The sequence below is a fragment of the Paracoccus sp. R86501 genome (genome assembly GCF_042466435.1).
Lineage (GTDB): Bacteria > Pseudomonadota > Alphaproteobacteria > Rhodobacterales > Rhodobacteraceae > Paracoccus.
In genome coordinates this window covers 778,638-835,662 of sequence record NZ_JAXHPZ010000001.1, presented here as the reverse complement: position 1 = coordinate 835,662, position 57,025 = coordinate 778,638, and the positions used below count along the sequence as shown (strand labels likewise).

Below are 57,025 nucleotides of genomic sequence, written 5' to 3'. Positions count from 1 at the left end.
AGACCGGCGTTTACATCACGATGTTGGCGATGATGTATGAGCATACCAAGCCCCTGCCCTACGACGACGCGCGACTTGCCCGTCTGTGCAACTGCCCCGCAGGCACCTTCAAGAAAATCCTCGCCGTGCTGATCGAAGACGGCAAGATTGTGCGCCTCGATGCGGGCCTCTGGAACAAGCGCGCAGGCCGCGAGCTGGAGGCCGCAAAAGGGGCGATGGATCGCGCCTCGGGCAAGGGAAAAAAGGCGATCAACGCACGCTGGAGCAAGGCGAAAGGTGAAAGTGACCACGCACAAAAACAGAGCGTCACTTTGCGAAGTGACGAACAGTTAAATCAAAATCAGAAGGATGAAAAAACTAATAAATTCAACGAAAGCTGGATACATGAGTATTACCCAAGTAATACTAACCAGAACCAGAACCAGAACCAGAGTAAGGAGGAGGAGGAGGATACGCGCGCGCGAAAATCGCCCGATCCGAAGCGCAGTCTGATCGGCCAAATTACCCATGCCCTCGGCTTCGATCATCTGGGCATTGTGCCGAGGTATTGGATGGCATCGGATGCCCCCGTCATCGTCCAGCGATGGGTGACTGATCTGGGGCTGACAGCCGACGAGGTGCTGACCGTGGCAACCCAGAACATGCGTGCCCACGGTTCACCCGCCAATGGCCCCAAGACCCTCACCCGCCACATGCAGGACTATGCCGCAGCCAAGCACGCCCCCAAGCTCGAACCAACACCCCAGAAGGACCACAGCACTGTCACAGTTTTCAAACCTTCCTACCAAGATCGCCGCGCCGCTGCCGCCGATGACGCCCTACGAGAACGCATTGAGGGAGCAATCAGAAATCGCAGCCCATCGCGGGGCGGTATCAGCTTTGATTGAAACCGTGATGAACTGATACTGGCGCGACGAGCTGGAGGATTGGCCCATCAGCAGCATCAAGGGCGCGCTGCGCCAGCACTGCCGCGACCGGCCCGACAGGAAGCCGAACCTAGGGCACATCTTGCAAATCCTCAACAAAGCGTGGGGCCAGAAGCACTCGTCAGAGTTCCGCAAGGCAATAGCACAGCACCAGCAGAAGCCCTTGGCCGTGCCCCCGTCGAAAAGCGTCAGGCGATCGCAGCAGAGCTGGCAGATGAGTTTCTTGGCCCAACTCCAGCATCAGGCAACCTAAAGACAGATCAATGAAATTCAGGAGCAGATGAAAAGAGCCTGGACCGTCAAACTGCGCGAACTTCCAGCATTTGCTCATTGAGAACGCCGCACGTAGCAATACAAGGTCCGAGAAACGCATTGATTTATAATCATTCGCGTGCCAAACGGTGAACCAATCTCATCCGACAACCGAAAGCTAAATATGCCCGCCCTGCCCGACTGCCGCCAAGAAGCCTTCTGCCGCTTGTCCCTGACGGGGGGCTTTCGTCATTGACGCCTATGCACGCTGGATCGTCGGCTGGCGGGCGAGCCAAACAGCGCACGCAGGCTTCGTGCTCGACGCATTGGAACAGGCTGTTCACGACCGACGTCCGGACAAGGGCGCGGGGCTCGTCCACCATTCCGACCGAGGGTCGCAAGGCGGATTCAACCGGTCGTCGCAACACCTTCGATCATATCCTGATTGAGCAGTCGGTCGAGTGGCCTCGGCCGGTGTTTGCCACCCCAGTGTTTTCCGCGGACGCGTGTTCAGCGCTTGGGCAACGGCGTTGAGTTCCTTAGCACCATGCTGGCTGAGATCCGTGCCCTTGGGGAAGTATTGGCGGAGCAGACCGTTGGTATTTTCGTTGCTGCCGCGTTGCGAAGGGCTCTGAGGGTCGCAGAAGTAGATCTCGAGACCGGTGTCGATCCGAAGCTGCGCGTGTTGGGCCATCTCGGCCCCCTGGTCCCAGGTCAATGAGCGACGCAAGTGTGCAGGCAGGCTACTGATCGTCCCTGCGATGGCATTCCGGACGGCCTCGGCACCGTGACCGGCAAGGGCTGGCCCATTCTTGACGGATTTGCCCATCCCGTATCCCTCCACGCGCGGCAAGTGCAGGAGCATGGTGAATTGGGTCGTTCGTTCGACCAGCGTGCCAATTGCCGAACTGCCCAGGCCAAGAATGAGATCTCCCTCCCAATGGCCTGGGACAGCCCTGTCGCCAATCTTAGCCGGGCGTTCGCTGATCATCAACGCGTCGGCAATGAAGGCCTTGCCGCGGTTCCGAGCTCTTTCGCGAGGCAACCTGACGGCGCGGCCCGACCTCAGACAGGCGGAGAGTTCTCGCCTCAGTGCTCCACGTCCTTGAATGTAAAGCGCCTGATAGATGGCTTCATGGCTGATGCGCATGGTCAGATCCTCGGGGAAGTCTACCTTCAGGCGCTGCGAGATTTGCTCCGGGCTCCAGGCATATGACCAGCGTCGGCTTTGCCGGTGAACTGCTCGCCGCACTTTCCATACTACGACAGGCCCATCGAAGGCGATGCCGTCCGGTGTGGCTATGAGACCGGAGAGCCGTTCATGCACGTAGTCGCGCAAAGCGGGATTGAGCGCGAGCTTGCTGGCCTTTGGACGCACGATCCGCATGCCACTGCGCGGCAATGGCCCGATAGTCGAACTCTCCGCCGCGTTTCGCCGAGTTGCGCCTGATCTCGCGAGAGATCGTGCTGGGCGATCGGCCCAGTTTACGCGCGATTGCGCGCAGGCCGGTGCCCCGAGCGCATTCGATGGCTATCTCCTCTGACCTGCCCCCTGCTGGTCCCTCATTCATAACGAGAGTTTGCAGGTTGGATCTGGGTATTCGGTTGCTCTTCCTGGCGCAAGTGCGCCGGGCGCGGAGCCCTCAAAATGCTCAAGCGCACGGCGCGCTTGCTGCGGCGTCTGGTTACCCAAGGACGAGTGCGGCCTGACCGTGTTATAGTCGTAGCGCCACAGGGCCAGCTTGCGCCGCGCGTCATCCAGGCTGTCGAAGATTTCCTCGTTCAGCAGTTCATCCCTGAGGCTACCGTTGAAGCTTTCAACGAAGGCGTTCTGCTGTGGCTTACCCGGATCGATGTAATGCCACGACACCTCGTTCTCGTCGGCCCATTTCAGGATCGCCCGACTGGTGAACTCGGTTCCATTATCGCTGACAATGCAGCCTGGCTTGCCGTAGAGCCGGATCAGGGCACTGAGTTCCCGGACGACCCGTGCGCCGGACAGGCTGGTGTCCGCGACAAGGCACAGGCATTCACGCGTGCAGTCGTCGATCACGGCGAGGATCCGGAACTTCCGCGAGGCACCGAAGCTGTCGGAGACAAAGTCCAACGACCAGCGCGCGTTGACGCCCGCAGCCGATGGCATCGGGATTCTTGTGCCACGCGCTCGCTTGCGACCGCGTCGTTTTTGCACGGACAGCCCTTCCTCGCGGTAGATCCTGTAGAGCTTCTTGTGGTTCATGATCATGCCCTTGCGTTCTAGAAGCACGCCGATCCGGCGATAACCGAACCGACGTCGCTTTCCGGCGATCTCCTGCATCTCCTTGCGGATCTCGACACTGTCCGGCGGGCGTTCTCGCCGGACTGTCTTTGGATCGACACCGACCAGCCTGCAGGCTCGGCGCTGCGAGATATCATGATCCCGTATCACCCGAAGCGCCGCGTCTCGCCGCTTGATCAATGTCGTCAGCTCTTTCCCAGCAGGTCTTTTAGGACGACGTTGTCCAGCATGGTATCGGCCAGCAGGCGCTTGAGTTTGGCGTTCTCGTCTTCGAGCGATTTCAATCTGGCCGCCTCGGACACCTCCATCCCGCCATACTGGGACTTGAACTTGTAGAACGTTGCAGGGCTGAGGCCATGCCTACGGCACACCTCTGCCGTCGGCATGCCGGCTTCCTGTTCCTTGATCATCCCGATGATCTGCGCCTCGGTGAAACGGCTCTTTCTCATGTGTCTGCTCCCTAAGAGTTGGCGCAGACTCTACATTACGGTGAGGGATTTCGCGGGGGGCAGGTCACAGGTCATGTGCAGACGCAGCGAACAGCTGGTGAGAACCCGTTTTTCGGCTTCATCGTCATTATGCTTAAAGCCAGTTTGAAGGGGATGGCGCGTCAACCACCACACCCTTCAGGTATCGACCAACTATTCGCTGATCGTCAAACGGCATAGCAGGGTGTTGTCTTGCTTCAGGCTTTCGCCCCAGACCAACTCTGCACTGTCGTCCCATGTGACTTCGTCATAGCCGTCCTTCGGGCCGACATCGGCGGCGGAATGGACGATTGCGGCAGGCCAATCGCTGTCATCAAAATCGGGTGCGGTCCAGTCAGCCGGAATGTCAGTGGCAACAAATCCGCAAGCCCCTTCCCCTGCGACAGGGTTCGCCTCTTCGGCGCAAGACGGCTCTACCGGTGCGAACTGCACGACAAGGCATTTCATATCCGCATCGGTCACGGCGAGCGTTTTGCCAGACACCGCGTCCTTGAACTGGGCAATCATGCCACCGTCGCCCATTTGCTGGCGATCTGTGCCGATATATTCCAGACCGCTGTCGTTTTCCTTGAAATCCTTCGCCTCAATCGCGATCACTGCTGGCAGCTCGACCGAAAAGGTCGCGGTTTCTTTGTTGAAAGACCGCTCAGTCGTAATCGACACGGAGTCCTCAAGGACCACCTCGCCATTGGCGGACATGGTGAACCAGTTATCAACCCAAACGTCGGCGGTGATGTCGCGGGTTTCGGCCTGAGCGGCGCAGGCTGTCAGGGCTGCTACTGTCGCAAAGATAAAACGCATATCGTGTCCAATCGTGTCGAAGGTATCGTGATTTAGTTCAGGAAAGTGATGGAGTCGCCGGCAAGGACATGACCCTTCAGCGCGGCCATAACGTCGGTCCAACCAATGCCGATGTCATCTTGTTCCGGCAGATCAGCCAGCGGCGCATCAAGAGCATAGACCCAGATCGTGTATTCATGAGTGCCTGCACCGGCTGGTGAACAGGGCGGTGTATAGCCGGTCGCGCGAATATCTTTATCGCTGCCCTCTACCCCCAAGGACTCCGGATTGCCCTGCGCCACGCCGTCCGCATCGGCGGGTATATTCCAGACCAGCCAATAGTGGCTCGGCTCGTTTACACCCGGATAGGTGCCATTGGGGTAATGCTGCATGACGATGGCATAAGCTTGGGTATCAGCAGGCGCATTTTCCCATGACAGTGGAGGCGAGACGCCGTCCCCGCCGCTGCGCGTGCAGCGCAGATCGTCGGGCAAGGCAGCGCCGTCCACCAGTGCTGAACTTGTCACGGTGAACTTCGGCCCCTCTGCATGAGCGGCGGGTGCTTCACCCGGCTTTGGCGGCGGCGTTTGCTGCGCAGTGGCGGGCAATGCGGTCGTGCAGCACAGCAGGGCGATGGCTAATGCGGAAAAACGGGTCATTCGCGGCACAGCTCCTGCTCGAATAACTCCCCGCCGTTTGTCACGGTGCGGGTCTCGAAATTGTAGCAATTCTCGGTCTCGGACGGAGCGTATTTGATGTAATAGTCGCCGCCCTCATAGCTATAGGTCATGGTCCGCGTGCCGTCGTCATCCTGCACGAACACCAGGTCATCGACTCCGCCGCGCGGTGGCTGACCTGCCTCTGGCCCCGGTCCGCCCTCTGCGGCACCCAAAGGACGCACACGCGGCAGGGCGTCGATGTCAGGCACTTCGCCCATTAGACATTGGATGATGTAAGGCGCACCTTCGGACGTGTGATAGCGATAGCCAAAGACATCATCGGCTTGCCCGTTACACACATCCAGAACACCTTCGGCAATGGCGGTGCCGTCAGGATTGGTGTCTGCGTAGATCGGAAAGCCATCAAAGGCCCAGCCGATGATCGCATCGGAGCCCTTGTTCGCCATCTGGTCAATCATGCAGGTCGGGGCGGCATGATAGTGATAGTCATCACCACGCCCCGCATGGCCGCCGCAGGCATCAAGCTGACCCGTCGCGACGGTATCCAGATTGGCCTGATAGGTCCCCAGATCCTCTTGCGACATCTCTCCACCAGCGGTGTAGTCATAGATCGGCACCCCGTTCACTGCCACGCCAAGAGCCGCATCGCGGGTGTGCGGCGCAGTTCCTTTGATAGGGGCCAATGTAATAGGGGAGGCGTAGTTAACCGCAGGCACGGGCACTTGCTCGTTCGTACCAATAATCCCCGTCATCATCTCGTGGTCGGGATAGGTATCGCCAGAGATCAGGGCCTGATTGTCGGTGCAGGTCACCGTGACCACATCGTCAAAACCCGCCTCAGCGACGGATTCCGTCACCGCTTCGCAGTGAAAGGAGTCTTCATGGGCTTGCCCTGTGGTGGCACAAAGGCAGGCCAGCACGGCTAAGCCAGGCGGAATGAGCAGATGTCGCATGTGGATGCCTCTTATAGGATATGTGACGGTATCGATGCTTATACGATGCGTCTGCGTCTTCCCGCCGTTTCATAATGGTGAAATTAACGCGGAATGGTGCGGTCGAACGTTTCTACCGTGCGACAGCTTCATTGTATGCAGGTTGGCATTGCCCCGCAATTCACTGCACCATAAAGTGAGCGTCGTGCTGAGACAGCAGCTATTGTCGGAATAATCATCAGTCATTGCCTTCGCCGCATTGTATAAGTTCGTGGCGCGCTGATTTTGAGCCTGCAATGAAGGTCCGCAATGGCGGGCCGCACCGCGGCATTTTAAGGCGGTGGCAAAGGACGGTTAGGGCCATCCACGTCGAAGCAGAGGCCGCGTTTTAGGAGATGTTGCGCCACATTCAAGGTATGCTTGGAACTCAACATGGAAAACGTTGCGCTTGCTTCACGAGATCGCACAGCCACAGGCATGTTGGCGCAGCACTTTACCCAAGATAATGCCGAACTTGGAAAAGGCCGCACATCCTTGATAACTATTGCAAAGTGAAGTGGTCCCAGCAAACTGGACAGCGAGCTAAGGTGTATCCCAAACCTTTAAAGGGATACGAGAATGGCGAAGCGCCGAAAGTTTACAGACCAGTTTAAGGCCAAGGTCGCATTAGGCTCAGGACTGAACTGGCCCCCGTTTCGCCCGGACACTTGTGCATAGCCATGGAGGCTTAGGCATATGCCTGAGCACGTGCTTATGTCTGAGATTGAGATCATCACCGATGGCGGTCGTCGGCGCCGCTGGACTGCTGCCGAAAAGCTGCGGATCGTGGAGGAGACGCTGGAGGATCATGCCGCCTTTCGTTCGACCGATCTGGCGACCGCGCCCCCCCTTTTTCGCATGCAGACTGCAAGCCGTGCGGTGCGCCTTCAAATACGTCGCGTCGATCATGATCGTCTTGGAATCAGTGTCCTTTGCGGCCAGGCCGACCATGATCTGTGCAAAGACCCCGCTATCGCTCCAACGCTTCCAGCGATTATAGAGCGTCTTGGCCGGTCCATATTCCCTCGGTACGTCGCACCACCGTAAGCCATTGCGGTTGATGAAGAAAATGCCGCTCAGAACCCGCTGATTGTCCACGCTTTGGCGGTCCTGGCTCTTGGGAAAGAACGGGCGAAGACGCGCCATTTGCGCTTCGGTCAGCCAGAAAAGGTTACTCATTGATCAAGTCTCCTTGCGGAGCCTGAATCATGCAGAGACCGTAAAATCAATGGGTCTGGAGCCTATGCATATCTGCATGTTGGCTGCATATTCTATTGCTATTGTAGGAATATGAAACGACTTCGAATGTCACTTACCGCCAAAATTTTTACTGCAATCTCTACATCTGCAGTGTTGGTTGTTGCGGTTATGGCATTGCTGGTCGCCTCATCCATGCGCGACGGATTTGCACAGTATTTGCTGACTGGTGAATTGGCGCGGTTCGATGATTTGGCCACAGCTCTCGGGCAAAGCTATGATCCCGACAACCCGCACTGGGCTGGGCTACAGCAGAATCCAGTGGATTGGTCTGAATTTGTACGTATGCATTTGCCGGAAAAAGGGCCGCGCGGCAATTTGCCGCCACTAGGCCCTCCGCCACCCGTTTTTACGGGCGATCCGATGATGCTGGATCGTCGGCTGGTCTTGTTGGACGCGCAAGGTGGATATGTTGCCGGAGCGGTCGAACGTCTGGACCTGTTCGAACGCCGCCCGATTTGTATCGGTGCGCCATGTGACGACGAAAATGCCGTTGGTTATCTGGGACTGAACGCACCGACATTCGATACCAGCGACAGCTTTTTTCTACGCGGCCAGTACAAGTCTCTGGCGTTGTCAGCGCTGATTGCGGTCCTGATCTCTGCCGCGGCGGCGTTTCTGGTCGCGCGACAATTTCTGATCCCGATCAAACGGCTTGAGGGTGGGGCAAAGACCCTTGCTGCAGGCGATTATACCGCGCGGATGGTTCTGGATCGCAGCGACGAGTTGGGCCAGTTGATCGGCCATTTCAATACGCTGGCGAAAACACTGGAACAGACCGAGCAGGCCGAAAGGGCGTGGATTTCCAATACAAGTCATGAATTGCAAACGCCTCTTGCGGTCCTGCGGGCGCAGATCGAAGCATTGCAGGATGGCATTCGCAATCCGGATGACAAGACCTTAGCCCAGATGCACTCGGCGCTGATGCGGTTGTCGCTGCTTGTGCAGGATATCAAGGTCTTGTCGCACGCACGCGAGTCCGGTCTGGGAACACATTTGGCGCCCGAAGATTTATCCGAAATCGCAGGCAACGCAATGATGCAAGCCCAAGCCCGATTTCAGGCTAAGGGCATCGACTTGGTCAGCGAACTGGAACCTTCAACATTCGTGATGTGCGACAAGGCGCGGATCGGACAGGTTATCGACAACCTGATACAAAACGCCGAACGTTATACAGATGCCCCCGGCACCGTTCTGATGACGGTGGAGCGTCTTGACGGATCTGTCCAGTTGACCATTCAGGATACCCCGCCAAGCGTGCCGCAGGATGTGTTGCCCCGCCTGTTCGACCGGTTTTTCCGTGCAGAAGGGTCAAGGTCACGCGCGCATGGTGGGTCAGGGCTGGGGCTTGCCGTTTGTGAAGCCATTATCAAGGCACATAAAGGGACGATCACCGCGCAAAAATCGGCAATGGGTGGCATCAAGATTACCGTGAACCTGCCGGAGGCATCCGAATGAAAACACCCAACATCCTGATCGTCGAAGATGAAACCGATCTGGCCGAGGTTGTGCGTGACTATCTGATTGCTGCCGGTATGACCGTCGATATGCTTTTCGAAGGCACAGATGCAATCGCAACGGCGGCATCGGGAAAATATGACCTTTTGGTGCTAGATCTGATGTTACCGGGCGTTGACGGGCTGACGATTTGCCGTGAGCTGCGCAAAACCTCGGACCTTCCGATCATTATGACCACCGCCAAGGTGGAAGAAATCGACCGCCTTCTGGGGCTGGAAATGGGCGCGGATGACTATCTGTGCAAACCCTTCTCGCCTCGTGAACTGGTTGCGCGGGTACGTGCTGTATTGCGGCGGCGGCCGTCAAATGAAATCGGATTGCCAGTGCCTGATACACGTCTGTTGATTGATGGCGATAAGTGGCGCGCAACACTGGATGGCGCTGATCTGGATCTGACACGCCGTGAATTTTCACTGTTGGCCGCGCTTGCTGCACGTCCGGGACGGGTTTTTTCGCGCGATCAGCTGCTATCCTTGGCCTTTCCCGACGATACCGCCGTATTCGACCGCACTGTCGATAGCCATATACGCAACCTTCGCCGCAAGATGAATGCGGTGGGCGAATGGGACCCGATCAGGTCGGTTTATGGCGTCGGCTATGCCTATGAGGGCTAAGCCCGTCATTTTTCCTGTTCCTGCATGTTGCGTGCATATTTGCTGCAAATCCGCTCCTCAAAGAAGGTGCAAAACGCTTGTGACGTCAAAGAAGCAACGTCGTTACAGGAGCCTTGATATGACCTATGACCTACAAAGCCCGACTGCCAGGACCCGCAGCATCCCTGCTGACCGGTTGCGTGCCCCGCGCATGAAGCAGCATCACAAGATTATCGCTGCCATTATGGTCAAAGCGCTGATGATGGGCTTTGCCGGCATTTCGATTGTGCAGACCACCAGCGGAGCATCTGCGGCTGAACCCACGATTATTCTGGCCCAGAACGGCCCCGCGAAAACGAACGATCAGCAGGGCCGCCCCCCGCGTGAGGCGATGGAAGCCTGCAGCAGTAAAGCCAAAAATGATGGCTGCAGCTTTTCGGGCCGCGACAGCCAGACGGTCAAGGGTGTCTGTTCGTCGCCCGACGACAAAGCACCATTGGCATGTATGCCCGCCGGTGGGCCTAAATAAACCCTGTGGGGTTATCCGTTTCGAAACATTGCAGGCAGGCGCCCCCCCCCCCCGCCTGCGTCACAAAAGGGACCACCATGCGTAATGTGAACCAGATCTGCTCGGCCGTTCTGATGGCAGGGTCGCTGATCTCCCCCGGTATTGCCTTGGCACATACCGATATCGCCGCTTTTGACCAATCCGTTTTCGCGGAAGCGCCCGAAACGGTTGACTGCACGCTGGAGGACGGGACGCAGACGACCTGTCACAAGCTGGTCGTCAACTATATGCCTGACGGGTTGGAGATCGGCCCATTCTGTCCGGCCACATTGGATGACGCTGGCGGGATCTGGAACTGGACGGGCGAAAACGGCAAGCTTTACCGCATTGATGGTGATTTCCTGCGGATGCTGGACGGGCTTGGTTATCGTTTCTTTGACGATGACGGTAACGTTCACAGCGTCGATAATGCAACAACGCGCCCCACGGTCGATCACGCCTGCATTAACGTAACGCCTGATGAAACCGTCGAAATCACGATGCTGGTCCCAGAAACACCGGTGATGGCAGAAAGCCCGAAAACATTGGGCGTGGTTGGCAAAGTCGGCGTTGCGCTGGATGGCGTGCCGATCTTCTCTGACGCACCAAGCATCCAGCAGACCGGTCACATGCCCGCGCTGGACACATGTGGCGGCCATATTGATCCGGGTGGCTGGTATCACTGGCATGCGACGGCGACCGATATCGATACCGTCTATGACCATGCAAACGTTAAGGCCGATTGCGGATTGCATCAAGATAGCAGCGCGCAGTTCGGCTATGCATTTGACGGCTTTCCAATGTTTGGCAGCACCGAAACCGACGGCTCTCCTGTGAGTGAACTGGACGCATGTAACGGCCATACCGGCCCGACCGCCATCGGTGAGACCTATCATTATCATTCGTCCGAAGACTTTCCGAACCTGCCGCCCTGCCTTGTCGGTGTCCAGGCCGAGAACAATTTCTCGACCACAGCAACCGCCGGAGTAGGCGCGTCCCGCGCAGGCGAAGACATGCGCATTGAACCTCCACGTCCGGACGATGGCGGTCCTGCTGGCCAAACGCCGCCGGGTTTTGACAAAGCCGCCGAAAAACTTGGCGTGACAGTCGAGGCATTGTTGCAGGCACTTGGCGATCCGCATGGCGGACATCCCGACATCGCTGTGGCTTCCAAAAACCTGGGCGTGACCGAAGCCAAGCTGCGAAACATTTTGCCGCCGCCGCCGAACCATTGACCCGCTTTGGCGCTTGCGCCCTGGCTGCCCAAGGACCTGTTTCAATGACCGCAAACGCAACACAGATCACCGGACGACGCCGGTTTCTTATTGGTCTCTCAGCCCTTGCTTTGGCCGGATGCAATAACGCTGGCCCAGCCCAACTATCTTTCCGTTCAACATCGGATCCTGACCCGCTGGCATCCGTACGTTTAGTGGCAAATGCTGGGCCCGAAACTTGGGCCCGACATGCGCCAGTCCACCGTCGCAACGTCCTCGCCCTATCCAGCGGTGCCGAGGATGGCGCATTCGGCGCAGGTGCTTTGGTCGGGTGGTCGCAAACAGGCAAGCGTCCTGAATTTGATATTGTTACCGGCGTATCGACGGGCGCGCTGATCGCTCCATTCGCGTTTTTGGGGAGGTCCTATGATGGCAACCTGCAGCAAATATTTACGCAATACAGCGCTCACGATATTATGCGGTTGAACCTTTTTAATGTGGCGGTCAGCGATGCGCTGTATAATACGACACCACTGGAAAAACTGATCTTTAATTATACGCCCCCATCTTTCCTGAAGGCGATAGCAAAGCGTCACGCAGAAGGCGCAAAACTGTTTATCGTCACATCAGAGTTGGCAACATCGCAAGCTTATGTCTGGGATATGGGTGCCATTGCACAAAGCGGTCAATACGATCTGTTTCGCGCGATCCTGCGCGCCTCATCTGCGCAACCCGGTTTGTTCCCGCCCGTCAAACTGCAATACATCCGGGACGGTAAAACATATGAGGAAACGCATCTGGACGGCGGGGTCCACATGCAATTTCTGGCGACCTCTTGTTATTCCGATCGCGTTCCGGCCAACGGACACCTTTATCTGCTAATCAATAACACACTACATCCTGCCCGAACCGAAAGCGCAGGCTCGGCCATCGGTATCTTGTCACAGGCATTAACGACGATGAACCGCGCCAGTGCCTTGGCGGCAGTCAATTCGACACAATCTTTTGCCGATATGAACGGGATCAAGTTATCTGCGGCTGCGATTAATCCCAATGCAGGAATCATCTATGACTCGTCAGATCGTTTTTCGCAAAGCTATATGAACGCTCTTTTTGATCATGGTTTCCAGCGCGCTGTGGATGGCAACCTTTGGGTAGTATGAAATATCCATTGCGCCATATGCCATCTGACAACCTAGAGAGTTGGGTTAGGATTTTCGACCGGTTTGCCGTTTCGCCAAGTTCCAGCATGGGTCTCATGTCAGGCTGCGGATTTCGGTTCGGTTTAAGGTATCATAGACCTCAGCTGGCGCCAGCAACGCGTGCGGTGGGCCGCGATCTTTTTCGTAACAACATCTGATCCAGACCCCGATCCTCTTGCGTGCTCCTGAACCCTTCTCGAAACCTTTGAGGGCGACACATTCGCCCATAAAAGACCGCCACAGTCTTTCGATCATCTGGGTGTCGATCCAACTATTTGATCCCAAAGTTTGATGTTGCGATTTTGTCTCGGGCTCCGAAGGAACCACTGGGGGAACAAGTTCATCATGGGAGCGCCACGGTCGAGCCATGAGAACGACACTGGTTTAAGTTGGCAATATGCCAAAGCGGCAGAAAGACTTGGCGTTAGCAAGGAAGACCTGAATAATGCACTTCCAGCGCCTCAACATTGATCCAATTCAGATACATCTGCGGAAGATGATCTTCCGCAGCCTATCCATAATATAACTCTCCTGTTATGGCTAAAGAGAAAGCTGCCGTATGAATAACGAAGTCATATCCAAGCAGTATGCGATCTTGCTATTTGCTTGCGCGGTCTGGTTTGCCCTTTCAGGCTTGGCCTATAGTCATCAGACTGAGCCTGCTGTCGTGACGGTCATAGTCGAAAGCGAACAAGTTGAAATCACCATACGCGATGCCATAGAACCAATGATCGCGATCACGCGTGTTGATCCTAAATCGAATGCCGACGCTGGACGTGTAAATGAGATTTATCAAAATCTGCGTTATGAAGAGCCGGAGGTACTGGAAAGTATATTCCGGGATAATTGGGAAATGATTTCCAAACAGATCAATATTTTCGCAGGCGATACACGGTTGGAGCTTGTGTTGGACACGGCGATCGTCCCTGAAATAGGTGATCCCAAACAGTTGCGGTTCAGTACTCTTACCATCAAAGCAACCCTGCCAGCGGACGGCACGCCGGTCCGCCTTGGATGGCGCACCGATTTCGGACCCATAGGCATTCATCAATTAGGTGGTGATGGCGAAGGTTACACCCAGATCTTGCAAGGTGGCCAGGTAAGCGAACCCATGTCGAGGGCAGTTCCTGTGAAAGAAGCCGCAGCGACCATCTTTACGCGGTTCATTGTCGCAGGATTTGAACATATCGTTCCCAAAGGTACCGATCATATCCTGTTCGTGCTCGGGCTATTTTTGTTTTCATTGCGCTTAAGGCCAATACTGGCACAAGTAACGGCGTTCACTCTTGCCCACAGTGTATCGTTAGCTTTGTCCAGTCTTAATATTGTGTCTATGCCGGCACGCATAGTCGAACCATTGATTGCAATTTCCATCGTCTATGTCGCGATCGAAAATATCTTTTTCGCCCGCAAAGATAGGGTTTCTTTCGCGCGCGTTGCAGTAGTGTTCTGCTTTGGGCTCTTGCATGGGCTTGGATTTGCATCGGTGCTGAACGATGTGGGACTTCCGGCAGGACAGTTCGTGCTTGGTCTGATCGGCTTTAACATCGGCGTCGAGCTTGGCCAGCTAGGCGTAATCCTGATCGCTTTCTTGCTTTTGGGTTTGCCGTTCGGCCGCAAGCATTGGTACCGCGCGGGCATCGTTATTCCCGCATCTGCCGCCATTGCAGCAGTGGGTCTTTGGTGGACTATCGAGCGGGTCCTAGGATGATCCTTTAACGCAGCTCTGCTTTAGCCAGTAGCGACAATTGACCAGCCAAACAAATACCCACGCGTTGGCAAGGCTATTTCAGTGCCAACATCCTGATAATATCCTTGAAAGGAAAAACTCCTCATGACGTCATTACACCGCACCGTCGCAATTATAGTAGCTGCCGCAGCAGCTCTGCCCGCAGGTGCTTATGCAGATCAGATAGATGATATCTCTGACTTCTTTGTGAAGGCTGATATTATCAGCGGCCCGACAGTAGTTGATTGCACCCTTTCAGGTGGCTCCCAAAACTCGTGCTTTTCGATTACGGTCAAGCCAAGCCCGAAAGATTATACTCCCGGGCCATGGTGTCCGACGAATGTCTCTGACGGGGCAGATAAGGGTGGGATATGGTTTCTGGACGGCAAGGTCGAAGACGTCAACGGTGCCTTCATTACCCGCCTTGCCGACATCTACGGTGATGCTGAATGGCAGCTATTTGACAAGGCATCCGGCGATATTCGCTTCACGGGGACCCTGGAGGCTTGCGAAGCTGCCGCGCGCCCAGATGTTGATCCAGAATATCAGAATTACTGTGTGCAGTGCCTGCCAGAATACCTGCCGGATGACGCCTCGGTTACTTATGTGATCCCAATGGCACCCGTGATGCTTGACGAGCCTGCACAAACAACTCGTGCTGGATCAGGCATTGCCTATAATGGTGTCCGTCTGGATGGACCTGCGCCGGTAGAAGCTATTCTTGCAGCCCATACAATTGCGCCTTTTGACGATTGTGGCGGCCACGTAAACATCCATGTCGGCTATCATTATCACGCAGTCACGACCTGCCTTGAAGATGCACCCGCAAGCACAGCCATCACGGCCGATTTTGGACCACAGATTGGTATCGCGATGGATGGGTTGCCAATCATGCAGCACAACGAAGAGATCGCTGACAAGCTAGACGTTTGCAATGGCATGACCGTTGAGGGCGCTGGTTATCTCTACTTCGCCGGTGCGCCGGGTGACAATGCCATCCTCGGCTGCCACGTCGCAGAAATAGGCTGCACTCTCGAAGACCCATCGGGCACATGCGACGCCTCGGTCGATCCCCGCCGTGGCCCGCCTCCTGGCGGCGAAAACCAGCAGCCTGCCAAGATGAAGTAAACCCAAATTTTCGTTCCAGCGTCTTTCACAAAGACGCTGGAATAAATGCTTCATCAGGGCCAGTTTATAGAAATTTGTAGCTAGGATCAGGACTCATTCTTGTTCACAACCAGAACAGAACGGTTGCGGCCAATGCGATAGCTGAGAGGTAGGTTTCCGGGCACCTGTCGTAACGCGTGGCGACACGTCTCCAGTCCTTCAGACGACCGAACATGATCTCGATACGATTGCGCCTTTTATAGCGCCACTTGCCGTATTTCACGGGCTTCTTGCGGGACTTCCGGCCGGGGATGCAGGCGCTTATCCCTTTGTCTTCCAACGCTTCTCGCAACCAGTCGGCGTCATATCCCCTGTCAGCCAGAAACCGGTCCGCCTTCGGCAGGCTGTCCAGCAGCGCTGCCGCACCGGTGTAATCGCTGACCGGCCCTGCCGATATGAAGAACCGGATGGGACGGCCTTTCGCATCGGTAACAGCATGCAGCTTCGTGTTCATGCCGCCTTTTGTTCGACCGATCTGGCGACCTCGCCCCCCCTTTTTCGCGCGCAGGCTACAAGCCGTGCGATGCGCCTTCAGATACGTGGCATCGATCATGATCGTCTTCGGATCGGCGCCTTCGGCGGTCAGGCCGACCATGATCCGGGCGAAGACCCCGTTATCGCTCCAACGCTTCCTGCGATTGTAGAGCGTCTTGGCCGGTTCGTATTCGCTCGAAGCATCGCACCACCGCAAGCCATTGCGATTGATGAAGATAATACCACTAAGAACTCGCAAATCATCAACACGCGGGCGGCCATGGCTCTTGGGAAAGAACGGACGAAGGCGGGACATCTGTGCCTCGGTCAGCCAGAACAGGTTGCTCATCGATCAGATCTCCTTGCGAAGCCTGAATCATGCAAAGACCGTAAGATCAATGGGTCTGGAGCCTAGCGAATGGCTGCTCTCGCCGCACTGGCACCAAACTTCAAAACCGTTTTGAGTTTGAACAACGAGCCTATTGTAACGGCGATCAAGGCGATTGGCGTTTGTGCGAAAAATGTATTTTAGCGGACCGAGTGCTATGTAGATTTGAAAAGCTTACCGCGACGCCTTTTGCAGAAGGCCGATGAGCTCACCGAACTTTGCACGCTGTTCTTCTGGATCGCCACTCTGGATGGCGGTCTCGACGCAATGCTCTGCATGGTTTTCCAGAATGAGCTTTTCGACACCAAGGAGCGCAGACCGGATTGCGGCTGTCTGCGCAAGAATATCCATGCAGTAGCGGTCAGCCTCGACCATGCCAGCCACGCCCCGCACCTGGCCTTCCAGACGGGAAAGCCGATCCAGTGTCTTGTCCTTGTTTGCCTTCACGTGTCGCGTCTCCCTGCCTTTTGGAACCTGCCGCAGACTATCTTGTTGTATACCCCATATGGGTATATAACAAGGCAGGCAATGGCATACCGGGACGACACTACAATGGATTCACACGGCACGCATCACGATAGCAAAAGCGGCAAAGGCAGCGGCTATGGCCGGTTCTTCGCTATGATCGGCACCTCGACGGTTGTGATGTTTGGCCTGATGTATCTCAACACCTACGCCCTCGATCACGTCTTCTTCTCGCAGACCCGGATGTGGATGGCGCTCTACATGGGCGGGATGATGGCGATCATCATGCTCGCTTTCATGCTGGGCATGTATTGCAACCGGAAAGCCAACATCGCGATTTTCGCGGGCGCAGCCATCGCCTTCGTCGCCGGGGTTTATCTTGTCCGGTCTCAGGACACCGTTGGCGATGTCGCCTGGATGAAGGCGATGATCCCGCACCATTCGATCGCGATCCTGACCAGCGAACGGGCCAACATTTCCGACCCGCGCGTCCGCGAGCTGGCCGATGCGATCATCGAGGCGCAGCGCGGCGAGATTGCGGAAATGAAGCGATACATCGCGGATATCGAGGCCAACGAGGACGCTGCCCCCGGCACTCCCCGCATCGAAGAAGGGAACTGAGCAATGATGAATGGTGAAATGCACGAAGGTGCAGGCTGGATAATGATGGGCGGCATGGGACTGATCGCCCTGCTATTCATCGCCTTTCTGATCACCGGTATCGTTTATTTTGTCCGCAACTCTCGCTGACGCTGATCGCAAGGAGATTATGAAATGCCAAAGGACACCCGCGACTTTGCCGACGTAACAACCGATCCCGCCACCGCCGCGATCGGGAAAACAGCTGTTCTCTACCGCATGGCTCTGCCGAACCATCTGTGCCCGGCAGGGCAAAAGGCACGCTGGCTTCTGGACCGCAAAGGGTTCAAGGTCGATGACCGGCTATTCCGCGAACGGTCAGAAGTCGATGCGTTCAAGGAAGAATACGACGTTCCCACCACACCGCAGGTCTGGATCGACGGCGAGCGCGTCGGTGGCTATGATGCCCTACGCCAGAAGCTCACCGACTACGATCCGAAGGCCACGACCTACAAACCGGTGATCTACCTCTTCGCCGTGGCCGCCGCGACGGCGCTCGCGCTGTCCATTGGCTTCCTCGGCACGATCACATGGCAAACGCTCGGCTGGTTCATCTCGGTCTCGATGATCCTCTTGGGGATGCAGAAGCTCCGCGACATCGAAAGCTTCACGACGATGTTCCTCAACTACGATCTGTTGGCGCGAAAGTGGGTGCCATACGCCTATGTCTATCCGTGGGTTGAGACGGGGGCGGGTATTCTGATGACGGGTATGTTGTTGACCCCGCTTGCTGCTCCTGCGGCGCTCTTCATTGCAACGGTGGGCGCGATCAGCGTGTTCAAAGCCGTATACATCGACAAACGAGAATTGAAATGTGCCTGTCTGGGCGGCAACTCGAACGTGCCTCTGGGTTTCGTAAGCCTGACGGAAAACCTGATGATGATGGGCATGGGCCTCTGGATGTTGGGGATGTGGTTCGCAGCCTGAAACGTCCTCCACCGTTCCTCTCGGAAATCGAAATAAACAGGAGAACTCGAAAATGAACATCATCAAGACCGCCCTCGCAACTACCATTGCGGCGTTGGCATTTTCCGCACCAGCTTGGGCACAGGATGCCGGGTTCGAGCCTCCCGAACAGTGCACCAAAGTTTCTGCTATGGGGGAAATGGATCATTCGGCGATGGGTCACGACGATCCCGCTTACAACACGCGGTCGGAGAGTGACGATCATGATGCCATGCCAGAGCACGTGCAGGAGAATATGCGCAGAATGGCAATTACCATGCCCGCAATGGAGGAAGGTATGATGCGTGAAGATGCCGACGTGGCATTCGCCTGCGCAATGATTGCCCACCATCAGGGCGCAATCGACATGGCGCAGGTGCTGCTTGAACATGGTGACGACCCGCATATGATCGAACTTGCCGGAGAAATAATCGCCGCGCAGGTCGGTGAAATTGACCAAATGACCGCTTGGCTGGCCGAGAACGCCGAATAGTATGACGCTGGCCGCACGTTCCGGATTTTGCGGCTACTTCTTTAAGGCACCTCCCAAAAACCACCGTTTGTTGAACGGTTCACCAGACCGGACACTGGTGCACGTGCAGCGAAGGTCTGAAAAGTCCCGCATAGCCGACTTTGCCAGTGCGATCTCGCTGCACCAAGGCACGAACGTCCGGTTTGGGGAAGCGGTATTGCACGTCTGCCGAGCTAGGAAGGGCAGCTAAGGGCCGTCTACGATCGTGGGGCGATGGTCCGGTCACTGAGGCACATAAATCGGCGTAGAATAGCCCCACACTGGCCAGCCAGATCAAATAGCCGCGTCCGCGTATCCTCCGTAAGCGTCCGGGCTGACTGCTCTGCCGCGCATAGAGTGTGTTCGATAGTGTCCGCTTTGGATGGCGGACACTATGGGGCAGCGAATGGCGCGTCGGACGAAGAGAAGCGGTCGATCTGTTTTCAGACGACGGCAGCGGGCGTTTCGGTGGCGCAGGTCGCCCGCCGTTACGCGATGAACGCGAACATGATTTTCAAATGGTTGCGTGATCCTCGATATGCGCCAGATCCTGAAGCGGTTGAGGATCTGGGAGATGATGCGCCCTGTTTCCTGCCGGTTGAGATCCTTGACCGGCCCCGGAACAAAGACACGGTCCCGACGCCTGACGCCAAGCCCGCGCACAGCGCGATTGAGATCGACATTGCAGGCGGTCACAGGCTGAGGATCATCGGTGGCTACGATCCCGAAGCATTGGCCCGGCTCATCCGAGGCCTGTCTGCATGATCCCGGTTCCGGCGAACACACGGGTGTGGCTTGCAGCGGGTGTGACCGATATGCGGCGCGGGTTCACGACGCTGGCGGCCCAGGCAGAGCAGACGCTGAAGCAGGACCCGTTTGCGGGTCACATGTTTGTCTTCCGCGGCCGCCGCGGCGATCTGATCAAGATCATCTGGTGGGACGGACAAGGCGCGTGCCTGTTCAGCAAACGGCTTGAGAAGGGCCGGTTTGTTTGGCCATCGGCGAAGGAGGGCAAGATCGCCCTGACAGCTGCCCAGTTGGCGATGCTCCTGGAGGGGATCGACTGGCGTCTGCCGCAACGCAGCTGGAAGCCGCTCAAGGCAGGATAAAGCGACGGTGATTGCCTGCGTGGGATTCCCGTCGCACCGTTGTTTTGCTATGTTCCGACCATGTTGGACGTGGCCAAATCCCTGCCGGAAGACCCTGATGAACTGAGACAGTTCACAGCGCTGTTGCTGGCTGAGGTGAAGTCGCAGGCGGTCCTGATCGAGAAGTTGCGGCATCAACTGGCGGGCCATCGCAGCCATCGGTTCGGCGCCTCTTCCGAGAGCATCGAACAGCTTCAACTGGCATTGGAGACGAGCGAGATCGCTGTCGCCAAGATGACCGCAAAGCTGCGGCTTCCCGACGAGGAGCCGAAGGACAAGCCGAAGCGCCGGCCGATCCCCGATCACATCCCGCGCATGGAAGTCGAACTGACGACGGGCGACGACGATTGCGCCCATTGTGGTGGTGCGCTGCGCCGACTGGGAGAGGATGTGACCGAAGAGTTGGAGTATGTTCCCGGCCGGTTCATCGTGAACCGCATCGTGCGGCCCCGCTTTGCATGTTCGGGTTGCGAGGGCTTCTCGCAGGCTGCTTTGCCATCACGCCCGATCGAACGGGGCCGTCCCGGACCCGGCCTGCTGGCACATGTGCTGGTCAACAAATACGCCGATCACCTACCGCTCTATCGCCAGAGCGGCATCTTCGAGCGCGACGGGATCGACATTGACCGCTCAACGCTGGCCGATTGGGTTGGCAAATCCACGGCCCTTTTGGAACCGCTCGCAGATGCCATTGGACGGCACGTGCTGGCTGGACAGGCCATCTTCGCAGACGACACCCCGGTGAAGATGCTGGCCCCCGGCACCGGCAAGATAGCAACAGCGCGGCTCTGGGCTTATGGCCGGGATGAACGACCGTGGGACGGTAGTGCCCCACCTGCCAGTTGGTATCAGTTCTCGCCAGATCGCAAAGGGCAGCATCCGAAGGATCACCTCGCAAAGTATCAAGGCTGGATGCACGCGGATGGCTATGCCGGGTTCGAGGACATCTACCGTTCCGGAGATATCCGCGAGGTCGCTTGCATGGCACATGTGCGCCGTAAGTTTGTCAACATCCACCGAGCCCAAGGCTCAGCCATAGCCGATGAAGCCATCCGGCGCATCACGCAGCTCTACGCGGTCGAGAAGGACGCGCGGGGATCACCACCAGAGTTGCGGGTCGAGATCAGGCAAGCCAGGGCAAAGCCGATCTTCAATGATCTCGAGGTCTGGCTGCATGCTCAGTTGCCCAGCATCTCCGGAAAGTCGCCGCTGGCGGCCGCGATCCGTTATGCCCTGACCCGCATGGAACGGCTCAGACCCTACCTCGATCACGGCATCCTGGAACTCGACAACAACACGGCCGAACGCGCAATGCGCTCCATCGCCATTGGCCGGAAAAATTATCTCTTCGTGGGCTCGCAGACTGGTGGAAAGGCCGCCGCAATCGCCTACACCCTGATCGAGACAGCCAAACTGAACAGTATCGATCCGCAGGCCTGGCTGGCCGACACACTTACACGCATCTCTGACTACAAGATCAACCGGGTCAACGATCTCCTGCCGTGGAAAACCGCGACATAGGGCGGTCAGACCGGACGCTTACAGACCATGAACTGGCCAGCCTACAATGAAGCGCTCAAGCGCCAGGGCTCGCTGACGATCTGGTTTGACCCCGACATGACTTGGGATGCCGCGCCGACAGGACGGCGTGGCCGCCATCTGACCTATAGCGACGCCGCTATCCAGACGTGCCTTTCAATCAAGGTCTTGTTCGGTATGGCGCTCCGGCAAACGACTGGTTTCGTCGAGAGCCTGCTGAAGTTGGTCGGCTTGGACTGGGCGGTGCCCGACTTCAGCACGCTGTCTCGTCGCCAGAAGACCTTGGCCGTGAACATCCCCTATCGCGGCTCCAAGGGCCCGCTGCATCTGCTGATCGACAGCACCGGCATCAAGGTCGAGGGCGAAGGGGATTGGAATGCCTGCAAGCACGGCGGTCCCAAACGGCGGGTCCGGCGAAAGATCCACCTCGGGATCGATGAGAAAACGTTGGAGATCCGTGCCGTCGAGTTCACCAGCAGTGGCATCGGCGACGCCCCCATGCTGCAGGAACTCCTCGATCAGATCCCACCCGAACAAGAGATCGGCAGCGTCACCGCAGACGGCGCCTATGACACGCGCAAGTGTCATGATGCCATTGCGGATCGTGGCGCCGCCGCCGTCATCCCACCTCGCAAGAACGCAAAACCATGGAAGCCGAACACCCTTGGAGCGGTCGCACGAAACGAAGCCCTCCGGGCATCGAAATAACTCAGCCGGGCGCTTTGACGAAATTGGAGTGGCTATCACCGCCGAAGCCGCGTCGAGAGCAAGATGCATTGCATGAAACTTCTAGGACAGCGCCTCATGGCGCGAGACTTCGACCGCCAAGTTGCCGAGATCCAGGTCCGGATTGCCGTGCTGAACGGCTACACCGCCCTCGGCATACCTGTTACAGAGGCCGTAGGATAAGTCTGTCCGGGAATAGGGGAAGCTCGGCCGTCACCCGATTTGCGCAACAAAGTCAACCAGCGATGCCATTCTCTCGGCCGAGGTTTCATGCCTGCGTATCTGGAGCGACTGCCCGTGGCATCCGATGTCCGGTGCGTCCGCGGCGAGCGCCATCGACGGCATGGCGTGGGTGACGGTCACGGTCCCGCTGGACGACACGACCGCAAAGTTCACGGCCAACACGATCACCTCCCAGCTGCTGGTCGGTGTATTTAACCCGGCAACGGACCCCGCTCAGGCGACGTTTGTGACCCAGAACCCGTTTGGTGGCTGGGAACGGCCCGTTGCGCCTGTGGCGCTGTCCGGTGGGGCATCCGGCCCATTCACGTTACGCGACCCTGCGCTCACCGCATTCAGCCTTGGCGGACCCATCGTGACGGCGGAGAAAGGGCTTGTCGGCGTGATCGTGCGCGCGGTCTATGGCACAGCGCAGATGGCCAGCTTGCCGGAGGTCGTAGTGGCAGCGCCCGCGGACGGGATCGTCGTGGACGATTTCGTGCGTCCGACCGATCCCGAGAAAGGAGCGCTCCCGCCACGCGCGGAGAGCGAAATGGGTAAAGTCATTGTTTTCGCGGATCAGGGCTCGCTCGGCTGGATCGGGGGCTTCTGCGGCCCATCAGGCGGCGCGGGCTTCGTCGAGACCTTTATCGCCACCATTGCCTTCTCCGTCTGACAGGTCCCACAAAGCGGCACAGCTACGCGGATCGCTGGGGACGGCAAACAACTTCCACTCGTCCCCGTGGGCCAGCAGTTGGAAGCACCGTTGCGTGGCCGTTAACCGAATCATCTGGCGAGCTGCGTCGTCCACGCGACGCCCTCCTCGGACGGGCGGCGGGCCATGGTGCTTCAGTTCTGGCGCTTAAACACGACCATGGGCACGTCGCCGACCGGATTTCGGAGTTTTGACGAGGCCGCGCCACTCGAAATGCTCGATGATGCACGGCGACAGGCGCTGTTCGGAAATGCCCCGACACCGCACAGCACCGACGCGCCTGCGCCCGCAGCGCCCGTGACCGAGCAAGCAGATGCCCGGCGCGTGGTCCCGGTTTGGGACGCGACGGGCATCGAGGCGCTGAGCCTCGACATCGCCGGTGGGTCGCTGACGGTGGGCTGCACCGAAAGCCGGGAACTAGCCCTCGCAATCCGCCTCGGCGCAGAAGTCAACGAGATCACCATAGGCAGTCGTCCCGCGCCCGACAACGGGCGGCAGGGCGACACGGCCTTTGCGCTCTTTGATGGAGGGGCGCGTGCGCAACTCGTCTCCGGCGCCTCCAATCGGTTGGCGACAGGGGGGCGACCGCGTCGACCTGCCCGGCCCTCCGTCCGATCTCCTGATTGGAGATTGCTGATCTACGTGTGCATCGTCCCCTCGGTAAGCCTTTATTTTCTTCGCCCGGGCTTGTAACGTCGAAGACAAAGCATATTGGCGCGGTTGCTACATGAGACCATATTGCTGGGGCTATCTTTACGGATCATAAACCAGTCCCCTCACGTCGCACGATCCCTCGGACTGCCTGTATTACAGGTTGATATCGGCGGGGTTTTCTCGCGTGTCTCCCAGCGTCTTTGGCTCAGGCTTTGTGATGTCGAAAGTTGCAAGAGAAGCGGGATCAATGACCCAGACGACAAGCGAAACAGAGCCCTGCGCCGAGGACACCTCTGCGATCACGACGGTGCCGCAGGTCGCGTAGTCTGCGGCAAGTGCGTCATCTGCCAGAGGTTCAAAGACAGGCCAGGGCAGGCGCTGCGACAGAGTGTTCACGGCGCGATCCTCGTCGGAGCGGACCGCAAACGCGTCGGACAGCACCCGTCCCGCTGGCAAATCCAGACGAGGCAGACATTCCTCACGTGAGACCACCGGCGACCACCCCCAGACAAGCCGCCGCAAGCCCGCGCCGCCGCGGCGAGCATCGGTGACGAAATCCGGGTCGCCATACTTGTTCAGGAGCGCGGCCTGCACGCCATCAGGCGTCACCTGGGACGGATCATAGAGCGTCACTCGCCCGAGTGCGAAGCGCTCCTGATCAAGTCTCTGGTCAATGATGGCGGCCAGTATCTCCGACCCCTGAAGGTCAACGCGCAGGATCGCATCGGTGCCCGCCTCTGTGCCGAAGACCTCGCCGCGGCCGGGCAGGTTCACCGGTCCGATCACCCGGTTGAAGGTCTGCGTGACGGTCCTCTGACCGGCCCCGACGGCTGTAATCGCGGCCTCGAACTCGGCCTGAGAGCTGTTGAGGCTGAGCCCCGATATGTCAGCTGCTTCCGGCGGTGAAACAGCGAGTGCCCGGATTTGATCGACAGACATGCGGACGGGCTGACCCGTCGGGTTCGGAGCGTGTCGCGAGGGTAAGGCGTCGGCACCAAAGAACACACTATCCGTCACTTGGAGAGACAGAACCAGCGTTCCGGCCAATCTCGGCGCAGTCGCACTCGCAGCCCCCCCATTTGAAGTCGGTTCGAAGGAAACTTCGGCGATCTCAGTAATGTGGCGCGTTTCGACGACACCGCGCCGCTCCTGCGGGACAAGGACGGCATCCCGCAAAACGACGACGGCATCAACGAAGGCGCTTTCGGCAGGCTCGAAACCATCTGTGACGGCATCAAACTGCTCTTGCCCGGTGCATTTCGATGCCGTCGGATGAAGGGCCATCCGGTAAAGCGCATAGATCGGACGACCGCCCATCTGCGTGAGGCGCACCTGAGCGAGCAGCGGGGCACGTTCGGGTGTGTCGCGCAACATGCGTTCAAGCATTCCAATATCCGCGCCATTGGCGGCGCGCACGGTTTCATAGTCAAAGCCTTCAAGCTGTGCCGCGATTCCGGGCGAGAATTGATTGGTCTGGGACCGATCCGCATACGACATCACCCCGCATCCCGCTTGGATCGGGTTGGTAGCAACCCGCGCCACCACACGATCAGGAAGGGCGGCAGCGCGCGCGCTCTGCCACGCGCGGAAGGCTGGCCAAAGGGCGGCGCGCTCGACACGGTTAAGCCGCTGCGGCTGCGGATCAAAGAAACGCCCCCAGACAAGGTCGGCCTCGGGTGTCCTAAGCTCCCTGTGAAGCCGGTCGAGCAACATTCGGTCAAGGGTCGGGTCGTCAACAGTGTCGGGTGCCTCACGCAGGTGGAGGAGATCGAGAAGATCGTGATCGAGCACCAAGAGGTCAGGCACCTCCATCCCAGCAGCTTGGGACGCGCCTGCCTCCGGGGTTATCGCGATAGAAGTGGCAGGCACGCCGTCAAGCTCCGCGCGAAACGTGGGAAGGCCGGTGTGATCCGTCTCGAACGAAAACAAGGTGATGTCCGAAAAGTCGAGGAATACGACCGGACGAGAACCTTCAAGCCCCGCCTCTTTGGCTGAAGCAGTCGCGTGAAACCTCACACGCCCGCGCACCGCCTGCAGGGCCTCGGACTGGGATGGGTCTAGCGCAAGGGCGTCGAAGACAGAGCGGTTGGCGAGCCGGACTTGCGGTGCGGTCAGGCCACTCTCGTTCGAACGCTGGCCAAGACGCACGTCCGACAGGGTCCAGTTCTCACCCTGACGATCAAACTCCACGACACCTGTTACAATCAGCGGGTCCGGCAAAGGCAAGGCTTGCGCTGCTCCGAGCGGATCGCTCACGCGGGCCTGCCGGTTCATCGCGGCTGCAAACGCAGCGGGATCATCGGCCACCGCAATTGCTGCCGCGATCATCGCTTCGCCCGTGGGATAAGGCACGTCGGCCAGGGCAGCAAAGCGTGCGAGGTCGCCCTCGTCAGCCAGCGGCTCCGCCGGTCCTCGATACGTGGCCGGATCGAGATCCATGACCTTGTTGGCGGCGAGCGATGCGAGGTCGGGATGGCTGCGCCCAACATGCAGGCTGGCCTCTTTCAGACCGAACCCGAAGGTCAGGCGCGGCTGGGTCATGGGACCATCTTCTGTGAAGGTCGCGCGCCGGACCGACAGATCTAGACGCGCTTTGACGCTCAGCGCGCGCCGACCTGGTCCGTCGAGCTGGTCCATACGCTGCAAAACCACTTGCGCCTGATCGCGGGGGACCGTCAGAAACTCCGGCAGGCCCGCAAGCACGGGATACTGCGTGCCGAGCAACCAACCACCTGCGCCCCAAGCGACGGCGAAGCCTCCCCGTTCGGTGTCGTAGTCGCGGATCGAAACACTTTCGACCACGGTCAAAGGCAATGGCTCCTCTGGCAGTACGGCGGCGATCTGTGGCCAAAGGGCCGTGATCGCGGCATCTTCCAGCTCTTGGCGTTCGAGCACGTCCACTTCAGCCGCGAACTGATTACGTGATGGCGTAAGCTTGTGCGGAGGGATCAAACTATCCTGTAGGCGATCGGGCGCGATTTCGGTCAGCGCAAACCAGAAGAGGTCGGGCGAAAGCCTCCTGTCCAGCACGGTCTCCAACGGCTGGGCCGTCAGTTCTTTCCAAGCCAAGGCGCGTGCGAGGCTCGGTTGATGGTAGTCAAAACGATCAACGAAATCGCCGTTTTCCACCGTCTCCAGCCGGAAGGCGCGCGCGATGTCGTCACGCGAAATTGCGGGCACGTCGCCCAGCAACGGCACGATCCAGATCGGATCACCAGGGGCGTACTGGTTACGCTCGGGAGCCGTCAGTTCGTGAAGCACGATGGACGTGACCTGACCTCCGGCGGTCGCCGTCCCTGTACGCGTGCTTTCGACCTCTGAAATGGTGAGCGTCGCGACGGCCATCGCACCCTGTCGTGTCGCAGCGAGTTCTTCGAGACGCGCCGCGCCCGCGCCATTCGGCTGCATGGCCCCCAGATCATGATTGAGGATAGGGTGCAAAATAACCGCCGGGGATTGCAGTGGCCCACGTATCGTCAGCTCCTGAAACGTACCGGAAATCGGCCCACGATTTTGCACATTGCCGGCAGCAAGCAGGAAACCTCCACCCTCGCTACGCCGGATCGAAGAGATGAGGGTGACGGTTGCGTCGAGGGGGAGCGCCGAGGGCTCGGTCGCGCGGGCAGCCAGCCAGGCGGAGGCCCGATCACGCGCAGCCGCCAGCTGTTCGGCGGTGACATCATTGGCTATCGCGAGCTCCGGGATGCGTCTCATCGCGTAGGAGATCGTTTCATCGTTAGCGGCCAGCGTCGGATTTGCGCGCAACGTCTCAAGCCACAGCGCATCCGCCACGCGATCGGCGTCGCTAACTTCCTGGGCCTCGACGGCGGCAGACCAAAGGCAAATGACAAAAGCAGAGGCGATGCGCAGCACGGATAATCCTCCGGGTAAAGCCAATATACTTCATCATTGCGCCTGAGTTCAAAATGCACAAGAAAACCGTTTTGAACTTTCGCGCATCTCCAACTTCAAAAATGACGCCGATCAAACAGTGAATCTTGCACTTTAGTCCGTGTTGACAAAAGGGATTCAAATTGCGGTGCGGGCATGATTCAAGCCGGTATCTGCGATGGAGACTAGCTTGGCACGAGACCTGATGTCGGACGACGAGCGGGCGCTCTTTGAACGGTTTATCCTAGCGGTCCGTGCGCCGAACGGGCGCAAACCGACCAACCACCGCCTTGTGCTTGATGGGATATTCTGGATCGCTCGCACCGGTGCCCCATGGCGCGACCTGCCTGAGGAATTTGGCATATAGTCGAGCGTCTACCGGCAGTTCCGACGCTGGACGCGGGTAGGTCTCTGAGAGGACATCATGGACGCCCTGAACCAAAGTGGGGCGGCGCCGGATGCCCTCCAAATGGTCGACAGCACCGTGGTTCGCGCCCATCATCAGGCTGCGGGCGCAAAAGGGGGACTCCAAGACAGGGTTTTGGCCGCTCAAGAGGTGGCTTCTCCTGGCCAGTGCGCAGCATCAGACATTCGGTGGTGAAGGACAGGTCGATGCCCTTGGACCGCGCCACGCGCTTCCATAAACCCAGCAGGTGCGTGAAGTCCTTATTTGCCGTATCCGGCTTGGCTTCGTCGCGCGTGACGCGATCCACCCACCGCTTGCTATCCTCCAAACATTCTCGCGATGCTTATCCTGCGAATCAGAAATCGAAGAGGCAGGATTTTATCCCGCCTCTCCGATCGTGTCTTGACGCTTTAAGTAGTCCTGATGCCTACGTGTCGAGGAGGCGCCTTAGGCTACGGCATCTGCATGCCTCGGCCCTTGTTCTCAGAGCAGGAAGTCATGCTCGATGAGTGAGATCTGCCGGCTCAGCTCGATAGAGAAATCCGCTACCAGGTCTCCGTCGATATCCCCGAGGATTACCGTCTTGCCATCGCTGCTCTGATACCGCAGCTGGCCGGCGACGCCGCTGAACCCCTTGGTCCCGATGAAGTCGAACGCATCGTCGCCCGCGCGCCGCAGGTTGGCGTCAACAGCCGTGAGGTCGATCTTGTCTCCCTGCGCTCGGCTGAAGTCTGTGATGACGTCGCGGTTCGACGCCCCAGGCCGAGAGTCGCGCGCCTGCGTGAACACGAAGCGGTCAGCTGCAAGGTCGCCTGTGAGAACGTCCTTTCCAAGTTCACCAAACAGCAGATCCCGACCGCCGCCCCCGGAGAGGTTGTCCGCGCCCGCGCCGCCGAAAAGCGAGTCCGCTCCGTCGCCACCGACCAAGATGTCAGCGTCAGCGCCTCCTTCCAGTCGATCATTGCCACCACCACCGACTAGCCGGTCGCGACCTGCGCCGCCCAGAAGCAGATCATTCCCTATCCCGCCCTCGAGCGTGTCGTTTCCGGCACCTCCACTCAGCGTGTCGTTGCCAGCATCCCCGTGCAGCAGATCGTGCCCGGTTCCGCCGACTAGTCTGTCATGGCCGCCGCCGCCTGAAAGCGTGTCGTTGCCGGCGCCGCCGTCGAGCTGGTCGTTGCCCGCGTCGCCGAAGAGCCGATCGTGTCCGCCCTGTCCGTAGATCCTGTCGTTGCCAGCGCCGCCTCTCATGACGTCGTCAAGTTCTCGCTCGAAGAACGGTGTATCGAAAGGGGGCTCGTAGACTGGCGTTCCGCCAGATAGGACATCATCTCCAAGGCCACCAAAGATGTTGTTTCCGCCCTGGTCGCCACGGATCGTGTCATTGCCCGCGCCGCCGTCGATGCTGTCGCCCTTTTGATTTTCGGGCAGGTGCCAATAGGTTGGGTGCTCTCGGCTGAAGCTCCAGGAGTTGATGATCAGAAGATCATCGCCGTTTCTGCCGTAGATGAAACGGTGCGGCAGATTGTTGTGATAGAGAGTCCGGATCGTGTCAGCCTCGGAAGTGCCGTCGATACGGTCGCCCGGAGGGTAGAGCGTGATGTCAGCCATGTTTGGTCCTGCCGGAGAAAGAAGTCGCAGCGTCACCCTCAATTGCGGGCGGTGACGGGTCAAGCTTCATCTTGTTCAACGTGAATGGAATTTTCGACGGGAACAAAAACGACACCGAAGCCACAAAGATCGTCAACTCCCTGCGCAATCCCATTTCCAATCTTTCGGCGGTGTTCGCAAGCCGTGTTGGTCAGCTATAGTACGCAAAGAAACTGCAACGTTAATGACCTCGTTGCGACATGAGCCAACGTCCGGATCGAGGAAGCTGCACTGCAGCACATGACTAGTGGTGACCGTCTGCAAAGGGCCGATTACGCGGATCAGGGGCTGCCCCGCACCGTTGCTGCCCCTAGGTCGGCGCAGCATCGACGCGAAGAGCCCATCAGCGACACTCGCGCTTGACGCAGCGAATGAAAGTACAACACGCCACTAAGGTTTTTTCCAGAACCGGATCGCCGGGCCTTCATAATCCGCGGGCAATTTAGCGACGTTCACGCCGCCTAGGATTTCGGTAGTTAATGCCAGAGGATGGAAGCGCGGGGCTGTTGTTGCCCAGTTGCCTTCCGCATCGCAATGGTGATTGACCTGCCCCCCGCGAAATCCCTCACCGTAATGTAGAGTCTGCGCCAACTCTTAGGGAGCAGACACATGAGAAAGAGCCGTTTCACCGAGGCGCGGATCATCGGGATGATCAAGGAACAGGAAGCCGGCATGCCGACGGCAGAGGTGTGCCGTAGGCATGGCCTCAGCCCTGCAACGTTCTACAAGTTCAAGTCCCAGTATGGCGGGATGGAGGTGTCCGAGGCGGCCAGATTGAAATCGCTCGAAGACGAGAACGCCAAACTCAAGCGCCTGCTGGCCGATACCATGCTGGACAACGTCGTCCTAAAAGACCTGCTGGGAAAGAGCTGACGACATTGATCAAACGGCGAGACGCGGCGCTTCGGGTGATACGGGATCATGATATCTCGCAGCGCCGAGCCTGCAGGCTGGTCGGTGTCGATCCAAAGACAGTCCGGCGAGAACGCCCGCCGGACAGTGTCGAGATCCGCAAGGAGATGCAGGAGATCGCCGGAAAGCGACGTCGGTTCGGTTATCGCCGGATCGGCGTGCTTCTAGAACGCAAGGGCATGATCATGAACCACAAGAAGCTCTACAGGATCTACCGCGAGGAAGGGCTGTCCGTGCAAAAACGACGCGGTCGCAAGCGAGCGCGTGGCACAAGAATCCCGATGCCATCGGCTGCGGGCGTCAACGCGCGCTGGTCGTTGGACTTTGTCTCCGACAGCTTCGGTGCCTCGCGGAAGTTCCGGATCCTCGCCGTGATCGACGACTGCACGCGTGAATGCCTGTGCCTTGTCGCGGACACCAGCCTGTCCGGCGCACGGGTCGTCCGGGAACTCAGTGCCCTGATCCGGCTCTACGGCAAGCCAGGCTGCATTGTCAGCGATAATGGAACCGAGTTCACCAGTCGGGCGATCCTGAAATGGGCCGACGAGAACGAGGTGTCGTGGCATTACATCGATCCGGGTAAGCCACAGCAGAACGCCTTCGTTGAAAGCTTCAACGGTAGCCTCAGGGATGAACTGCTGAACGAGGAAATCTTCGACAGCCTGGATGACGCGCGGCGCAAGCTGGCCCTGTGGCGCTACGACTATAACACGGTCAGGCCGCACTCGTCCTTGGGTAACCAGACGCCGCAGCAAGCGCGCCGTGCGCTTGAGCATTTTGAGGGCTCCGCGCCCGGCGCACTTGCGCCAGGAAGAGCAACCGAATACCCAGATCCAACCTGCAGACTCTCGTTATGAATGAGGGACCAGCAGGGGGCAGGTCACCCATTCAGCGCATTATCGCGACATCAGGCTACGGGAACAGACAGGTCGGTTCCTGCAACTTACCCAATCTTGCGATTGCGGCAGTTGCTTGGTTCATGGCCCAAGCTCCTTCGCTTTCGGTCTTGGCAGAATACAGTTTGAAAGAGTCCCACCGCCACTGGCGACTGCTTGGCCGGCAAGGTCGAGCCCGCATCCGCAGTTAATTCCCTGCCGTTGATATATACAACAAAGCTTTTGATGTGCATCATGGTGCGTAGTCTTTGCTGGACTACGACATGGGAGGGGATGGAAATGAGAAACACATACAGATGCACCACCGCCGCGGCGGCATTGCTGATCGGGGCGGCAACGGCAAATGCCGAACTGGTGTCTTTGGAGGTCACGACGCAGCCAGCCTATGACGGGCAGGCATTCGGCGATGCGGGGGCTTATCAGCTGATGCAGGGCCGGGCGCATTTTGCGTTGGACCCGACATCCGATCGCGCCAGCCGGATCGTCGATATCGAAAAGGCGCCCGTCAACGCCGAGGGCATGGTCGAATTCAGTTCCGATGTGACGATCATGGCACCGGCCTCGGCCGAGGCGGGATCACGGGTGATGTTCTATGAAGTTCCGAACCGGGGTCGGAACCTGTCCTTTGGGCTGTTGAATGCCGCCAGATCCCTCGGGACGGGGCTGTCGATGGAGGATCCGGGGGATGGCTTCCTGATGCGGCAGGGGCACACTATCGTCTGGGGCGGTTGGCAGTCGGGGATGGAGGATGGCTTTTCGGGCGCGCAACTGCCGACGCTGAAGGACGTCATTGGACAATCGCGCGAGGAGTTCGTCTTTGACGATACCGAAGCCGTATCGACCGTGACGCTCAGCTATCCGGCGGCAGAGATGGACCCGGCCAAGGCGACGCTGACGGTTCGCCAGAACGCCGATGACGACCGGACCACCCCCGAGGGTCTGAGCTTTGAATACGTCGATGAACGGACCGTCCGGATCAACCGACCGGCAGGTGACGGCGGTGCGATCTATGAATTCACCTATCCGGCCAAGGACGCGATCCCGGCGGGGCTGGGGTTCATCGCCACGGCTGATCTGGTATCCTTCCTGCGGGGCAACGGCACGCAGGATATCCCGAACCCAATCGGCCCGATCGAACACACCATCGGCATGGGTATTTCGCAATCGGGACGCTTCCTGCGCGATTTCATCTATCAAGGCTTCAATGCGGATGCCGAGGGCAAGCCCGTTTTCGATGGCGCCATGCCCCATATCGCGGGATCGCGCAAATCCTTCACCAATTATCGCTTTGCCCAACAGGGCCGCTATAGCCGCCAGCACGAGGATCATGATTTCCCCGGCGACCAGTTCCCCTTCACCTATCCCGAGACGGTCGATCCCGTCAGTGGCCGGACCGACGGTATCTTCACCGCTTGCCGCACCACGGAAACCTGCCCCAAGCTGATGCATACCGACAGCTCGACCGAGTTCTGGCAAGGCCGCGCGGCGCTGGTCTCGACATTGGCGGATGGCACGCCGATCCAGATGCCGCAGGACGTGCGTCTGTATTTCATCGCCGGTGCGCCACATTACACGACATGGGATGCCAAAAGCGAAGAAACCGCCACCTGCGTCTTTGACAGCAATCCCGTCAGCATGGCCCCGACGATGCGCGCACTGACGGTGGCGATGGCCGATTGGGTCCGCGACGGGGTCGAGCCGCCAGCTTCGGTCTATCCGGCGGGCACCGATGCGCTGATCGACCCCGCCGCGCTGACGCTGCCCACCGTGGATGGCGATGTCGCGACGCCCCCGGCAAACCAGCTGCGTCTGCGCGACCACGACAAGACGCCCGCCGAGGTTGGCGACAGCTATGCGTCACTGGTCCCGCGTGTCGATGACGACGGCATGCCCCTGGGCGGGGTGCGCCAGGTCCAGATGGCGGCACCCCTCGGCACCTATTGGGGGTGGAACCTGCGCCGCGAAGGTTTTGCCGGCGGCAACCTGTGCGGGCTGACGGGCAGCTATATCGCCTTCCCGCAAAGTGCTTCGAACAGCGACAGCCGGGCACCGGTCACCGATCGCTATGACGGCGCGGACGCCTATGCCGCCTCGGTCAACAGCGCGGCCGAGGATCTTGTCACCCAAGGCTTTCTGCTGACCGCCGACAAGGATCTTGCCATCGGCGCGGCACCCGACTGGCCGCTGCAGTAACCACGCAGGCATCACATATTCTGCAGGGGCGGCACCGGGTGCCGCCCCTTCGCATGTCGGGCCATCATCCATATGGACCAGAAAGCCCGCCAGCCCTTGCGTGTCTGCGGACATGCCACCACGCTGATACATCCATGAGGGGAGTCTGCCGGGTCATGTTCCCTGCAGACGATGGGAGGAAAACGATGAAGACGGGATTGAAGACCGCCACGGCCATCATCGGCACGTTGGCATTCACGGCCCAATTCGCGGCCGCGCAGGAACCGGAGAAAGGCAGCCCGCTGGAAGGACAGCCCGAATCCGAGGCCGCCCAGCAGCTGGCACCGCAGGCGCCGCCGCCCCTGCCCACCGCCGAGGCCGATCTGCCGACGCTGACCGTGCCCGATGGCTTCAAGGTCGAGGTCTTTGCCAGCGGCATCAACAACGCTCGCACCCTGCGCGTCGCCGATGACGGCACGGTCTTCGTGGGCACATGGCAGGGCAATGCCGTCTATGCCATTCCACCCGGCGGCGAGGCGGTGACGCTTTACGAAGGTCTTGACTGGCCCAATGGCATCGCGCTGCACGATGGCGATCTGTATATCGCCGAACACACCAAGATCTCGGTCGCCAAGGACATCATGAACAACCTCGACAGCGCGCCCGAGCTGACCGAGATCTATTCCGATCTGGGCGAGCCGCGGCCGCATGGGTGGCGCTATCTGGGGGTGGGGCCGGACGACATGCTCTATGTCTCGAACTCGTCCCCCTGCAACATCTGCGAACGCGAAGAAGGCTTCGGAGAGATCCGCCGCATGGGTCTGGACGGCTCCGAGGCGGAGCCGATCCTTGCAGGCATGCGCAACACTGTCGGCTTCGACTGGAACCCCACGACCGGCAATCTGTGGTTCACCGACAACCAGCGCGACTGGCTGTCCGAGGACATCCCCCAGGATGAACTGAACGTCCTGACCGAGGAAGGCCAGGACTTCGGCTTCCCCTATTGCCACAACGGGCTGTTCACCGATCCGGAATTCGGCTGGGGCCGCAAATGCGACGAATTCACCGATCCCGTCGCGCTGCTGGGGCCGCATACCGCGCCATTGGGCATGCAGTTCTATCAGGGCGAAATGTTCGGCGACGATTACAAAGGTCAGATCTTCATCGCCAAGCATGGTCCGTGGAACCGCAGCGTCAAGGAAGGCGCCGAAGTTGCCGTGGCCTACCTTGAAGGTGACACGCAGGTCGAACGGACCGAGCCCTTCCTGACCGGCTTCATCGTCGACAATGAATACGTCGGCCGCCCGGTCGATGTGGCCACCATGCCCGATGGCGCCCTGCTGGTGTCGGACGACTGGAACGGCGCGATCTGGCGCATCAGCCGCGATGAATAAGGCGCGGCATCTTCTGGCAGGGGCGGCATTCATCGCCGGCCTTGCCGCACCCGCGCTGGCGCAGGACCAGTTCACCCAGATGCAGGACAGTTGTATCGCCTGTCACGGCGATGACGCCACCAAGGACGTGCCGCATCTGGGCGGTCTGGATGCCTATTACGCGCTGCTGCAGCTGGTCGCCTTCCGGGGTGGTCAGCGTCAGGACGATATCATGACCGGCATGGTCGCGGATTTCACCGACAATGATCTGCGCGCGGCGTCCGAATGGGTCGCCACCCTGCCCGCCCCCGATGCGCCGCAGGATGAACCCGACGCCGACCGCATGGCTGCGGGGGCGCAGCTTTCCAAGGATCATCGTTGCGCGTCATGTCACGGTGCGGATTACACCGACGGTCGCCAGATGCCGCCTCTGCGTAACCAGCGTCAGGACTATGTCGCCAAGTCGCTGCAGGACTACAAGGCCGAGCGGCGCATCGGCGACCGCGCCGCCATGGTCGAGATCGCCACCGAATTGTCGGATGATGATATCGAAACCCTGGCCTATTACGTGGCGCATCTGCAATAACGGCACGATTTCAAGGCGGCGGTGCGCATCAATAGGCGTCCTGATACAGACGCAGCGCCGTCGCCTCATCGACCTCGACGGGGTTGTTGACCAGCAGACGCATCTGCAGCATTGCGTCGCGGGCCAGCATCGGCAGGCTGTCCTGGGGCACATCGACGTCGCGCAGCCGCCGGGGCGCGCCGGATCGGTCCATCAGATCCCCGATAAAGTCGACGAAAGCCGCGGCGCGACCCTGCGTCCCCTCATCCGAAGGCCCCATGACGACATCGGCCAGTTCGGCGTAAAGCGGCGCGGCCTCGGTCATGTTCAGCCGCAGCACCGGCCCCAGCATCAGCGCATTCGTCAGGCCGTGGGGCAAATGGAAATGCCCGCCAAGCGGATAGGCCAGCGCATGGACCGCCGCGACGGGGCTGTTGGAAAAGGCCTGCCCCGCAAGGTTCGCGCCCAGCAGCATCGCCTCGCGCGCCGCGCGGTTGCTGCCATCCTGACAGGCGGTGACAAGATTGCCCGCCAGCAGTCGCAGCGCCTCGCGGGCGAAGACATCGGACAGCGGGTTCTTCTTGTGACGCCCAGTATAGGCCTCGATCGCGTGGACCATGGCATCGATGCCCGTGGCCGCCGTCTGCACGGGGGGCAGCCCGACCGTCAGCTGCGCGTCCAGCAGAACGTGATCGGCATAGAGCCGGGGCGAAACGACACCCATCTTGGTGGTTTCACCCGTGGTCAGGATCGTGATGTTGGTCACCTCGGATCCGGTTCCGGCGGTGGTCGGCACCTGCACCAGCGGCACGCGCACGCCCTTGACCTTGTCGATGCCGTAAAGGTCGGACAGGGGTTGTTCGGCGATCAGCAGGACCGCCGCCAGCTTGGCGATATCCATCGAGGAACCGCCCCCCAGTCCCAGAACGGCATCGCAACCCTGTTCCCGCCCCAGGGCGGCGCAGCTTTCGACGATCGCCTCCGGGGGGTCGGCCACCACGTCATCGAAGACGGTGACGGCAAAACCGTATTCCTGTAGCGAGGCCCGGATCGGATCCAGCATGCCGCTTTCGTTCAGGAACTTGTCGGTGACGATCAGCAGGCGCCGTGCCTCGAACCACCCCGACATCAAGGCGCCAAGGCGTTGCGCCCCGCCCCATTCGACGGTCAGCGAACCGGGTGTCTGAAAGGCGAAGGGTTTGATCGCATTGGTCATGTCGTTTCCCATCTGCTTGTGATGCGGTGGGCGGCAGCACCGCCCCCGGTTGTCGCTGTCACCTAGGAAGGGGGATCGCCCGCATGAAGACGCGGGCCTGCCTCCGGGCCGCCATCGGCTGGAATAAGCCGACCGCCGCCCGGAAACCTGGCAACCTCATTGCCGTGCAGCGGCCCGCAGCGCAGGCAGACCGACGCCCGTCGCCTCGAACCCGCCATCGGCGGCCAGCACCTGACCGGTGATATAGGACGCCTGTTCGCTGCACAGGAACGCGATGGCCTGCGCGATCTCATCCTCGCGGCCATAGCGGTTTAGGGGGATCGCGTCGTGATAGGCGGCGCGGATTTCCGGGCTGTGGACCGCCAGCGCCAGCTTGGTATCGACCGGACCGGGGGCGACGCAATTGGCGCGAATGCCTTGTTCACCCAGCTCGGCGGCCTGCTGGCGGGTCAGGTGGATCACCGCCGCCTTGGAGGTGCCATAGGCCACGCGCAAGGTACTGGCCCGCAGCCCCGAGATCGAGGTGATGTTCACAATCGCGCCCCCTGCCTGCGCCAGATGCGGGATGGCCGCCTGTGAACACAGGAAGACGCCATCCAGATTGACCGACATGATCCGCCGCCAGATACCCAGATCGGTTTCACACATGGGCCGAAAATCGGCGACGCCCGCGTTGTTGACCAGCGCGTCGATGCGACCGGACCATTCGACGGCCCGATCCACCATCGCCGTCACCTGATCGGGGTCCGACACATCGCAGGTGATGGCAAGCGCATCGTCCCATCCCTGCGCCACATGGGCCAGTTCATCCCCGTCGATATCGGCCAGCACCACACGCCAGCCCTGCCCCGACATCAATCGCGCCGTAGCCAGCCCGATGCCGCGCGCGGCCCCGGTGATGATTGCGGTCTTCGTCTTCATGATATCCCCCTTGGCCCGCTTGGGGCTATTTCAGCCAATGGACCATCCACAGCGACATGCTCGGGAAGGCTGCGACGACCCCCAGCCCCAGCAACGTGGCGATCAGGAAGGGCAAGGCCCCCCGCGCCACACGCTCGATCGAGATGTTGGTCACATTGGCGGCGACAAACAGGTTCACCCCGACCGGCGGCGTGATCAGCCCGATGGCCAGATTGATCATCACCAGGACGCCGAACCAGACCGGATCCCAGCCCAGTTCATGCATGACGGGCAGGACGATGGGCAGCGTGATGAACATCACGGTGATCGCATCCATGAACATCCCCGCAATCAGCAGGATCAGCATGATGATCAGCAGGATGACCCATTGGTTGTCGCTGATTTGCAAAAGACCGGTCGAATAGGTGCCGACCAGATCCTCGACCGTGATGACCCAACCGAAGAGCCCCGCATAGGCGACGATTAGCATCACCGTGGCCGATGACCCCGCAGCCTCGGCCAGCGTGTCGTAAAGCGCGCGCAATGTCAGGCTGCGATAGATCAGCCCGCCGACCAGCAGCGCATAGACGGTGGCGACCAGCGCGGCCTCGGTCGGGGTGAAAACGCCGGAATAGATGCCGCCAAGGATCACCACCGGCGTCAGCAGCCCCCAGAAGCTGTCGCGGAAGCTTCGCCACAGTCGCGCGCCATAGGGCAGCCCCGCATATGGATCGGGGATCAGCCGGTTCAGCGACCTGCCCGCCCCCTTCGGCGCGATGAATGGCAGGACCGCCAGCATCGTCAACCCCATGAACAGCCCCGGAATGATCGCCGCGATGAACAGCTGCGAAATCGAAACCTCGGCGATGACGCCGAACAGCACCAGCCCGATCGAGGGCGGAATGACGATGGACAGCGCCGCGCCCGCGCAGACCAGACCGGCGGCATGGGCGCGGGAATAGCCGTCCTCCTCCATCCCCTTGATGATCATCGGACCGATGGCCGCGACCGATGCGGGACCGGACCCGCTGACCGCGCCCCAGAAGAGGCAGACGACTGTGCCGACGACGCCCATGCCGCCGGGCAACCCGCCGACCAGCACGCGAAAGAACCGGATCATGCGTTCGGCAATGCCGGTGCTGCCCATCAGCGCGCCCGCAAGGATGAAGAACGGGATCGCCAGCAGGGAATAGCGCGCCACCCCCGCCGTGATCAGATCGCCCGCCAGATCCAGCCCGAAGCCCATCCGCCACATCGCGTAAAGCGCCGACAGCCCAAGCGAGAACGCCACCGGCACGCGCAGCGCCAGCAGCAGAAAGAACAGCATGATCATTTGGCTGCCGGGTCCGATCTCAACCATGATCCGCCTCCGCCAGCCGGAATTCCTGAACCGCGTTCTGGACGAAGCGCAGCGCGATCAGCAGGAATGCGAAGGGCACCGCCGCCTGATAATACCATGCCGGAATGCCAAGCGCATAGGATGTCAGCCCATTGGCATAAAGCGTGCGCAGCGACATCCATGCCAGCCATGCCGAGCCGAGCAGCAGCCCCACCGACAGCACCCCCGAAATCACGATCACCACCCGCGCCAACCTGCGCGGCAGCATCGAGACCACCGCCGTCACCGCCAGATGCTGGCCGTGACGCGCCGCGATAGCCGCGCCGAAGACGGTCAGCAGCAAAAAGCCGTTGGTCAACAATTCCTCGGATGAGGCCAGCGAGTAATTGGTGGCATAGCGCACGACCACATTGGCAAAGCCAAGCAGGGTCATGCCCAGAAACAGAACGGCGCAGATCAGCCGCTCGGCCTCGCGCGTCAGGAAGGCAAACATGGGCACCTCGAAGGGGGGCTTTCGGCGGGGGATGCGCCCCCCGCCCGTCAGGTCACTGCGCCTGCGCGATCGCATCCTGGAAGGAGGCGACCAGATCAGGCCCGACTTTTTCGGCCCATTGATCGAAGGCAGGCCGGGTGGCTTCGCGGAAGGCGGTCAGTTCCTCGGGGGTGGGTTCATAGACCTCCATCCCCTTGTCGCGCAGGAAGGCGATGCCGGTTTCGGTATCCTCGCGGCTGATCCGGCGCTGGTAATCCATCGCCTCGGCGGCGGTTTCGCGCATCATGGTCTGGGTGTCGGCATCCATGGCATCGAATTTTTTCTTCGAGATCCCGAGGAAGATCGGATCATAGGAATAATGCCATGTGGTCAGATATTTCTGAACCTCATAGACCTGCTGCGGGATGATCACCGCGCCGATGGGGTTTTCCTGACCATCCACCACACCCTGCTGCAGGGCGGTCATGGTTTCGGTCCATTGCATCTGCTGAGGGTTGGCACCAAGCGCGTTCATCACGTCGATATACATCGGCCCCGCGACGCGCATGTTCAGGCCCTTCATATCCTCGGGCGTCTTGACGGGGCGGGTGTTGTTCGTCACCTCGCGGAAGCCGTTCTCGCCCCAGGCCAGAACCTCGATCCCCTTGTCGCGCAGGATGTCGCGCAGCGCCTCGGCCGGGCCGCCATCGGCGGTCGTGGCATCGACCTGCGCATAGTTTTCATACATGTAGGGCAGCGAGAAGACCGCCATTTCCTGCACCAGAGGCGTCACGTTGATGGCCGAGGTCATCACGAAATCCAGCGCGCCGCGTCCGACCATATCGGCCTGCCGCATCTGGTCGCCGCCTGCCAGCTGGGCATTGGGGAAGACGCGCAGGGTCATTTCGCCGCCGCTGCGTTCGGCCAGCAATTCGCCAAAGCGTTCGGCACCCTTGTGCCACGTCGTCCCGTCGCCGGTGTTATGCGACAGCCGCAGCGTGTCCGCCATGGCCGCCCCGACCCCAAGCGCCGAAACCAGTGCCGTGGCCAAAGCCAGCCGTCCCCATCCTGCCATCTGCATCGCATCCTCCCTCGTGAAACCGGCCACCCTCCCGTGGCTTGGTTCATATCATGGAACCTTGCGGAAGCGTCTGGCAAGAAAAAACTTGCCTAACCGTGGATGCTTCTACCATCATGACAGGAATATTCGGCTTTATTGCATGGTACGGGCTCTCTTGAATGGTTCATAATACAGACCACCCTGACACTGGTGCCCAAAGCGTGGACCGCGCCCTGCTGCTGTTGCAGCGCATCGGCGCATGCGGCGATGAGGGCGGCACGCTGGCCGGGCTGGTGGCGGACACCGGGTTGAACAAGGCCACGGTGCGGCGGCTGCTGCTGGCGCTGATCCGTGCGGGCATGGCCGAACAGGATGACGACAGTCGCTATCACCTTGGCATGCAATTGCAGGTTCTGGGGGCGCAGGCGTCGCGTCGCCCCGGCCTGATGCGGGCCGCAGGGGAAAGCGTCATGCGTTTGGGGCAGGTCACCGGCGACGCCGCCCTGCTGACGGTCCGTCGCGGGGCCAACACCCTGTGCCTGATGCGAGAGGAGGGCAGCTATCCCCTGCGGTCGCACGCACTGGTGGCGGGGCAGATGCATCCCTTGGGTGTCGGCGCGGGATCGCTGGCGATGCTGGCCGCCCTGCCCGACGATGAAATCGCCACCGTGCTGGCCGCCATCGCGCCGGTGCTGACCGACCGTTACCCGCGCCTGCCGCCCGACCAGCTGATGCGCATGGTCGAACGGACCCGCACCGATGGCGTCGCCCTGAACCCCGGTCTGGTGATCGAAGGATCATGGGGTCTGGGCATCGCGCTGCGCCACCCCGACGGTCGCCTTGCCGGTGCTCTGTCCGTCGCCGCGGTCGAGGCCCGCATGCGCCCCGACCGCCTGCCCGAATTGACCCGCCATCTGCGCACCGAGGCCGCCCATATCGAAACACGACTGGCCCGAACCGCGCCCCGCAAAGGATGAACAACATGACAGACCCGATGATCGTCGGCTGGAGCCACACGCGCTTTGGCAAATCCGAGGCCCCCGATACCTGCGCCCTGATGGCCGAGGCCATCCCCGCCGCGCTGGATCACGCAGGCATCACCGCCGCCGACGTCGATGGCATCTTTACCGGCGTCTTCAACAACGGCTTTTCCGCGCAGGATTTTCAAGGCGCGCTGGCGGGCATGGCCGTGCCGGAACTGGGACAGGTTCCCGCCACACGCTATGAAAACGCCTGCGCCACCGGCTCTGCGGCGCTGCATGGGGCGATGGATTTCATCGCCGCAGGGCGCGGCCGCATCGCGCTGGTCGTCGGCGCGGAAAAGATGACCGCCACCCCCACGGCGCAGGTGGGCGACATCCTGCTGGGCGCCAGCTTCCGCGCCGAAGAAGCCGATATCGAGGCGGGTTTCGCGGGTCTGTTTGGTCAGATTACCGCGGGGTATTTCCAGCGCCATGGCGACAAATCACGGGAACTGGCGATGATTGCTGCCAAGAACCACGAAAACGGCATGCTGAACCCCTATGCGCACATGCAGAAGGATCTGGGGGTAGAATTCTGTGATACCATCTCGGACCGCAATCCGCGGGTGGCGGGGCCATTGCGGCGCAGCGATTGCTCGCTGATCTCGGATGGGGCGGCGGTGCTGGTGCTGGCCGATGCGGAAACGGCGGCCACGATGCAGCGCGCGGTCGCCTTCCGTGCCCGCACCCATGCCAATGACCCCATGGCCCTGTCGCGCCGCGATGTGCTGGAGTTTCGCGCGGCGCGTTCCGCATGGGCGCAGGCACTGGAACAGGCGGGCCTGACGCTGGACGATCTGTCGCTGGTCGAGACGCATGACTGCTTCACCATCGCCGAGATGCTGGAATACGAGGCGATGGGCCTTGCCGAACCCGGTCAGGGCCACCGCGTGATCCGCGACGGCGTGACCCGTCGCGACGGGCGCCTGCCCGTGAACCTGTCTGGCGGGCTGAAATCGAAGGGGCATCCCATCGGCGCCACGGGCGTGTCCCAGCATGTCATGGCCGCCATGCAGCTGTGCGATGATGCGGGCCAGATGCAACTGCCCGGTGCCAGATTGGCGGGGGTCTTCAACATGGGTGGCGCTGCGGTCACCAACTATGTCTCCATTCTGGAGCGCGTGAAATGAGCGTCACCCCCGTCTCGGACCGGGTCATGAACCTGTGCCACTTCCTGACCCAGAATGCCCGCCGCCTGCCGGATGCCCCCGCCCTGATCCACGGTGATGCGACGACAAGCTGGTCGCAGATGCAGGCCCGCGTGGGCGCGCTGGCCCATGCCTTGATCCATGACTATGGGGTGATCAAGGGCGACCGGATTCTGGTACAATCGGCCAACTGCCTGCAGATGTTCGAGACCATGTTCGCCTGCTGGCGCGCAGGTGCCATCTGGGTGCCCGCCAATTTCCGCATGTCCCCGCCCGAAATCGCTTGGCTTGCCCAATCCTCGGGCGCGCGGGTGATGTTCTGCGGGGCCGAATTCGACGGCCATGCCTCCGCCTGCGCGGAGTTCGTCGAAGCCGTCATCCCGATCGGCGCATCACCCCGCGGGCCCAACCATGACGCGCTGATCGCCCGCCATATGGGCCAGATGCCGCCCGAGGCTGCGGTGGCCCGCGATGATCCGGCGTGGTTCTTCTATACCTCGGGGACGACGGGACGCCCCAAGGCGGCAGTGCTGACCCACGGGCAGATGGCTTTCGTCATCACCAACCACCTGTGCGATCTGATGCCCGGCACGACCGAGGATGATGCATCGCTTGTGGTGGCGCCCCTGTCGCATGGCGCGGGCATCCACCAGCTGACGCAGGTGGCGCGCGGCGTGCCGACGATCCTGCCCACGGGGGACCGTTTCGATCCGGCGCAGATCTGGGCGCTGGTCGAAAAACACCGCGTGACCAACATGTTCACTGTTCCCACCATCATCAAGCTGCTGGTCGAGGATCCTTCCGTCGATCGTTTCGACCACGCCAGCCTGCGCTATGTCATCTATGCCGGTGCGCCGATGTATCGCGCCGATCAGATCCGCGCCCTGAACAAGCTGGGTCCGGTGCTGGTCCAGTATTTCGGCCTGGGTGAGGTGACGGGCAATATCACCGTCCTGCCGCCCGCGCATCATTCCGCCGATGATACCGCCATGCGCATCGGCACCTGCGGTCTGACGCGCACGGGCATGCAGGTGCAGGTGCAGGACGCCCAAGGCCACGAACTGCCCGCCGGACAAACCGGAGAGATCGCCGTCATCGGCCCCGCCGTCTTTGCCGGTTATCACGACAACCCTGATGCCAATGCCAAATCCTTCCGGAACGGTTGGTTCCTGACCGGCGATCTGGGCCATATGGACGAACAGGGATTCCTCTATCTGACAGGGCGTGAATCCGACATGTATATCTCGGGCGGGTCGAACATCTACCCGCGCGAGATCGAGGAGAAGCTGCTGACCCATCCCGATCTGGCCGAGGTCATCGTGCTGGGTGCCCCCGATCTGGTCTGGGGCGAAACAGGTCTGGCGGTCTGTGTCGCCCGCGCGGGGTGCAATCCCGACCCTGATGCCGTGCTGGCGTGGCTGGCCCCCCATATCGCGCGCTATAAGCTGCCCAAACGGCTGCTGATCTGGGATGCGCTGCCGAAATCGGCCTATGGCAAGATCACCCGCAAGATGATCCAACAGGCACTGATCGATCGCGGCGAATGGCCCGACGCCACGGCCAAGGCGGGCTAGCCGCGATGCTGACCCACCCCGGCCCCGCCGATCCGAACCGCATCCAGATCGTCCCCTGCCGCGCGCATCCGCTGAAGCTGACCCTGCGCGCGGGCATGCCGATGGATCAGGCGGTCGTCAAAGCCGTGCAGTCCGCGGGGTTTTCCGCTGCTTGGCTGTGGGTGGCCGATGCGCCATGCGACCGGCTGTCCTATGTCATCCCCGGCCCGCCCCCCGGTGATGGTCGCGTGGCCTTCTACAGCGACACGCATGTGCTGACGCCCGATGGCAGCGCCCTGCCCCACATCACCGCGATGGGGCTGCATCTGGGACAGGGCGATGATGGTCCGGCGATCCACGCGCACGGCCTGTGGAACGATGCGCAGGGCCAGCACCATATGGGCCATCTGCGCCCCGAGGAAACGCTGCTGTCGCGCGATGTGCAGATCACCGGCTGGGGCATTGACGGGGCCATTTTCCGGCGCATGGCCGATCCCGAGACCGGCTTTGATCTGTTCGCGCCATGCCGGACTGAACCACTGCATTCCGGCGGCCACCCTGCACGGCTGCTGCGCCTGCGCCCGCATCTGGACCTTGCCCCGACGTTGGCAACTTTGACGGAACCACGCACCAAAGTCATGGGTCTTGGCAGTCTGATCGGCGCAAGCTTTGCCACAGCACCCGCCCTTGCCCCGCCCGCCACCGAGATCCTGATCCTTGATCGCGACCAAACCGGCCTGCGCATAGCCGCCGTCGGTCAGGACGGCGTGCCGCGCCAGGATTGGCTGGCAGGTATCAACTTGATCTGCATCACGGCGGAATTGCTGATTATCGATCCCCCTGCGTGACAGCGGCCAAGGACCGGGCTTCCGGGTCGATGCCAGATCAGCCACGGATCAGGGTGCTGCGACTTAAATCATCGTCTTCCGCCCGGACCAGATGCGATCTGCCCGACGTATGTCACCACGATCTGCGTCGTTCAGTCCCCTCTGCCATGCCCCGACAGACGCGCGACCTATGACGGCAACGACATTCGACGCAGATGCCGGACAGATCACTTGGGTTAACACTAGACTCAATAGATTGATTGCGTGGATCGCAGGCATTTAAAGAAGCAATTTTATCAATGTCATCTGCATGGGTATTCTTCTGGAAAGCCTGACCGCCCTGATTTCGGCGGCACGAGGATGGAGGAGACATCGATGAAGATTATCGGACCGGACCTGCTGGTTTTCGGCGTGGACGACCTGGAAGGTTCCAAGACCTATCTGGAAGATTTTGGGCTGACCGGCCATCAGATCGACGCCACTGGCTGGATGTACGAGGCGCTGGACGGCACTGGCGTACTGATCCGTCACCGCGATGACCCCAAGCTGCCTCCGGCGCTGGAAACCAAGAACATGCTGCGCCAGCAGGTCTTTGGCGTGGTCGATGCGGAAACCTTGGATCAGGTCGAGGCGGAACTGGGCAAGGACCGTCGCGTCACCCGTCTGGCGAACGGATCGCTGGAAACGGTGGATGACCTCGGCTTCCAGATCGCCTTCCAGGTGACCATTCGCCGCGAACTTTCGATGCCCGCCGAAAAGATCAACGCCCCCGGAGCGCCCGCGCAGCGTGCGCCGAACGAACTGGGCGTGACCGACGACATGGCCGCGGCACCCCGCACCCTGTCGCATGTCGTGCTGTTCGTTCCGGACATGGACAAGGCGGTCAACTTCTTCTGCGGACGCCTTGGGTTCGTCGTCACCGACATCCTGAAAGGTGCGGGTCCCTTCCTGCGCGCAGCGGCCAATGACGACCACCATTCGTTGTTCTTCATCCGCACGCCTGCCTACATGCAGGGTTGCGAACACCTTGCCTTCCACATGGGCGGCCCGACCGAGCTGATGGTCGCGGGCGATCGCTTCACGCGCAAGGGCTATCAGACCTTCTGGGGTCCGGGGCGTCACAAGTTCGGATCGAACTGGTTCTGGTACTTCAACAGCCCGCTTGGCTGCCACTTCGAATATGACGCCGACATGGACAAGCACGACGACACTTGGGTCGCGCGCGAAGCCCCCAACGGCCCCGAGGCATCGCAGATGTTCCTGCTGCAGTGGCGTGAAAAATGGGCCCCCGGCGGCGGCCCCGAAGGCCCCCCGGCCAAGGGCGTATGACCCCGGAACGCCTGCGCCTGTGCCATCGGGACGACGTTCCCGATGGTGCGGCGCGGGGGTTCCTGCCGCTGCCCGGCGCGCCACGCAAGATCATCGTGGTCGGACGTGGCGCGGGCCATGTGGCCTATGTGGACAGTTGCCCCCATTACACCGGCGGTACGCCCATGGCCTGGCGCACCGACGCCTATCTGAACGGCGATCGGACGCATCTGGCCTGCCACGCGCATGGCGCGCTTTTCGACATCGATACGGGGGCCTGCGTGTCCGGCCCCTGTCTGGGACGCAAACTGACGCGCGTGCCTCTGACCGAGGATAACGCGGGATATCTCAGCGTTCCGGCCCAGGTGGCCGGGCGCGCAGCACGGGAGGGCTGATCATGGCAGCAGCAAAGAAGGTTCTGGTCATCGGCGGCGGTTTTTCCGGCATGTCGGCGGCGATCATGCTGGCCAAGGGCGGGGTCAACACCCACCTGGCCGAGATCGACGCAGGATGGCGCAGCTATGGCGCAGGCATCAGCCTGCATGGCGCGACCCTGCGCGTGCTGGACACCCTGGGCGTGCTGGACAGGTTCCGCGACATGGGATCGGCCACCGACGGTGTGCAGATCCGCATGCCGCATAACGACCAGATGATCGTGGCACTTCCGACGCCGCCGATGCCGGGGCTGGGCCTGCCGGGCAACGCCGCCATCATGCGCCCGGCGCTGGCCTCGATCCTGTCGCAGGAGACCCGCGCCGCCGGCGTCAAGGTCCGCCTTGGCTGCAGCTTCCAGACGATCACCCAGGACGACACGGGCGTGGACATCACTTTCACCGACGGAACGGCCGACCGTTTCGACGCGGTGATCGCGGCGGACGGGCTTTATTCTGCGGTGCGCGGCCTGCTGATGCCCAATGCCCCCAAGCCCGTCTATGTCGGTCAGGCCGTCTGGCGCGCCGAGATCCCGACCCCCGAGGGGCTGGACACGCTGAACATGTGGTTGGGCAAGGGCGTCAAGGTCGGGATCAACCCGGTCTCGGCCGGTCGGTCCTATATGTTCATCACCGAAGATCGCCCCACCAACGATTGGGTGGCCGAGGACGACCTGCTGCCGCAGATGAAGGCGCTGCTGGCGCAGTTCCCCTCGCCCTTGCTGACCCGGGTCGCGGCGGGTCTGGACGCGGACAGCAAGCTGATCTTCCGCCCGCTGGAAAAGGTTCTGGTCCCCCAGCCCTGGTTCGTCGGTCGCGTGATGCTGATCGGTGACGCCGTTCACGCCAGCACCCCGCATCTGGGCGCCGGTGCCTGCATCGGCATGGAGGATGGCATCGTCATCGCCGAGGAACTGCTGGCTCACGACACGGTCGCTCAGGCCTTCGACGCCCATCAGGCCCGCCGGTGGGAACGCTGCGCCATGGTCGTCAACAACTCGGGCCGCCTGTCCGAGATCGAGATCACCGGCGGCGATCAGGCCGAACATAACGCGCTGATGGGCCGGTCGATGGGAGCCTTGACCGCGCCGATCTGAGGCCAGCCAGAATTAACGATTTCCGCCGGAGGAGGTCCGGCACGTCAGGGAGGACGTCAGATGAGTGTCACGGGAACCAATACCATGGCCCCGCCAATTGCCGATACGCTGCGCAAACCGGGGGCGCTGGCGCTGATCGTCGGCCATTGCGCCGGATTGATCGACCTGGTCGCACTGCCGGTCTGGGTCGGTGCCCTGATCGCGCATTTCGGCTTTGGTCCGCAAAAGGCCGGTGCGCTGGTCACGCTGTTCCTGTTGGGCGCCGTCGTCGCCAGCGTGCTGACCGCACGCAACTTCACCCGCCTGCCGCGTCGCATGCTGGCGTTTGCAGGCTATGGCATCGCGGCGCTGTGCTTCCTGATCTTGTCGGGACAGACCAGCTTTGGCCCGATGGCGGCACTGCATGTGATCGCCGGTCTGGCCAATGGCGTCGCGCTCAGCCTTGTGCATGGGACCATGGGCCGCGCGGCCAACCCCCACCGGCTGTTCGCCTTTGCGGGCATCGGGCTGGGACTGATGGGCATCCTCTACATGGGTATCGTGCCGCAGCTGTTGCTGGCCAGTGGCGGGCCGGTGCTGTTCATCAGCTTCGGCGTCATCATGGCTGTGGCGGCCGTCGCCTCGCTGCTGGCCTTCCCGCAGATGGGCGCGCGCGTTCCGGGTCCGATGGCCCGCACCCCCTTTGGTCGCGGCGTGCTGTTCGTCGTGGCCGGTGTCAGCCTGATGACCTTCAACCAGGCGATGGTCTTTTCCTTCGTCGAAGTCATCGGTCTGGCCCGCAACTTTGCACCTCAGGCCATCGTCGGCACGCTGATCGCGCTTGGCGTGGTCAACTTCGTGGGCCCCGCCCCGCTGGCCGCCCTGCTTGAAAAGCGGTTGGCGGCCCGTGCCGTCATCATGGCAGGTCCTCTGTTCCAGGCGGCACTGGCGATGATCCTGACCTTCGCGACGGTCTTCACGATCTGGGCGCCCGCTGCCGCGATATTCGTCGCCGTGCAGATCTTTACCCATACCTTCGCCTTCGGGCTGTTGGCCCGAATGGATCCCAGTGGCCGCGCGGTCGCCGCGACACCTGCTATGCTGATGGCCGGATCGGCCCTTGGACCTATCGCAGGTGGCGCATTGATCGAGATCTTTTCGATCAACGCATTGGGCATCGTGGCGGTCGTCGTGGCCGTGTTGTCGGTGACCTGCTTCACCCGCGGAACCCGCGCCGCCGCCTGATCCACCACGCAATTCGCGTCCGCATCGAACACCCGTCGCTGCCCCAAAAGGCAGCGGCGGGATTGCGCGTGTCAAGCTTGAGAAGTTTGCAATAATTTATTTAATTTCAACAATATACGTTAAATACATCGGGAAAAACCCCGCGAAATATCCATCCACAGGATCAATACAAAATACAAAAACAATGAATTAAAAGATTGGATTGAAGTCTCATAGGCTATCCCCACAAGCGGCCTGCACCGAGGGAGCCACCTGCATCCAGCACGGTGGAAGGGAGATGCAGAAGCCGCTGAGCCAGGAGGATATCAGGATGAATTCAGCGATCTATGCCGCCCTAGCGGCCCTTGTTGCACTGCCCGCCGCCGCACAGGATGGCCCGCCCCGGGGCACCTTGCCCCCAAATGTCGTGACGCAGATCAACCTGGGCGGAGCGGGTCTGTTGCCGCTGTTCTATGCCGACAACCAATTCGGTCTGACGCAATCGCGCAACGGTGAATCGCGGGCACGGATCGGCGATGCGTCGGGTCCCGATGGCCCGGTCGGCGATTACCAGCACAGCTCGCACGCGGTGACGCTTCCGGTGACGCTGCGCTATGGCCTGCCCGACCAGAAGTCCTTCGTGACGTTCAAGGGCGTCTATAACAGGAAGAACGAAGACCCGAACCTGACCAGCGCCGAGGCGCGGCTGACGAACTTCCTGCTGGGCTATCAGTATTTCTTCAGCCCGACGGGCATGGTCGCCGCGTCGATCGGTACCAACGAATTGGAATCCAACGCCCCTGCCGTCAAGGTCGAGCGCGAATCCGTGGATCTGCGGCTGGATTACCTGCAGAGGCTGAGCGACAACTGGGGCTTTGCCGGTCGCGTTCTCTATTCCATGGGTGACACGACGCTGACCGTCAAAAAGGCCGGTCTGAAGGTCAAGCAGAACGACGATTACGTTTATGCCCAAGCCGAAGTGGCCGGCAATTTCACCAAGAAGGATGCCGATTTCATTCCCGCCGGCTATGCTCTGCGCCCGCTGGTCGGCTTCAGCCTTCAGGACGGCACGCTTGGCGACGCCAAGAACAACTTCGGCGGCGACGTCTATGGCAAGGATGAGAACACCGGTTCGGTCTGGGCCAAGGGCACGCTGACGAAACTGGCCCCTCCGGGCAAGATCGCCCCCTTCGGCACGCTGGGGATCGAGCATGTCTACAAGGACAGCAACAAGGCCTTCATCGACGATGACACCTATACCGTTCTGGGTCTGGGCGTCGCCTATCAGTCGAAGGGCGGCACCAACCTGTCGCTGACCTATGACGGCCGCCATGGCTTCAACGGCAAGCGCGAATACAACAGCGTCGTGGCCGCCGCGGTCTTTACCTTCTGAACCGACAGCCAACTGCACGCAGACAAAGGCTCCCGTCACGCGGGGGCCTTTTGCATGGCAGGGCGTGGCGGCCTGCAGAAAAATGTCGCTCTGCTGCATCCGGTCGGACATCTGCCGCGTCTTCGGTTCATACGGGCAGCGGAATGGCCACTGCCCCCGACCAAGGAGCCACCCGATGATGAACAAATTCACCGCGCTGACCGTTGCAGGCATGATCTTTGGAACCGCCGGTGTCGCCCTGGCCGACGACCATGCCATGACCGCCATCGGCCTGTCGGGCGACAAGATGCTGCACAAGATCGACGCGACCTCGGCCACCGTGACCGAGTCGATGGAGGTCACCGGCGTCGACCGCCTGCTGGGCATCGACCTGCGCCCGTCGAACGGAACGCTGATCGGCGTCAGCGACAAGTTCGAGATCGTCGAGATCGACCCCGCCACCGGTGCCGCGACCGTGGTTTCGACCATGGACACCCCGCTTGAGATCGCGGACGGCGCGCCGGTCATCGTCGACTTCAACCCGATGGCCGACAAGCTGCGCTTCATGTCGGGCACGACCAACCACCGCGTCGACATCGAAAGCGGCGCCGTGACCGTCGATGGCTCGCTGGCCTTCGAAGAGGCCGACATGCATTCGGGTGAAGAACCCGCCATCGTCGCCGCCGCCTATATCAACTCCTTCGGCAAGCCCGAGGCGACCGCGATGTATGACATCGACAGCACAATCGTCGCGCTGATCCAGCAGACCTCGCCCAACGACGGGACGCTGGCCGCCATCGGCAAGCTGGGGATCGACGGTGCCGACAGCTATGCCTTCGACATCGCCACCGACGCCGAGGGCACGAATACCGCATGGCTGGCCGCGGGTGGTCAACTGCACACGGTCTCTCTGGAAGACGGTTCGGTTCAGGACAGCTGGGAGATCAAGGATGCCGGTGATGCGGTCCTGCGCGACATTACCTTCATGACCGCCGGGATGTAATTTCCCGCAGGCAATCAAGGGGCCGGGGCGTGTCGTCGCCCCGGCCCTTTCGCATGTCTGGCGCCTCAGGTCCGCGCTTGCAGCACCTTGCCGGGGTTCATGATGCCGTTTGGGTCCAGCATCTGCTTGACCTGCCACATCAGCGACAGAACCTCGGGCGATTTCGCAGCGACCAGCCTTGCGCGCTTTTGCAGCCCGATCCCGTGTTCGGCCGAAAACGACGCCCCCGGCGTTGCCGCCAGCGTGGCATAGAACAGATCGTCGATCGGGCCGCGGTCGCGCTTGGCCTCGGGGGTCAGGCCGACGCAGACATGCAGGTTGCAATCCCCCAGATGGCCGAAGACATAGGAATGGATGTCGGGCATCTGCGCGGCGCGGGCGTCGTCCCAACGGCGCAGGAAATCATCGATCAGGCTGGCCTCGATGCTGACGTCGAAGGACAGCATCGCCCCCAAGGGACGCGCGATCAGGTCGGTATCCTCGCGGATGGCCCAGATGGCGGCGCGCTCGGCCTCGGATTTGGCGATGACACCGTCCTGCACCAGATCATCCTCTGCGGCGGCTTCAAAGATCGACAGCAGCAGGGCCTCGGCGGCCTCGGGGGTGGGGCCGGTCACCTCGACGATCAGATGCATGCCGGACCCCGGCGGCAAGGGTTCGCGGCCCGCGCAGAGATGACTGGTCGTCAGGCGATAAAAGTCGGGCCACATCGCCTCGAACGACAGCAGGTGGCCCGCGGCGATCACCTGCGCCTTGGCCAGCACCGCCTGCGCCGCCGCTATGTCCCTGCAAGCCAGCAGCGCCGAGGCGCTGGCCCCCGGACGCGGATAGAGCCGCAGCACCGCCGCCGTCACGACGCCCAGGGTGCCCTCGGCCCCGATGAACATCTGTTTCAGGTCATAGCCGGTGTTGTCCTTGGGCAGGGTGTTCATATCTTCGATGATGCGTCCATCGGCCAAGACCGCCGTCAGCCCCAGTACGTTGTCGCGCGTCATGCCGTATCGGATGACCCGCACCCCGCCCGCATTAGTGCCAATGGCACCACCAAGCGTGGCGCTGTCGCGCGAGGGGATGTCGATGCCCGTCGTCAGCCCGTGCTCGGCCGCGGCACGGTCCAGATCGGCGATGGTGGCACCGGCCTCGGCCACGATGATGCGCTGCAGCGGGTCGATGCGCAGGATGCGGTTCATCCGCTCCAACGACAGGGCCAGCTGATCGCCGGTGGTGGCGGTGGCATCGGTCAGCCCCGTCAATCCGCCCTGCATCACGATCGGCGTGCCCGTCCGGTTCGCCCGTTCGCAAATGGCCGCGACCGTCGCCGTGTCGCGTGGTCGCAGCAGCAGGCCCGCATTGCGGCTGGCATCGCAATAGCCAGGGTCCAGATCGCGCAGACGCTCGGGGGCCGTGATGACGTCGGGCGGGCAGATATCGTCGAAGAGATCACGCATCGGGGGCGTCCTTCCATGCGGTTATGATGGCGCGGGCGATCATCAGGTCCAGATGGGCGCCTCCGCCGTTCTTAAAAAGCGTGATGTCCTCGGGCGACATGCGACCGCTGCGACCCGCCGCGAGGTCGTGGAAATCGCCCAGCACGTCGTCGCGCGTGATGACCCCCGCCGCCAACGGGATCTTCAATTCCCCGATGTGGTCCAAGGTCGTGTCGCGGCTATCCACGAAAATGCGGGCGCGACGCAGCAGGGCATCGTCGGCCTCGCGCATGTCGGCGCGGAAGGCTCCGACCAGATCGACATGCGTGCCGGGCCGGACCCATTCGCCGCGCAGCACGGGTTCGCGCGCCATGGTCGCGCTGGCGACGATATCGGCCTGCCCCACGGCCTGCGCCAGATCGGAGGCCGCAACGGCGGGGATACCGTCGGCCGCCAGCGTATCGGCCAAGGTCTGCGCGGTGGGTGCGGTGCGGTTCCAGATCCGGATGCATTCCAGATCCGGGAAGATTGCGTGATAGACCCGCGCCAGCGATCCCGCCACCTGCCCTGCGCCGATGATGACCATCTGACGGCTGTCGGGCCGCGCAAGGTGCCGTGCGCCCAAACCCGAATCCGCCGCCGTCTTCCAATAGGTGACCAGCGCGCTGTCGATCAGCGCCACGGGCGTGCCGGTGACATCGTCGAACAGCACCATCACCCCCTGGACCGAGGGCAGACCCCGCGCCCCATTGCCCTGCATCACCGTCACGGTCTTCAGCCCGATGCCCATGCCGTCGATCCATGCCGCGCGGTTCAGCAGCGTATCGCCGTCGCGCGCCAGAAACAGATCGCCGATGCGCGCCGGGGCAAGGTGGTGGCCGTCTGCGATGGCTTGGACCATCGTCGGCCAATCCAGATGCGCGTCGACGTCGCTGGCGCGAAGATAAGGCAGGTTTTCCGCGGGCATGGGTTTCCTTTCGGCAGTGGCTCAGACCGTGAATGCGCCCAGATAGCTGGCAAGGTTGTCGCCAAGCGCCGATTGCATATAGCCGCCTTCCTGCACGTTCAGAACCGGCAGGTCCACCGCCCTGATCGCCTGCGCGATGGTCGCGAAATCGGCGGTCGTCAACGTCATGCCGCAGAAGGGATCGCCCTCATGCGCATCAAGACCAAGCGCCACGACGATGACGGTCGCCCCGAAATCACTGATCCGGGCCAACGCCTTTTCCAGCGCGGGCATGTACTCAGCCATGCCCGACCCGCGCGCCAAGGGCAGGTTCAGGTTGCAGCCCGCCCCCGCACCCGCGCCGGTTTCCCCCGCAGCGCCTGCGTAAAAGGGATAGAACTGCAGCGGATCGACATGCAGCGAGACGGTCAGCACATCCGCCCGGTCGTAAAAGATCGCCTGCGTGCCGTTGCCGTGATGCACGTCGATGTCCAGCACCGCCGGACGATGCCCCGCGGCGCGCAGGTATTCGGCGGCGATGGCGGTGTTGTTCAGGAAACAGAACCCGCCCGCGATTTCGCGATAGGCATGATGCCCCGAGGGACGCGACAGGGCATAGCTGGCACGCGCGCCGTCCAGAATTTCATCCGCCGCCGACAGCGCCGTCTGCGCCGACCAATGGATCGCGTCCCAGCTGTGCGGGCCGACGGGGCAGGATGTATCGGCGTTGTGAAAGCCGATCTGCGCCTCGGTGCCCGGGCTGTAATGCCGCTGCGGGTCAAGGCAGAAGCGGGTCGGGACCACCTCGGACAGGTCGGGATATTCCGCCAGCCGACGCTGATGAATGGAGGCCAGATAATCCAGATAGCGCGGGCTATGCACCGCCGCCAGCGGAGCCAGCCCATGATCGGTCGGCGCGTGACGCGTCAACCCGGCCCGCGTCGCGCCCGCAATCAGCAGGTCCACCCGTTCGGGGCGGTCGGGGTTCTGGGTGATTTCGCCATTCAGCAGCCGGAACTGCGGGTCATGGGCGCGCTGCCGGTCGTCGTGAAAGAATTTCATCATGGTGTTTTGATGTCCCCCGGCGTCAGGATCTAATTTCTGTCGGGCACAGTTTGCACGACCTGCACCTCGGGCGTCCATCGTGAACCGCCATTCCCGTGTCATGCCTGCCGCCACCCCGCGATAAATCTTCGATGCGCGACTGAACCCTTCCCCCGCGGGATACCTTCGGTCAGAACCAGACCCATTCGGACCACAGGGCCCGGCACGTCAATTCGCGAAGGATATGCGCATGTCTCCTCTTCAGATCGCTTCGGTCATCCTTGTGCTTGCGGCGGCCTCGGGCAGCTTCAACTATTTCTTCTTCCGGCTGCCGCCATCGATCGGCATTCTGGTGACGGCGCTTCTGGGATCGATCGCCATCCTTGGCATCGACCTGTACCTGCCGCAGCTGCAACTGGTCGGACAGGTCCGCGACCTGGTCGAATCCATGCAGTTCTCGGGGTCGCTGCTGGACGGGATGCTGGGGCTGCTGCTGTTTGCGGGGGCGCTGCATGTATCCGTCTCCGACCTGAAGAAAGAGGCGCTGCCCGTCCTGCTGATGGCCACGCTTGGCATTGCCATATCGACCTCGATCGTGGGCTTCGGGTTTTCGTGGATCACGGGAATGCCCATCCTAATCGCGCTGGTCTTCGGGGCGCTGATATCACCGACCGACCCGGTGGCCGTGCTGGGTATCCTTCAGGACGCCAAGATCCGCAAAAGTCTGGAAACCAAGATCGCGGGGGAATCCCTCTTCAACGACGGCGTCGGCTATGTGGTCTTTCTGCTGCTGGTCGGGCTGGCCTTTCCCTCCGCCGACAGTCACGGGGCCGAGGGCTTCGATCTGGGCAATGCCGTGGCGCTTTTCGCGCAGGAGGCCATCGGCGGCGCGGTTCTGGGTGCGGTGCTGGGCTGGTCGGTCTTCCAGCTGATGCGCCGCATCAACGACTATCCGCTGGAGGTGATGCTGACACTGGCCTTGGCGCTTGGCGGGTATGAACTGGCGCTTGGGCTGCATGTCTCGGCCCCGATCATGGCGGTCATCGCGGGTCTGATGATCGGCAACGTCGGTCGCCGCGACGCCATGTCCGAGGAAACGCGCACCTATGTCAACGGCTTCTGGCGCCTGATCGACGAAATTCTGAACGCCGCGCTGTTCCTGATGATCGGGATGGAGATCTTTCAGCTGACCGTCACCCGCGACATGGCGGTCACCCTGCCCGCGGCCATCGCGCTGGCGCTGGTGGCGCGCCTGATGTCGGTGGCCCTGCCGATCCTGATCCTGCGCCCGATCCGCCATGAGGCGCGCGACGTGGTACCGCTGATGACATGGGGCGGGCTGAAGGGCGGCATTTCGGTCGCCTTGGCACTGTCGCTGCCCGACAGCGACTGGAAGGCGCCGATCCTGGCGGCGACCTATGCGGTGGTGGTCTTCTCGATCCTGGTGCAGGGGCTGACCCTGGGCCGTCTGGCGCGCTGGCTGGGCCGCCGTCTGGATTAACGACGGCGGCCCAAGGCCCGTTCAGATATCAAAGGCACTGGGCAGGATGATGATGTCGCGGATGGTGACATTGCGCGGACGCGACATCATGAAGATCAGCGCATCGGCGACTTCGGCAGGTTCGATCAGCCCGCCCGCATCCTTGGCGCGCTGCAGGCGGTCGGGTTCCCAATCCGACAGCAGCGCGGAGATCACCGGCCCGGGCGACACCTGCCCCACGCGGATGCCATGCTTCAGCAGCTGGCGACGCATCGTCTGGACAAAGC

At 61.1% G+C, this 57,025-nt stretch carries 50 protein-coding genes and 5 pseudogenes (2 of these 55 only partly in view); 35 read left to right on the top strand and 20 right to left on the bottom strand.

The window, feature by feature from the left end; all coding sequences use genetic code 11:
- Positions 1 to 887: the 3' portion of a YdaU family protein gene (locus SJY40_RS04150; RefSeq protein WP_378943085.1), read on the top strand. Its footprint begins 91 nt before the window's first position; only the last 887 of its 978 coding nucleotides appear in the window; its start codon lies off the left edge, out of view; the stop codon is at positions 885 to 887.
- A 160-nt stretch (positions 888 to 1,047) separates the two neighbouring features.
- Here the strand turns inward: SJY40_RS04150 and SJY40_RS04145 are convergent, their stop codons facing one another.
- Complete coding sequence (locus SJY40_RS04145; protein WP_378943083.1) at positions 1,048 to 1,299, bottom strand: hypothetical protein; 252 nt, start codon at positions 1,297 to 1,299, stop codon at positions 1,048 to 1,050.
- A gap of 121 nt (positions 1,300 to 1,420) precedes the next feature.
- Here SJY40_RS04145 and SJY40_RS04140 point away from each other — a divergent pair.
- Positions 1,421 to 1,579 (top strand): annotated as a pseudogene (locus tag SJY40_RS04140) (DDE-type integrase/transposase/recombinase); the annotation flags it as partial.
- Between the two features lie 7 nt (positions 1,580 to 1,586).
- Here the strand turns inward: SJY40_RS04140 and SJY40_RS04135 are convergent.
- From SJY40_RS04135 to SJY40_RS04110, 6 genes and pseudogenes are all read right to left on the bottom strand, one after another.
- Positions 1,587 to 2,749: pseudogene (locus SJY40_RS04135) on the bottom strand (IS30 family transposase).
- Positions 2,746 to 3,905 (bottom strand): IS3 family transposase gene (locus SJY40_RS04130; RefSeq protein WP_378943080.1). Its coding sequence is split into 2 segments (ribosomal slippage): positions 2,746 to 3,656 and positions 3,656 to 3,905, totalling 1,161 coding nucleotides; the frame shifts between segments, so codons are not numbered across the junction. Before SJY40_RS04130 ends, SJY40_RS04135 begins: the two are co-directional and overlap by 4 nt.
- Before the next feature lie 192 nt (positions 3,906 to 4,097).
- A complete protein-coding gene (locus SJY40_RS04125) occupies positions 4,098 to 4,745 on the bottom strand; it encodes a PEBP family protein (protein WP_378943078.1) in 648 nt (215 codons plus the stop codon).
- Between the two features lie 32 nt (positions 4,746 to 4,777).
- Complete coding sequence (locus tag SJY40_RS04120) at positions 4,778 to 5,383, bottom strand: YbhB/YbcL family Raf kinase inhibitor-like protein (protein ID WP_378943075.1); 606 nt, start codon at positions 5,381 to 5,383, stop codon at positions 4,778 to 4,780.
- The gene (locus SJY40_RS04115) at positions 5,380 to 6,357 is read right to left on the bottom strand and encodes a YHYH protein (protein WP_378943073.1); all 978 of its coding nucleotides are present in this window, start codon (positions 6,355 to 6,357) and stop codon (positions 5,380 to 5,382) included. Before SJY40_RS04115 ends, SJY40_RS04120 begins: the two co-directional genes overlap by 4 nt.
- 825 nt (positions 6,358 to 7,182) lie before the next feature.
- A pseudogene (locus SJY40_RS04110) lies at positions 7,183 to 7,554 on the bottom strand (IS5 family transposase); the annotation flags it as partial.
- A gap of 126 nt (positions 7,555 to 7,680) precedes the next feature.
- Here SJY40_RS04110 and SJY40_RS04105 point away from each other — a divergent pair.
- The 7 genes from SJY40_RS04105 to SJY40_RS04075 all read left to right on the top strand — a co-directional run bounded on the left by SJY40_RS04105 (position 7,681) and on the right by SJY40_RS04075 (position 15,563).
- Complete coding sequence (locus tag SJY40_RS04105) at positions 7,681 to 9,090, top strand: ATP-binding protein (protein WP_378943070.1); 1,410 nt, start codon at positions 7,681 to 7,683, stop codon at positions 9,088 to 9,090.
- Positions 9,087 to 9,764 (top strand): response regulator, encoded by a 678-nt coding sequence (locus SJY40_RS04100; RefSeq protein WP_378943067.1) that lies wholly within the window; start codon positions 9,087 to 9,089, stop codon positions 9,762 to 9,764. The genes SJY40_RS04105 and SJY40_RS04100 overlap by 4 nt, the downstream gene beginning before the upstream one ends.
- Before the next feature lie 118 nt (positions 9,765 to 9,882).
- Positions 9,883 to 10,272, top strand: coding sequence for a hypothetical protein (locus SJY40_RS04095; RefSeq protein WP_378943064.1), 390 nt, complete (start codon positions 9,883 to 9,885; stop codon positions 10,270 to 10,272).
- 77 nt (positions 10,273 to 10,349) lie between these two features.
- Positions 10,350 to 11,525 carry a YHYH protein gene (locus tag SJY40_RS04090; protein WP_378943061.1) on the top strand — a complete coding sequence of 392 codons (1,176 nt, stop codon included), beginning with the start codon at positions 10,350 to 10,352 and terminating at the stop codon, positions 11,523 to 11,525.
- A 44-nt stretch (positions 11,526 to 11,569) separates the two neighbouring features.
- Positions 11,570 to 12,667: a patatin-like phospholipase family protein gene (locus SJY40_RS04085; RefSeq protein WP_378943059.1), complete on the top strand. Its 1,098-nt coding sequence runs from the start codon at positions 11,570 to 11,572 to the stop codon at positions 12,665 to 12,667.
- 598 nt (positions 12,668 to 13,265) lie between these two features.
- Entirely contained in the window at positions 13,266 to 14,417 is a 1,152-nt protein-coding gene (locus tag SJY40_RS04080; RefSeq protein ID WP_378943057.1) for a HupE/UreJ family protein, read from the top strand.
- 123 nt (positions 14,418 to 14,540) lie between these two features.
- Complete coding sequence (locus SJY40_RS04075) at positions 14,541 to 15,563, top strand: YHYH protein (protein WP_378943054.1); 1,023 nt, start codon at positions 14,541 to 14,543, stop codon at positions 15,561 to 15,563.
- A gap of 103 nt (positions 15,564 to 15,666) precedes the next feature.
- On the opposite strand, the gene SJY40_RS04070 is transcribed toward SJY40_RS04075, so the two are convergent.
- Both SJY40_RS04070 and SJY40_RS04065 read right to left on the bottom strand, forming a co-directional pair.
- The gene (locus SJY40_RS04070) at positions 15,667 to 16,425 is read right to left on the bottom strand and encodes an IS5 family transposase (RefSeq protein ID WP_378943052.1); all 759 of its coding nucleotides are present in this window, start codon (positions 16,423 to 16,425) and stop codon (positions 15,667 to 15,669) included.
- A gap of 213 nt (positions 16,426 to 16,638) precedes the next feature.
- A complete protein-coding gene (locus tag SJY40_RS04065) occupies positions 16,639 to 16,911 on the bottom strand; it encodes a metal-sensitive transcriptional regulator (RefSeq protein ID WP_209059942.1) in 273 nt (90 codons plus the stop codon).
- Between the two features lie 105 nt (positions 16,912 to 17,016).
- Between SJY40_RS04065 and SJY40_RS04060 the strand changes: the two genes are divergently transcribed.
- The 10 genes and pseudogenes from SJY40_RS04060 (at position 17,017) to SJY40_RS04015 (ending at position 24,064) form a co-directional block, all read left to right on the top strand.
- Positions 17,017 to 17,550, top strand: a complete 534-nt coding sequence (locus SJY40_RS04060; protein ID WP_378943049.1) for a DUF305 domain-containing protein — start codon at positions 17,017 to 17,019, stop codon at positions 17,548 to 17,550.
- A gap of 3 nt (positions 17,551 to 17,553) precedes the next feature.
- Positions 17,554 to 17,679: a hypothetical protein gene (locus SJY40_RS04055; RefSeq protein WP_378943047.1), complete on the top strand. Its 126-nt coding sequence runs from the start codon at positions 17,554 to 17,556 to the stop codon at positions 17,677 to 17,679.
- 24 nt (positions 17,680 to 17,703) lie between these two features.
- Entirely contained in the window at positions 17,704 to 18,495 is a 792-nt protein-coding gene (locus tag SJY40_RS04050) for a MauE/DoxX family redox-associated membrane protein (protein WP_378943045.1), read from the top strand.
- Positions 18,496 to 18,547: 52 nt separating this feature from the next.
- Positions 18,548 to 19,006 carry a DUF305 domain-containing protein gene (locus tag SJY40_RS04045; RefSeq protein WP_378943042.1) on the top strand — a complete coding sequence of 153 codons (459 nt, stop codon included), beginning with the start codon at positions 18,548 to 18,550 and terminating at the stop codon, positions 19,004 to 19,006.
- Between the two features lie 387 nt (positions 19,007 to 19,393).
- Positions 19,394 to 19,789: a transposase gene (locus SJY40_RS04040; protein ID WP_378943040.1), complete on the top strand. Its 396-nt coding sequence runs from the start codon at positions 19,394 to 19,396 to the stop codon at positions 19,787 to 19,789.
- Positions 19,786 to 20,133 (top strand): IS66 family insertion sequence element accessory protein TnpB, encoded by a 348-nt coding sequence (gene tnpB / locus SJY40_RS04035; protein WP_223429010.1) that lies wholly within the window; start codon positions 19,786 to 19,788, stop codon positions 20,131 to 20,133. The genes SJY40_RS04040 and tnpB overlap by 4 nt, the downstream gene beginning before the upstream one ends.
- A 60-nt stretch (positions 20,134 to 20,193) precedes the next feature.
- Positions 20,194 to 21,693 carry an IS66 family transposase gene (locus SJY40_RS04030; RefSeq protein WP_378943037.1) on the top strand — a complete coding sequence of 500 codons (1,500 nt, stop codon included), beginning with the start codon at positions 20,194 to 20,196 and terminating at the stop codon, positions 21,691 to 21,693.
- Positions 21,694 to 21,720: 27 nt separating this feature from the next.
- Positions 21,721 to 22,620, top strand: a pseudogene (locus SJY40_RS04025) (IS5 family transposase).
- Between the two features lie 124 nt (positions 22,621 to 22,744).
- On the top strand, positions 22,745 to 23,332 hold the full coding sequence (locus SJY40_RS04020) for a hypothetical protein (protein WP_378943035.1): 588 nt from the start codon (positions 22,745 to 22,747) through the stop codon (positions 23,330 to 23,332).
- 165 nt (positions 23,333 to 23,497) lie between these two features.
- Positions 23,498 to 24,064 (top strand): hypothetical protein, encoded by a 567-nt coding sequence (locus SJY40_RS04015; protein ID WP_378943033.1) that lies wholly within the window; start codon positions 23,498 to 23,500, stop codon positions 24,062 to 24,064.
- Positions 24,065 to 24,178: 114 nt separating this feature from the next.
- Here SJY40_RS04015 and SJY40_RS04010 read toward each other — a convergent pair whose 3' ends face one another.
- Entirely contained in the window at positions 24,179 to 27,898 is a 3,720-nt protein-coding gene (locus SJY40_RS04010; protein WP_378943031.1) for a hypothetical protein, read from the bottom strand.
- Positions 27,899 to 28,094: 196 nt separating this feature from the next.
- Between SJY40_RS04010 and SJY40_RS04005 the strand changes: the two are divergent.
- A pseudogene (locus SJY40_RS04005) lies at positions 28,095 to 28,537 on the top strand (IS5 family transposase); the annotation flags it as partial.
- Positions 28,538 to 28,805: 268 nt separating this feature from the next.
- On the opposite strand, the gene SJY40_RS04000 reads toward SJY40_RS04005, so the two are convergent.
- On the bottom strand, positions 28,806 to 29,933 hold the full coding sequence (locus SJY40_RS04000) for a calcium-binding protein (RefSeq protein ID WP_378943028.1): 1,128 nt from the start codon (positions 29,931 to 29,933) through the stop codon (positions 28,806 to 28,808).
- Positions 29,934 to 30,581: 648 nt separating this feature from the next.
- On the opposite strand from SJY40_RS04000, the gene SJY40_RS03995 reads away from it, so the two are divergent.
- The 4 genes from SJY40_RS03995 (at position 30,582) to SJY40_RS03980 (ending at position 35,911) form a co-directional block, all read left to right on the top strand.
- A protein-coding gene (locus tag SJY40_RS03995) for an IS3 family transposase (RefSeq protein WP_378943025.1) occupies positions 30,582 to 31,741 on the top strand; the annotation gives its coding sequence in 2 pieces (ribosomal slippage) (positions 30,582 to 30,831 and positions 30,831 to 31,741; 1,161 coding nt in all).
- 318 nt (positions 31,742 to 32,059) lie between these two features.
- Entirely contained in the window at positions 32,060 to 33,973 is a 1,914-nt protein-coding gene (locus tag SJY40_RS03990) for an alpha/beta hydrolase domain-containing protein (protein WP_378943023.1), read from the top strand.
- Between the two features lie 185 nt (positions 33,974 to 34,158).
- Positions 34,159 to 35,346: a PQQ-dependent sugar dehydrogenase gene (locus SJY40_RS03985; protein WP_378943020.1), complete on the top strand. Its 1,188-nt coding sequence runs from the start codon at positions 34,159 to 34,161 to the stop codon at positions 35,344 to 35,346.
- Complete coding sequence (locus SJY40_RS03980; protein WP_378943018.1) at positions 35,339 to 35,911, top strand: c-type cytochrome; 573 nt, start codon at positions 35,339 to 35,341, stop codon at positions 35,909 to 35,911. Before SJY40_RS03985 ends, SJY40_RS03980 begins: the two co-directional genes overlap by 8 nt.
- Positions 35,912 to 35,939: 28 nt before the next feature.
- Here SJY40_RS03980 and SJY40_RS03975 read toward each other — a convergent pair whose 3' ends face one another.
- The 5 genes from SJY40_RS03975 to SJY40_RS03955 all read right to left on the bottom strand — a co-directional run bounded on the left by SJY40_RS03975 (position 35,940) and on the right by SJY40_RS03955 (position 40,898).
- Positions 35,940 to 37,106: an iron-containing alcohol dehydrogenase gene (locus tag SJY40_RS03975; protein ID WP_378943015.1), complete on the bottom strand. Its 1,167-nt coding sequence runs from the start codon at positions 37,104 to 37,106 to the stop codon at positions 35,940 to 35,942.
- 156 nt (positions 37,107 to 37,262) lie between these two features.
- Positions 37,263 to 38,027, bottom strand: a complete 765-nt coding sequence (locus tag SJY40_RS03970; RefSeq protein WP_378943013.1) for an SDR family NAD(P)-dependent oxidoreductase — start codon at positions 38,025 to 38,027, stop codon at positions 37,263 to 37,265.
- Between the two features lie 25 nt (positions 38,028 to 38,052).
- Positions 38,053 to 39,366 (bottom strand): TRAP transporter large permease, encoded by a 1,314-nt coding sequence (locus SJY40_RS03965; RefSeq protein ID WP_378943010.1) that lies wholly within the window; start codon positions 39,364 to 39,366, stop codon positions 38,053 to 38,055.
- The gene (locus tag SJY40_RS03960; protein ID WP_378948270.1) at positions 39,359 to 39,838 is read right to left on the bottom strand and encodes a TRAP transporter small permease; all 480 of its coding nucleotides are present in this window, start codon (positions 39,836 to 39,838) and stop codon (positions 39,359 to 39,361) included. Before SJY40_RS03960 ends, SJY40_RS03965 begins: the two co-directional genes overlap by 8 nt.
- 52 nt (positions 39,839 to 39,890) lie before the next feature.
- Positions 39,891 to 40,898: a DctP family TRAP transporter solute-binding subunit gene (locus SJY40_RS03955; RefSeq protein WP_378943007.1), complete on the bottom strand. Its 1,008-nt coding sequence runs from the start codon at positions 40,896 to 40,898 to the stop codon at positions 39,891 to 39,893.
- 158 nt (positions 40,899 to 41,056) lie between these two features.
- Between SJY40_RS03955 and SJY40_RS03950 the strand changes: the two genes are divergently transcribed.
- From SJY40_RS03950 to SJY40_RS03905, 10 genes are all read left to right on the top strand, one after another.
- Positions 41,057 to 41,854: an IclR family transcriptional regulator gene (locus SJY40_RS03950; RefSeq protein ID WP_378943005.1), complete on the top strand. Its 798-nt coding sequence runs from the start codon at positions 41,057 to 41,059 to the stop codon at positions 41,852 to 41,854.
- A 5-nt stretch (positions 41,855 to 41,859) separates the two neighbouring features.
- A complete protein-coding gene (locus SJY40_RS03945) occupies positions 41,860 to 43,029 on the top strand; it encodes an acetyl-CoA acetyltransferase (protein WP_378943002.1) in 1,170 nt (389 codons plus the stop codon).
- The gene (locus SJY40_RS03940) at positions 43,026 to 44,621 is read left to right on the top strand and encodes an acyl-CoA synthetase (protein WP_378943000.1); all 1,596 of its coding nucleotides are present in this window, start codon (positions 43,026 to 43,028) and stop codon (positions 44,619 to 44,621) included. The genes SJY40_RS03945 and SJY40_RS03940 overlap by 4 nt, the downstream gene beginning before the upstream one ends.
- Positions 44,591 to 45,448 (top strand): hypothetical protein, encoded by an 858-nt coding sequence (locus tag SJY40_RS03935; protein ID WP_378942997.1) that lies wholly within the window; start codon positions 44,591 to 44,593, stop codon positions 45,446 to 45,448. The genes SJY40_RS03940 and SJY40_RS03935 overlap by 31 nt, the downstream gene beginning before the upstream one ends.
- Before the next feature lie 354 nt (positions 45,449 to 45,802).
- Positions 45,803 to 46,756, top strand: a complete 954-nt coding sequence (locus tag SJY40_RS03930) for a VOC family protein (RefSeq protein ID WP_378942995.1) — start codon at positions 45,803 to 45,805, stop codon at positions 46,754 to 46,756.
- A complete protein-coding gene (locus SJY40_RS03925) occupies positions 46,753 to 47,130 on the top strand; it encodes a Rieske (2Fe-2S) protein (RefSeq protein WP_378942992.1) in 378 nt (125 codons plus the stop codon). The genes SJY40_RS03930 and SJY40_RS03925 overlap by 4 nt, the downstream gene beginning before the upstream one ends.
- A 2-nt stretch (positions 47,131 to 47,132) precedes the next feature.
- Positions 47,133 to 48,263: an FAD-dependent oxidoreductase gene (locus tag SJY40_RS03920; protein ID WP_378942990.1), complete on the top strand. Its 1,131-nt coding sequence runs from the start codon at positions 47,133 to 47,135 to the stop codon at positions 48,261 to 48,263.
- 60 nt (positions 48,264 to 48,323) lie between these two features.
- Entirely contained in the window at positions 48,324 to 49,487 is a 1,164-nt protein-coding gene (locus SJY40_RS03915) for an MFS transporter (protein WP_378942988.1), read from the top strand.
- A 310-nt stretch (positions 49,488 to 49,797) separates the two neighbouring features.
- Positions 49,798 to 50,859, top strand: a complete 1,062-nt coding sequence (locus tag SJY40_RS03910; protein ID WP_378942986.1) for a hypothetical protein — start codon at positions 49,798 to 49,800, stop codon at positions 50,857 to 50,859.
- Positions 50,860 to 51,034: 175 nt separating this feature from the next.
- Entirely contained in the window at positions 51,035 to 51,841 is an 807-nt protein-coding gene (locus SJY40_RS03905) for a DUF4394 domain-containing protein (RefSeq protein ID WP_378942983.1), read from the top strand.
- Positions 51,842 to 51,906: 65 nt separating this feature from the next.
- Here SJY40_RS03905 and SJY40_RS03900 read toward each other — a convergent pair whose 3' ends face one another.
- The 3 genes from SJY40_RS03900 to SJY40_RS03890 are packed head-to-tail and all read right to left on the bottom strand — an operon-like array spanning position 51,907 to position 55,279.
- Positions 51,907 to 53,289, bottom strand: coding sequence for an FAD-binding oxidoreductase (locus tag SJY40_RS03900; protein ID WP_378942981.1), 1,383 nt, complete (start codon positions 53,287 to 53,289; stop codon positions 51,907 to 51,909).
- Complete coding sequence (locus tag SJY40_RS03895; protein WP_378942979.1) at positions 53,282 to 54,235, bottom strand: ornithine cyclodeaminase family protein; 954 nt, start codon at positions 54,233 to 54,235, stop codon at positions 53,282 to 53,284. Before SJY40_RS03895 ends, SJY40_RS03900 begins: the two co-directional genes overlap by 8 nt.
- 21 nt (positions 54,236 to 54,256) lie before the next feature.
- Positions 54,257 to 55,279, bottom strand: a complete 1,023-nt coding sequence (locus SJY40_RS03890; RefSeq protein ID WP_378942977.1) for a histone deacetylase family protein — start codon at positions 55,277 to 55,279, stop codon at positions 54,257 to 54,259.
- A 229-nt stretch (positions 55,280 to 55,508) separates the two neighbouring features.
- Between SJY40_RS03890 and SJY40_RS03885 the strand changes: the two genes are divergently transcribed.
- The gene (locus SJY40_RS03885) at positions 55,509 to 56,759 is read left to right on the top strand and encodes a cation:proton antiporter (protein ID WP_378942974.1); all 1,251 of its coding nucleotides are present in this window, start codon (positions 55,509 to 55,511) and stop codon (positions 56,757 to 56,759) included.
- Between the two features lie 21 nt (positions 56,760 to 56,780).
- Here the strand turns inward: SJY40_RS03885 and SJY40_RS03880 are convergent, their stop codons facing one another.
- Positions 56,781 to 57,025 carry the final stretch of an SDR family oxidoreductase gene (locus SJY40_RS03880; protein ID WP_378942972.1) on the bottom strand. It continues 484 nt past the right edge of the window, so only the last 245 of its 729 coding nucleotides appear in the window; its start codon lies off the right edge, out of view; the stop codon is at positions 56,781 to 56,783.

What these genes read in the sequence shown, in the direction of transcription:
- SJY40_RS03960 (WP_378948270.1), bottom strand. Translation starts at nt 39,838, where the DNA reads ATGTTTGCCTTCCTGACGCGCGAGGCCGAGCGGCTGATCTGCGCCGTT.
- SJY40_RS03940 (WP_378943000.1), top strand. Translation starts at nt 43,026, where the DNA reads ATGAGCGTCACCCCCGTCTCGGACCGGGTCATGAACCTGTGCCACTTC.
- SJY40_RS04055 (WP_378943047.1), top strand. Translation starts at nt 17,554, where the DNA reads ATGATGAATGGTGAAATGCACGAAGGTGCAGGCTGGATAATGATGGGC.
- SJY40_RS04125 (WP_378943078.1), bottom strand. Translation starts at nt 4,745, where the DNA reads ATGCGTTTTATCTTTGCGACAGTAGCAGCCCTGACAGCCTGCGCCGCT.
- SJY40_RS04100 (WP_378943067.1), top strand. Translation starts at nt 9,087, where the DNA reads ATGAAAACACCCAACATCCTGATCGTCGAAGATGAAACCGATCTGGCC.
- SJY40_RS03965 (WP_378943010.1), bottom strand. Translation starts at nt 39,366, where the DNA reads ATGGTTGAGATCGGACCCGGCAGCCAAATGATCATGCTGTTCTTTCTG.
- SJY40_RS04070 (WP_378943052.1), bottom strand. Translation starts at nt 16,425, where the DNA reads ATGAGCAACCTGTTCTGGCTGACCGAGGCACAGATGTCCCGCCTTCGT.
- SJY40_RS03990 (WP_378943023.1), top strand. Translation starts at nt 32,060, where the DNA reads ATGAGAAACACATACAGATGCACCACCGCCGCGGCGGCATTGCTGATC.
- tnpB (WP_223429010.1), top strand. Translation starts at nt 19,786, where the DNA reads ATGATCCCGGTTCCGGCGAACACACGGGTGTGGCTTGCAGCGGGTGTG.
- SJY40_RS03920 (WP_378942990.1), top strand. Translation starts at nt 47,133, where the DNA reads ATGGCAGCAGCAAAGAAGGTTCTGGTCATCGGCGGCGGTTTTTCCGGC.
- SJY40_RS03910 (WP_378942986.1), top strand. Translation starts at nt 49,798, where the DNA reads ATGAATTCAGCGATCTATGCCGCCCTAGCGGCCCTTGTTGCACTGCCC.
- SJY40_RS03975 (WP_378943015.1), bottom strand. Translation starts at nt 37,106, where the DNA reads ATGACCAATGCGATCAAACCCTTCGCCTTTCAGACACCCGGTTCGCTG.
- SJY40_RS04045 (WP_378943042.1), top strand. Translation starts at nt 18,548, where the DNA reads ATGAACATCATCAAGACCGCCCTCGCAACTACCATTGCGGCGTTGGCA.
- SJY40_RS03885 (WP_378942974.1), top strand. Translation starts at nt 55,509, where the DNA reads ATGTCTCCTCTTCAGATCGCTTCGGTCATCCTTGTGCTTGCGGCGGCC.
- SJY40_RS03905 (WP_378942983.1), top strand. Translation starts at nt 51,035, where the DNA reads ATGATGAACAAATTCACCGCGCTGACCGTTGCAGGCATGATCTTTGGA.
- SJY40_RS03900 (WP_378942981.1), bottom strand. Translation starts at nt 53,289, where the DNA reads ATGCGTGATCTCTTCGACGATATCTGCCCGCCCGACGTCATCACGGCC.
- SJY40_RS04115 (WP_378943073.1), bottom strand. Translation starts at nt 6,357, where the DNA reads ATGCGACATCTGCTCATTCCGCCTGGCTTAGCCGTGCTGGCCTGCCTT.
- SJY40_RS04050 (WP_378943045.1), top strand. Translation starts at nt 17,704, where the DNA reads ATGCCAAAGGACACCCGCGACTTTGCCGACGTAACAACCGATCCCGCC.
- SJY40_RS03935 (WP_378942997.1), top strand. Translation starts at nt 44,591, where the DNA reads ATGGCCCGACGCCACGGCCAAGGCGGGCTAGCCGCGATGCTGACCCAC.
- SJY40_RS04080 (WP_378943057.1), top strand. Translation starts at nt 13,266, where the DNA reads ATGAATAACGAAGTCATATCCAAGCAGTATGCGATCTTGCTATTTGCT.
- SJY40_RS03985 (WP_378943020.1), top strand. Translation starts at nt 34,159, where the DNA reads ATGAAGACGGGATTGAAGACCGCCACGGCCATCATCGGCACGTTGGCA.
- SJY40_RS03945 (WP_378943002.1), top strand. Translation starts at nt 41,860, where the DNA reads ATGACAGACCCGATGATCGTCGGCTGGAGCCACACGCGCTTTGGCAAA.
- SJY40_RS04105 (WP_378943070.1), top strand. Translation starts at nt 7,681, where the DNA reads ATGTCACTTACCGCCAAAATTTTTACTGCAATCTCTACATCTGCAGTG.
- SJY40_RS04120 (WP_378943075.1), bottom strand. Translation starts at nt 5,383, where the DNA reads ATGACCCGTTTTTCCGCATTAGCCATCGCCCTGCTGTGCTGCACGACC.
- SJY40_RS03925 (WP_378942992.1), top strand. Translation starts at nt 46,753, where the DNA reads ATGACCCCGGAACGCCTGCGCCTGTGCCATCGGGACGACGTTCCCGAT.
- SJY40_RS04030 (WP_378943037.1), top strand. Translation starts at nt 20,194, where the DNA reads ATGTTGGACGTGGCCAAATCCCTGCCGGAAGACCCTGATGAACTGAGA.
- SJY40_RS04015 (WP_378943033.1), top strand. Translation starts at nt 23,498, where the DNA reads ATGGTGCTTCAGTTCTGGCGCTTAAACACGACCATGGGCACGTCGCCG.
- SJY40_RS04145 (WP_378943083.1), bottom strand. Translation starts at nt 1,299, where the DNA reads ATGCGTTTCTCGGACCTTGTATTGCTACGTGCGGCGTTCTCAATGAGC.
- SJY40_RS03890 (WP_378942977.1), bottom strand. Translation starts at nt 55,279, where the DNA reads ATGATGAAATTCTTTCACGACGACCGGCAGCGCGCCCATGACCCGCAG.
- SJY40_RS03915 (WP_378942988.1), top strand. Translation starts at nt 48,324, where the DNA reads ATGAGTGTCACGGGAACCAATACCATGGCCCCGCCAATTGCCGATACG.
- SJY40_RS03950 (WP_378943005.1), top strand. Translation starts at nt 41,057, where the DNA reads ATGGTTCATAATACAGACCACCCTGACACTGGTGCCCAAAGCGTGGAC.
- SJY40_RS04085 (WP_378943059.1), top strand. Translation starts at nt 11,570, where the DNA reads ATGACCGCAAACGCAACACAGATCACCGGACGACGCCGGTTTCTTATT.
- SJY40_RS03980 (WP_378943018.1), top strand. Translation starts at nt 35,339, where the DNA reads ATGAATAAGGCGCGGCATCTTCTGGCAGGGGCGGCATTCATCGCCGGC.
- SJY40_RS04075 (WP_378943054.1), top strand. Translation starts at nt 14,541, where the DNA reads ATGACGTCATTACACCGCACCGTCGCAATTATAGTAGCTGCCGCAGCA.
- SJY40_RS04020 (WP_378943035.1), top strand. Translation starts at nt 22,745, where the DNA reads ATGTCCGGTGCGTCCGCGGCGAGCGCCATCGACGGCATGGCGTGGGTG.
- SJY40_RS04090 (WP_378943061.1), top strand. Translation starts at nt 10,350, where the DNA reads ATGCGTAATGTGAACCAGATCTGCTCGGCCGTTCTGATGGCAGGGTCG.
- SJY40_RS03970 (WP_378943013.1), bottom strand. Translation starts at nt 38,027, where the DNA reads ATGAAGACGAAGACCGCAATCATCACCGGGGCCGCGCGCGGCATCGGG.
- SJY40_RS03895 (WP_378942979.1), bottom strand. Translation starts at nt 54,235, where the DNA reads ATGCCCGCGGAAAACCTGCCTTATCTTCGCGCCAGCGACGTCGACGCG.
- SJY40_RS04060 (WP_378943049.1), top strand. Translation starts at nt 17,017, where the DNA reads ATGGATTCACACGGCACGCATCACGATAGCAAAAGCGGCAAAGGCAGC.
- SJY40_RS03930 (WP_378942995.1), top strand. Translation starts at nt 45,803, where the DNA reads ATGAAGATTATCGGACCGGACCTGCTGGTTTTCGGCGTGGACGACCTG.
- SJY40_RS04000 (WP_378943028.1), bottom strand. Translation starts at nt 29,933, where the DNA reads ATGGCTGACATCACGCTCTACCCTCCGGGCGACCGTATCGACGGCACT.
- SJY40_RS03955 (WP_378943007.1), bottom strand. Translation starts at nt 40,898, where the DNA reads ATGCAGATGGCAGGATGGGGACGGCTGGCTTTGGCCACGGCACTGGTT.
- SJY40_RS04095 (WP_378943064.1), top strand. Translation starts at nt 9,883, where the DNA reads ATGACCTATGACCTACAAAGCCCGACTGCCAGGACCCGCAGCATCCCT.